We start from the raw sequence: 57,671 nt of genomic DNA on the forward strand, positions 1-57,671 counted from the left end.
AAAAAGGCCGGGGTATTTCCTCTGCCTTCAGCTCCAGAAACAGCAAAGTGAGGAATTTTAGTCCGGCGTTTTTGGGGATTTTTAACCCGATATTGACAGCTTGGACAATCCACTTTGATTTACATACTCGTTTTTGATTGAATCTTACAAAAAGGCAATGATTTATAACATGTAACGAGTACCCGCCTTATCGCGACGGGTACTGTATTACAATTATTTTTCGTACAGCGGTTATCTATTGCAAGCATTTTACTCAGTTAATGAACAGCACGTGTTGTGATCAATGGCGATATGACGTAAAGGATCACCTAAATGAAACTGCCATTTTTTCATTTCTTGTGTTAAGTATTCTAATATATGAAGGTGCGTTTCTTTTCCTGCTAAGTTGTGTATTTCCCATGGATCTTGCTGTAAATCAAATAATTGAATACAATCGCTTCCGACATTTTGATCATCTACATAATATTTGATGAGTTTCCAGCGCTCATCCTTGACCATTCGTTGGATGTCTAAGTACTTCGTGTAAACAGTATTCCATTCTTTTTTATTTGGATCATTAAGCATAGCGCAAAGACTCTTTCCTTCAACTGTTGTAGGTATAGGCAAATTAATCATGTCGAAAAGTGTTGGAAAAATATCTATTTGGTAGGACAGCCGCTCTCTTTTCTCACCTACGGGTAAGCCAGGTCCTTTCATAAGGAATGGAATACGAGTACTATGGTCATACATATTTTGCTTGCCCATTAGACCATGCTGTCCTAAAGCTAAACCGTGATCACTTGTATAGATAATGATCGTGTCCTCTAATATGCCTTTCTCTTTTAATGTTTCGAAAATGTTCCCTATTTGCTTGTCCATATGAGTAACCATGGCATAATAATCCTTCGTGTGTTGGCGAATATTATCTTTTTCACGTGGAATACCGACTAACTGTTCGTCGCGAATATTCATTTCTCCGTTATCAAAAGGGTGTTGATCTAAGAAGTTAGGCGGTAATTCGATCGATTCTTCTTCATACATGTCATGATACGGTGATGGAGCTTGCCGTGGATCATGTGGGGCTGTAAATGCCACATATAAAAAGAAAGGATCTTCCTTGTCGTATTCGTTTAAGAAACTCACTGCTGTGTCTGCAAATAGTTCCGATGTATGCACAGATGCTTTTCTCACTGTCTTTTCGCTATATTCTCCATCGGGTTGGTAATCATGTACAGGGACAGAAAAATGGTCGCTCATGCCTCCAAAGAAAATATTCTTCCCATCGCAAAAGCTCCTTTGGAAGCTATCGATATCGTTATGCCATTTTCCGATAGCGTAGGTGTGATATGAATGCTCCTTCAAAGTCTCTCCAAGTAGAGCTAGCTGTGAATTGATATTCACGTCTCCTCCTGTACGAAATGGGTTGGCCCCTGAGTGAACACTCGCACGACTTGGTGCACAAACAGCACCTGACATCCCCCCCATGATATGTGTCTGAGTAAAGGCAACCCCTTGGTTCACGAGATAATCAAGGTTCGGCGTCTCCAGCGTAGAATTTCCTAAAGCATGTATGGCGTTATGTTGGTGATCATCTGAAATCATGAAAAGTATATTCGGCGTCTTTTTCTTCCTCATGTATGCAACCTTCCTTTGCCCTAAAATTTATTATGTAGTATAACATGACCTAATTTGTATCGTTCATTTATTATCTGAATGATCGCTTTATAGTGAGCAGGCATAGAGTGGGCTTATCCTCTTGCATTAAGTGGTCGTTTCCTTCGCAAGTATCCTATCTTTTGCCCAAAGAATTATAGCGAAGATTTACGCTTTCTGGAAAAATATTTATTTTCAACTAAAAAAGCGCTTTCTAGGTGTTTTAATGAAGTTATTTATTTTTGAGAAATCATTCGTTACAATATGTACAAAAGATAATAAGGATATGATATTTTGAAATTTTTGTCAAGAAATAGTTTGCAACATAGTATTTTTTTCTTTACGCTTTTGATTGTTTTTGTACCGTTGGTGTCATTAGGTATTATATCTTATTCAAAACACACAGATAATATTGTGAATAATGTGAAAAGAGCAGATGAAAATACGGTTGACCAAATTGTGGCCAATATTACTTTTTTTCTAGGTGATATCCATGATTTGTCATTATTTATTATTCAAAGCAGTCAAGCTCAAAATCTATTAACGTCTAATTATGAAAAGGACTCGAATGCATTTTTACAAGAAAAAAGGCAGGTAGAAGAATTGCTTGTTCACCTCATAGGGTCTAAAGAATATATAAAGTCAATTCAGGTTCAAGATCAATCCGACATACTTATAAATACGAATGGGGTAAATATACCTATTAGCAATAAAGAAAAACAAGACCTACTTAAGTTAAATGGGAAGGCGGCGGTGATCGAAGGAGAAGACGGCCCTTCGATTCGCTATACGCGGTTAGTGAAAAATATACATGATATTACCGAGGTTATAGGCTATATCACAGTGGAATTAAACTTAGAATACATTAGTGATTTATTTCAAACTGAAGATCCTGAAACTAAAGATACTTATTTTTGGTAAATAATCAAAATCATGTGATTGTGTCTAAAGTCAAATCGGACTTTAATGCGAGAGATTTGCAAAGGTTGCTGGATAAGGGAGAGGGCGATGTAGATGAAGTCACGTTGAAAGGAAAAAAATATATAAAAACGTCTAGTAAGGTAGAAGGGTATCCACTTTCTGTGATACACGTCGTTTCTATGGATCAATTAATTAATGAGAATGAAGCAGTGCCATCATTGATTATATGGTCGTTCGTGATCAGTTTAGTCATTTGTGTTTTTGTCGCTTATCAATTTTCACGTTTTGTAGTAAAACCAATAAAACGATTACAAGGGCTAATGAAGGAAGTGGAAGACGATAACTTGGGAGTTAGATTCCCCATTAATGGGTCTAATGAAATTGCTCAGTTAGGCCACGGTTTTAATTCAATGCTGGAGAGAATTGAGTTTTTAATTGAGATGGTTTATATTGCTCAGATTAAGAAGAAAGAGTCAGAACTAAAAGCGCTATCAGCTAAGATCAATCCTCATTTCTTATACAATACGTTAGATACCATTTATTGGGTAAGTTTAATGGAAAATGCCCCAAAATCAGCGAAAATGGTACACGCACTTTCCAGGTTGTTTCGGATGATCTTAAAAGAAGATAATGAAGCGATTACCGTCGAACAAGAATTAGAGTATGTCCAACATTACTTGAATATTCAACAGGTTCGCTATGAAGATATGATTGACTTTCAATTAGAGATACAGGAAGGGGTGCAACCACTTAAGACGATAAAAATGATTTTGCAGCCGTTAGTCGAGAATGCCATTTCACACGGGATTGAAGAACGTGGTGAGGGGGTCATAAAAATTAAACTAGTCCAGAATGAACACGATCTCGTCGTCTCAGTAGAGGATAATGGTGTAGGGGCTGATGTAGATAGGCTCAACAAATTATTAAAGAAACCAAATGAGAAGTGTGTCGCTTTGAAAAATATAAATGATCGTATACAAATGGAAGACGGCAAAGGGTATGGGCTGTTTTTTCAGAGAAATCATGAAGGTGGCCTAACGGTGGTGGCTAGGCAGCGAAAGAAGGTGTAAATCATTGAAAATATTAGTCGTCGAAGATGAAAAAATGATTAGAAATGGGATTGTGAATGCATTAAAAAACATCCCGCAATATTCATATCAAGTTAAGGGTGCGAATAACGGTAAAGTTGCTCTAGAAATGATAGAGCCTTGGCAACCAGATGTTGTGATAACAGATGTTAAAATGCCTGTAATGGATGGGTTGGTGCTATCTAAAGAAATCCGAAAAAAGTATATGTCGATTTACGTGATTATATTAAGCGGATACCAAGAATTTGCATATGCACAGGAAGCAATAAAATTAGGCATAAAAGAATATTTAATTAAACCTGTTGGGGTAGAAGATCTAGAAAAAGTAATGAAAAACCTCGAGCAATTAATAGATAAGGAAAAGAAAAGTCATCGAGTATCTAAAGAAACATTAGAAGTCCTTCGGAGAGAATGGCTAAATAAATTGGTGAAGCGTCCAAAGGAAATAGAACAAGACCAATTGGACTATGCTGCGGCATTAGGAATAACATTAAAAGGTCCTTCGTATCAAATGATTTTGCTTCAAATGGGGGAAGAGGGATATGGGGATAATTGGATCAAAGGCTTGGAAGATTTGACGTTACAAGAACTTCCGAAAGAATGGTCGCCTGTAATATGGATGCATAAAGAGACAGAGTTGGCCATCATATTAAATGTGTCCGCTTCAAATGAGTATAGGGTGGAAAACGATTTCACGCGTATTCACGAGCTTTTTAATCATCAATTTGGCGGTGTTCTAACGGTAGGTGTCGGGTCTTTGTATGACTCCATTTTTAAGCTAGCTGCTTCTTTTCGCGAAGCCATGTTTGCGCTTGGTCAGAAGGATCGTCAAATGAGTGGTAAAAACACAATATTAAAAGTGCCTGATGGAGAATTAGTCTCAGACAATCATCTACTGGCTATTGAGAATACCCTTGAGGATGCGATTATAAAGCAAGTTAAAGACATCAACAGAAACAAATTAAATTTCATATTAAATCGCGAATTTAATCGATGTTTACAAAAAAGTATCTCGTTAGATCATATCAATAATTGGGCCATTAAAATACTTGTTCGCACATATTTAGAGTTGCAAATCTCATATGAAATTCCAGATGTTGTAATGGATCAGTTAAGGAATGCGAATTCTGTTATACACATCCAACATATACTTTCGCAGGAGCTCGAGAGTGTCATGGATCGGATAGACAAGTTGAAAAATTCGAATATGCATCACGTAGTCAATCAATGTATTCAGTATATTCATGATCATTATAAGGAAGAAATTACGTTAGATATATTGGCTAAATACGTATTTGTATCTTCAACTTATTTAAGTAAGGTATTTAAAAAGCACACAGGAAAAACGTTTGTCAAATGGTTAAATGAGTACAGAATTAACAAGGCAAAAGAATATATAAGTTTGCAGCCAGCAAGACCTATTTATGCGATTTCCGAAGAGGTTGGTTATAAAGATTACAAATATTTTATTCGCGTTTTCAAGAAAGAGACAGGGTTTACACCAAAGGAATATAAAAATAATCACCATTAACACCTATTAGACTTTTTGTTTAATGGGTGTTTTTTGTATAAGCAGATAGTAATTAAACAAGAATAGAGAACAAAGGATAAAAATGTCCAATCTTTCATAGCACCTGGATTAGTATAATCAACATATCAATTTTGAAGGAGGAATTTAAAATGAAAGCGGATTTATTAAAGCGTTTTCCTATCATGCTTGGTTTGTTTATTCTTTCATCTCTTTTATTGGCAGCATGCTCAGGGGGAGAAGGTGAAGCAGGTGAAAATGCCGATGGCAATACAACGATTACAATGATGCACTATTATAACAAAGAGTTAGGCGAACCTGCACCGATGGCCCAACTTGAAAAGATCGAAGAATTTGAAGAGCAAAATTCAGATGTGATCATTGAGCAGGAAGTGCAGTCACATGATAATTATGAAACAAAAGTAAAGACGTTGGCTGCTGGAAATGAACTTCCAGACGTATTTTTAATCAAGGGTTCAATGACTCAACAATTTGCTGATAACGGTCAAGCATTATTGCTTAATGATTTCTTAGCGGAAAAAGAAGGTTGGGAAGAGCAATTTATAGATGGAGCTTTTACACCTTTCCAAGTTGAAGATGAGATTTATGCAATGCCGATTTCCGGTGGTAGTTCCCATTTAATTTATTATAATAAGGCATTATTTGAAGAGGCAGGAATATCTGAATTCCCTAGCACATGGGACGAATTTCTAGGTGCGATTGACCGCTTGAATGAATCAGGTGTTACGCCAATTGCTCTAGGTAACAAAGGGAAATGGGTATTAAATTCGAGCTATTTAAGCACATTGGCAAATCGTTATACAGGGTCAGAATGGTTCGATAACATTCTTGCCAAAAATGGTGAGGCTAGCTTTACTGATCAGGAATTTGTGGATGCGCTTTCTGCAATAGATCAGTTAGCTAACAACAATGCTTTCAATAGTAATATGAATAGCATCGATAATAGTGAACAACAAGCGATGTATATGAATGAACAAGCGGCTATGTTTATTGAAGGTGGCTGGGCTGCTGGTTCTATTGCAAATAACGCGCCAGAAGCTGTTTTGAATAACACAGAGGTAGCGATTTTCCCAGAAATTGAAGGTGCTCAAGGAGAGCAAAATACTGTATCTGGCGGTGGCGGATGGGCGTACGCCATTAATCCTAATGTATCAGAAGAGAAGTTGGAAAAAATCAAAGAGTTTATTTATCATCTCACCAATCAAGAAGCTGGTAGATTAATTTTAGAAAAGGGTCAAATGCCAGCCGTTGTCGTTCCGGATAGTGATGAAATGGAATTACCAGTTCTAACAAGAAAATTATTAACACTTTTTGAGGAAAGTAAATTTGTACCTATTTACGATACAGTATTAGATCCTGCCTTAATCGAAGTGATGAATAGCAACATGCAAAATATGACGATTGATCAGGTGACGCCACAAGAAGCCGCCGAAAATATTCAAGCCGAATATAGCAAGTAATGCTAAGAAATCTAACAGTTTGAAGGGGATATAATGAGGGCAAAAAGTGCTGTAAGACCGAGTAATAAAAAGATTTATTTATATTTATTACCTGGTTTAGCTATATATACTTTCGTCGTATTAATACCGTTATTTATGGCGTTAAGATATAGTTTCTATAAATGGTCTGGAGGTCCAAATTTACAATTTATTGGACTGGATAATTTTGTGACATTAATGCAAGATAAAGTATTTTGGATCTCTTTTTCAAATAACTTGTATATTATTGTCATGAGTATTATTGGACAAATCGGTATAGCTTTCTTAATCAGTGTTTTGTTAACGCGCTCATGGGTGAAATGGAGACAATTTCATCGAACAGTTATCTTTATACCAAACGTATTAGCAGCCGTCATCATCGGTTTCTTATGGTCGATGGTTTATAACCAAGATTATGGTTTGTTAAATTATCTCCTGAAAACAGTTGGTCTTGAGTCATGGATTTCTCCATGGCTCGATGATCCTAATATTGTGATGGCCTCTGTTACGGTTCCAATTGTATGGCAATTCATTGGGTTCTACTTGATTATCTTTATGTCCGCTATGCAAAATATTTCCGAAGAGTTATATGAAGCAGCTAAAATTGATGGTGCTTCTGGTTGGAAGCAAACATGGTATATTACTTTGCCGATGCTGAAAGGAACAATTAAGGTCGCCATCATGCTGTGTATTGCTGGGAATATGAAGATATTTGATCACATTTATGTAATGACAGGGGGCGGACCAGGATACAGCTCCACTGTTATGTCGCAATATGCATATGATGTGTCCTTTGATCGATTTGAGCTTGGTTATGGAAGTGCGGTTTCAATTGGTATGCTCATCTTGAGTTTAATATTGATCCTCATTAGTCAATTAATAGGAAGGAGAGAAAATTAATGAGCGTCTTTTCGTCATTGGGGAAAGCGTTTGTCAACGGACTGTTGTTAATTTTTTCGCTATCGGCGATCTTTCCTATTGTTTGGATGATTTATTCGTCTTTTAAAACACAGCAAGAGTTTACATTGAATATTTTAGCCCTGCCGGAGAAATGGAATTTTTCTAATTATGTTGAGGCATTCAAAGTTGGCAATCTGCATCAATATTTCTTTAATAGTGTGTATAATAGCGTGATTTCGGTTGTGCTCATTATATTATTAGGTTTTGTGATTGCTTATATGATCGCGAGGTTCGACTTTCCAGGGAAACGAACAATTTATATTCTATTTCTGTTCGGTATGCTGATTCCAATTCACGGCTTGCTCGTTCCGGTTTTTATAGAGTTTCGTAATTTAGGGCTACTAAACCAGCCGATTACATTAATCATGCCATATGTGGCATTTGGCTTACCAATAGTCATCTTTTTATTCGAATCATATATCAAACAAATCCCACGTGAAATTGATGAGGCTGCGATTATGGATGGCTGTAATACGTTTCAAATTATTTTTCGTGTGGTGTTTCCAGTTGCTACCCCTGTTATTTCGACAGCGATCATACTGAGCTTCTTAACGGCTTGGAATGAATTTCCTTTTGCGTTAGTGCTCATCCAAAATGCTGAATTACGTACTTTACCAGTAGGGCTAACGAACTTTAATGGTCAGTATACGGTTAATTATCCACAAATGATGGCAGCTATGTCTGTAACGGTTTTACCAGTCTTAGTTATTTACTTAGCTTTTTATAAGAAAATCATTCAAGGAATGACCGCAGGAGCGGTTAAAGGATAGACAAAGGTTTATTGATCGTTTCTTCTGTAACGCAGTAAAAGGTCGTTGGAGAAGAAGTTAATCAAGTGAAAAACTGATGTGGGTAACACGTGTTAGATTGAGCCAGATTGATTTTATAATAAGTGTGGCGCTAAATGCGGGCTGGACATCACATAAAATAACCGTAAATCTAATGAGAATGGATTTACGGTTATTTGTGTGCAACCATTGATTTTTACTTTTGCGTTCGTTCAAGGATATAATGGTGATTTATGACCTGTATTATTTGAGAACGAAGAAAAAGAAGTAGTGAGTAGCGTGCAGACAAAGCCTAGAATGCCTTTGTCTGCAGCGCTGAAAGCTGTGCTTGTTAATATAACAGTTGTTCAAAATCTTCATCTGATAATTCACTTAACCATTGGTCAGAAGAGAGCAGTTCATCTTGTAGGCGTTTTTTACGCTCGATCACTTCATTAATCCGTTCTTCGAGTGTCCCTTGAACGAGTAACCGATGCACGTGTACGTCATTTGTTTGTCCAATGCGATGGGCACGATCTGTGGCCTGGCTCTCAACAGCAGGATTCCACCAGCGATCGTAATGAATAACGTGGCTCGCTCTCGTTAAGTTCAACCCTGTCCCGCCTGCTCTAAGCGATAAAATCATTGCGGGGCATTCGCCTTTTTGGAAGGACTGAATCATTTTTGCTCTTTGGTGAGCGGGAACAGACCCAGAGAGAAATGGGACATGCTTTTGCCAATGCTCAAGCAGCATTTGTTGAAGCAGCTCTCCCATTGATTTAAATTGTGTGAAAATGATTGTCGACTGACCAGCTGCGTAAATATCCGCGAGTAACTTTCGTGCTTCATCCATTTTTAATGAAAGTCCCTCATCTAATCGTTTATATGACGGTTGCACAAGTCCAGGATGGTCACAAATTTGTTTTAGCTTTGTAATCATCGCTAAAATGACGCCTCTACGTCGAATGCCAGACTCTTGCCTAACGGTTTGCAGTGCATAATCCGCCCACTGTTGATACAAGGTCGCTTGAATGGGCGAGAGTTTGCACATGACTGTATTTTCGTGTTTACCAGGCAATGATAGCTCAGGAAGCTCCGCCTTCGTGCGCCTGAGCAAGAAAGGGGAGATGAGCGCCTTTAATGTTTGCAGGCGCTCGAGGTCGTCATTTTTTTCATAAGGAAGGACGAAGCGCTCATGAAACTGTACGCGTGACCCTAAATAACCTGGGTTGACTAAGTCCATCAGAGCCCACATTTCCCGCAGACGATTTTCAACAGGGGTGCCAGTCAAAGCAACCTTCTGCTGACTTTGTAATGCTTTTACTGCCCTTGACTGGCGGGTTTGGGCATTTTTAATATGCTGTGCCTCATCGACGCAGACGATCTCCCACTGAATGTCTTTCAGCCAGTGATAATCTTGGACGACAACACCGTATGTCGTAATTATGACTTGGTGCGATAAAATCTCCGTGGTCGCATGCTCGTCTTTCAGTCGGTGCTGTCCGTGATGGGTATAAATCGATAAAAAGGGTACAAATTTATCCAACTCCGACACCCAATGGCTGAGGAGCGACGTAGGTACGACGAGTAGAAAAGGTGCCTTTGTAGTGCTTTGTTTAGCAATATACGCTAGAAATGCGGATATTTGTACCGTTTTTCCGAGGCCCATATCATCAGCTAGGCAGCCGCCAAGCCCCCACGACTTCAGCTGCACGAGCCAATCGACTCCTTCTTTTTGATACGGACGAAGCTTGCCTTGAAATTCATCAGGAATCGTCACTTCAGGAGATGAACGATGACGCAGCTGATGGATGAGAGAACGATACTTTTCCGGCGTGCTTGGATCAAGCATAATATCTAATTCTTCTTCTCCGTCTGTCTGATCTGACGTGTACACCTTGCCAGCGACCAAATCCGCTAGCGATAGCCCTTTAGATTGCAAGAATGTGAGTCGTCTTTGAATTGCTTGCAAATCTGTAGGGTCCATTAACAGCCATTCGTCCCCCCATTTGAACAACCGGTGCCCTTCCTCCAAAAGCTGGCGGAATGCTTCTTCATCCATTGCCCCCTCTTCAACAGACAGCGTCCAGTCGAAATGAAAATACGAGTCAGCTTTGACGGTATCTTCTTGTACGTACGGAGATACTTGAATACCGAATTGCGGAGGGCGTGCCCCGCGCCAATCAGAGGGAAAAAATACAGGAATATCAGCAGAAAGCAATTGTGGGCTCGTGAATGTCAGGAACTCGACGGCTTCTTTTTCATCAAGCTCAAGTGTCTCAAACGACCTCGGTAGGTGAAGATGGTCAGGCAGTTCTCGGAGAGCGAGCTTTAAATACGTCGCATGCCACCAGCTCTGCCAAGACGCTGGGACGTCCTCGATCGAAGCGTTTAAAGGGGTGATCATGTTTTGCGTTTTTTTATCGCATGCCACCACCTCTAACCGCCAAGACAATTTTGCATCGGGTTCATATAAGCGGACGCCAAGCTGAAAAGGCATCATTTGGTTTGAAGTCTGTTCGTTTTGCACAGGTGAGAATGTGTTCCGCTTGTTTTGTAAGCGAATCACGGCATCATACCAAGCCCAATGAGAAGGGGTTACTTTTGCAGATTCAAGGTTTTCTCCTTGCAAAAGAGCCTGAATGACCTTTGCATCATGCTCTAGGCGGTCGTATGCATCAGTTTTTTGGATGTTAAGTGTAGACGGCTTGTCACGTGTTTGGAGAAAATCAATCGCTGTCGATGGGTCTAAAGAAATGCTCCGACCATCGTGTGATATTGTAGTGGCTGCGCCGTAAAATGAACCGGGATGCTTGGAAAAAAGCAACGAATGCCATGTATATGAAAACGTTTTGGATTCAGGCTGAGAGCACTGAAGAATGAGACGGTGCTGTGAGTCCAGTTGAGCATCTAGACACACGGTCAGTAATTTCATGAAGACCATCACTCCGAAAATAGATTAAAGCAGGAGCCGTACTACTACGCCACCGGCCATAACGATGAAGACAAAAGAAACGATTGGTGTGATCACACGGTCGTGTGCTGGCATTTTGACTTCAGCAGGCCATGGAAACAATTGCAGAAAACTTTGGGAAAAGAAGTAAGACCAAAGAGAGTGAATGTACTGGGCGACAATTAAAGTCACTGCAATGGTAAGGACAATAGCAATCCACATAGGTGAGATCAATGTGCCAATGAAGCCTAGACCTAAAATGACAAGTACAGGAAGAATGAGATGGATATGCCGCAACAGCCACCGTGTAAATACGATGAAAAGCAGACCATGTGGCGTATTCGCCCTCATATTGTGTAACGGGATGCGGCTTAAAACTTTGCTTGGTTTCGGTGGACGTAAGGATTCGCTAAAGGCATTTTTTGCTCCCCAGAAAATCAACCGAACAAAGCGCGTAGCAAGCCGATTTTCTATATCTAGCCAATGGTTATATCCTAACTTTTCCACAGTCACTGTAAGGTCCCTCCTGCTTATGATGATTCCAACCAAAAGCACAATCGCGGTAGCAACCCAAATCCACCCTGTAAACAGTAACAATAGAAGTGGAACAAAAAAGATGAGACCGATCCAACGCCATGTTCGCGTTTGGCCGCTCCAAGCCATCCGATATACTTTAAAGGAAAGCAAAAAAGAAAGCAAGAAGGCGAGGTTCGGTAAAGGCTGAAAGTGCCACAATGGGAGCAAAATGAACCATATGGCTAAAAGACGCACGAACTCAAAGTATACCATACGTCGTGTCCCGATATCTAAAAGCTGTTGAAGAATGCCTTGCTGTCTGGCGATGAATAAGGCATCAGCATCGGCAAAATATGATCGAAAGCTCGTCGGCCACGCGAGCAAGGCGAAAAGAAGCGCAAATACCCATAAGGGAAGATTGGTCAAGGCTGCTGGCGGTGAAATATACATGTTCACCCAGCCAAAGCTCATGGCAACTATCGCTGGAATAATGAGATAAAGCGCAATCACCCAGTCCACCATCGATCGAATCAATGTTTTTTGCTCTTTTCTCCAGACCGATCGTCTCTTTATATAAAGGTCACGAGCGAGCATTCGGATCGCCTCCTTGATGTAGTTGACGGAAACAATCCATTAATGCGCCGTTGTGGAGACCAGTTGCAGTTTGAATGTCAGTAAGTGTTCCTGAAGCCAGCATACGTTTATGACCAAGGATTATAAAACGTTCACAGTACTTTTCTGCTATATCAATTAAATGTGTACACATGAGCACGCTTTTCCCTTCCGTTACTTCGTTGGCAAGGAGGTGGAGAAGGTGATCGTTGGCAATCGGATCTAGTCCCATAAATGGCTCATCGACGATATATAAATGCGGTGTTGGAAGCTTAGCGAGAATAATCATCAACTTTTGCTGCATCCCTTTTGAAAATTCAGTCGGATAACGATGCATCGCTGCCTCCATTTCAAAAAGCTTGATGAGTCGCTCGGCTTCTTGTTGCCAATCTTCCAACTGATAAGCCGCTGCACAAAGCTCAAGGTGCTCATAAAAGGTCAGCGCATGATAAATGATCGGGCGCTCTGGAATGTACCCAATCCGCAATCCTTCTTTTGTTGTTAACGTTCCCTGAGAACCATCGTGGAGTGACAACAGACGCTTAATCGTCGTCGATTTCCCGGCGCCATTGCTTCCGAGCAGCCCTATCCATTGTCCTTCTTCAATCGTAAACTGAACATCATAGATGATCGGATCATTTTCCTTATAATAGATGCGTTCAAAATCTGCTTTTAACAGCATGATCAACCGTCCTTTTTATGTGTAGCGTACAAACTACAATGATCTACGTGTAATGGGATTCCAAGGTTTCAAACAGACAAGCATTCATGCTTGAACAACTTGTAAACGCGAGAGTAAAAAGTATGTAATTCCACGCTCATGACATAAGAATAAGATGAAATGCTTGTCGGATCGCATAGCTAAAGTGACGAATCCATGCGTCTATGATAGCACATCAAGCAGTGTAGCCTTGTTTGTGCATCTTCTGTTCCTCATTTACATGATGCGTTATAATGGAGAATGGAGGGAATTAGACTATGAAATCACTTATTTTAGCGGAAAAGCCGAGTGTGGCAAAAGAGATTGCCCGTGTGCTTGGCTGTCAGCAAAAGAATAAAAATTATATCGAAGGCTCGAACTACGTTGTCACGTGGGCACTCGGTCATTTGGTTGAGTTAAAAACCCCTGAAGATTATGATAAACGATACCAGACGTGGCGTATGGACGATTTGCCGATTATGCCAAAAGAAATGAAGAAAAAAATTATCCCTGGCTCTAAAGCGCAGTTTTTTGCCATTAAAAAGTTAGCCGAACGGAAGGATTTAAAAGAACTCATCATCGCCACTGATGCGGGGCGCGAAGGGGAGCTTGTTGCCCGCTGGATTATGGAAATGGTTCACTGGAAAAAGCCTTTTAAGCGGCTGTGGATTTCTTCGCAAACCGACCAAGCGATTAAGCAAGGCTTTAAACAGTTAAAAAATGGTCGCGATTTTGATCGTCTTTATCAATCGGCTGTGTGCCGTTCTGAGGCAGATTGGCTCGTTGGCTTGAATATTTCGCGAGCGCTGACGACGAAATATGATGAGCCGCTGTCCGCTGGACGTGTGCAAACGCCGACGTTGGCGTCTGTGTATGAGCGCGACAAAGCCATTCAAGCGTTTAAGCCAAAAGAGTATTGGACAGTTTCGGCAACAATAGGGCAAGTCGATGCGCAATGGGATAGCGAGAAAGGACCGCGCTTGTTTGATAAAGCGCAAGCTGAAGCGATTCAAACTGAGGTGACGAATCAAGAAGGAAAGGTCATTTCCGTCCGTAAAAAGACGGTTTCCGATCAGCCGCCATTGCCTTATGATTTAACTGAGCTGCAGCGTGATGCGAATCAACGGTTTAATTATTCAGCTAAGAAAACGTTAAATGTGCTGCAGACGCTCTATGAACGTTATAAAGTCGTCACGTATCCCCGAACAGATTCTAAATACTTGTCCTCTGATCTCGTTCCGACGTTAGCCGGCAAGCTGAAAGCAATCGAAGGCCATTACAAAGACGAGGTGCGCCCAGTACGCGCAAAGCCGAACGTTTCTAAACGGGCTGTGAACGACAGCAAGGTTACCGATCACCACGCGATCATCGTAACAGAAGAACGCGCCAATCTAGCAGCGATGCAACAAGATGAACGAAACATTTATGACCTCGTCGCACGTCGCTTCATCGCCTTATTTCACGGACCAGCCAAGGCGGAAACAGTGAAGGCGACCTTAAAGGTTGGGAAGCACACGTTTCAAGCATCCGGCCGGAAAGAAATTGATGCAGGCTATAAACAAGTGTTCGGCAAAGGTAATGACGAGGAAGAAAACCCCGCCGTCGCGAAGCTGTCGGAAGGACAGACCCTCGCTGTGACGCACGTGCGTTTAAAATCGTGCTTGACTGAGGCACCGAAAAAGTTTAGTGAGGCTGACTTGTTAGCGACAATGGACAAATACGGATTAGGCACGCCAGCGACTCGCGCCGACATTATCGAAAAATTAATTAAAAGTGACTCGATGGAGTTAACGAATCATCGGTTAACCGTCACTAAAAAAGGAAAGCAATTGCTCGATCTCGTCGATGATGAATTAACGTCGCCAGAGCTCACAGCTTCGTGGGAAAAGGAGCTTGAGGCAATCGCCAGGGGCAAAGGGAACGCTACAGCGTTTATGGCTAATATTCGCGAGAAAACAAAAACGCTTGTCACAAATGTTCGCAACAGCGACAAAACGTATGTTGCCCACAACCTAACAGGATCAAAATGTCCTGAATGTGGATCGCTCTTAAAAGAGAGAAACGGACGGAATGGCAAGATGCTCGTCTGTTCCAGCCGTGAATGCTCGTATCGAAGACAGAAAGATCCAATGCTGTCCAACCGCCGTTGCCCACAATGTAAAAAGAAAATGGAGATGCATAACGGAAAAGCCGGGCGCTATTTTCAATGCAAACGTTGCAATGTCGTCGAAAAGGCAGAGGATAAAAAGAAAAAAGTGAATAAGCGCGAAGAAAAAAAGCTATTGAATCAATATAAAAAAGAAGAGCCTCTTGGAAACAGCCTTGCTGACGCATTAAAGCAGGCAATGAAAGATAAAGAGTAATTAAGAGAAGGCAGTCTTGGCTCAAGTCAAGGCTGCTTCTCAACGAAGGAGTGCGAAACATTTGAATATTTGGGAAGGAAAGAAAGTCCGTTTACGATCGATGGAGCCTGAGGATTGGCAGGTTTTTCATGAGAACGACCGAGATTCCGAAGCGGCACGCGCGGCCCATATGATTTATTTTCCTAGGTCAGCAGCTGGAACGAAGGCGTGGTCGGAACAACAGGCCACACAAGATGCAGAGGGAGACAATAAGATGCTCGTGATCGAAACGGTCGAGGGTGTCGTGGTCGGAAACATTAATTCCCATTCGTGCGATCCGAGGCAAGGTGTGATGAAATACGGCCTTGGCGTGTTTGCCGAGCATAGACAACAAGGCTACGCGAGCGAAGCGATTCGGCTATTATTACGGTACTATTTTGAAGAGTTGCGCTATGAGAAATGCGTTGCCCACGTTTACGCCTTTAATACAGCCTCTTGTCTTTTGCATGAGCGCCTCGGTTTTACGAAGGAAGGCGTGCTGCGTAGCATGATTTACACAGAAGGAAAGCGATATGATGAATATATTTACGGAATGCTACGAGAGGAATTTCAAGGGGATTTTGCATAATCCCCTTTTTTCACTGATTTTCATCAAGAATCATGGTAAAATTTGAAAGCGCTTGCAGTAAATGAGAGCTTTTTCAAACGCAATCGATTGATTTTTGGAATGTAAGATCAGTAGCAGCTTGCTTTTAGTGAAGGGAGTTTGTGGAGATGGCATTAAAAAACGTTAAGGACCCTTTATTTTATAAATATCTTCTATCATACATTTTCGTTTTAGGCTTGCCAATCATTATTATTTGGTTCACGTTATTTTCAGATACCCTTCATAAGATAGAGGATTTAGGTGCCGAAGCGAACCGAAAGATGATTTCACAGCTTTCGGAAAGGATTGATACAGAGTTTAGCGACATGATGAAAATATCAAGTAAACTGTCCTACTTCACCGGGTTATATCGTGCGTCTCCTGTTGAGTCAACGCGGAGTCTTGAAAATCGCAGTTTGTTAAATTCGGTCATTAATTCTGAATTTATCGATGAGTTAATTATATATAACTTCAATAAAGAAACGCTGATATCAGACAAAACGTCATACCATATGGAGATATTTGCGAGCACTTATGATTTTTCGCAATGGACAGCTGGTGATGTGTTTGCTGAAATGCAACAGGTGACAAAACCGCAACTATCTGTTGTCCACAAGGTAGATCCAAGTGGAGAAAAAGTAAAGCAATTCGTCTACTTTGTTCCAATTCCCATTAATGCAGTGTATCCACAAGGTATCGCAATGTTCATGATTCAAGAAAGCGCCATCACGCAATTACTGCAAACGACGACAAACCAACAAGGGAATGCATTTATGACAAATGCGTCAGGGAAAGTTTTGACTTCATTAAATCCAGTGGACGCTTTATCTACATACGCTTTTGACCAGCTAAGCTCTTTAGAGAACAAAACAGAGGCGCAGTTCAAGTATAACGATATTAACTATCAAGCATTTTTGGAAACATCTTCGTTTAATGGCTATCATTATGTAACCATTATCCCTCAAGAAGAACTGATGAAGGATGTTCATCAAATTAGAGATCGGGGAGTGATCGTACTCATCCTCATCCTGGTCATCGGGTCAATCATCATCTTTATGTTAATGAAAATGAATTTTATTCCATTAAAAGAACTAATTAAGTATGCTGAATCAAAGTGGGGGTATGTGCAGGCCAATTCGTCGAAAGGCATTGGGAAGATACATGATGCTTTGCAACGGGCGGACCAATTGGGAACTGAGATGAAGGAAAAATTAGAGAAAACAAAACCAGCATTAAGGCAGCAAATGCTAGGTGATCTCTTAAGAGGCATGTTTGATGATGTTGATACTTTTAATGAAGCGGGAAAAGAGATTGACATCCGGCTAGACTGTCATCCGGTTGAGGTGGCTGTCATTGCACTTCCCGATGTCCTAGAAAGTAAGTCATCCATCTTATCCAAGCTTGAAAGCGCCGGTCGTTCTTTGCCGATACAATCTATTTATGTAGTCAGCTTGATTGAACAAAGTCGCCTAGCGGTCATTATGCAGACTGGGGACAAGGTAAAGATCAACAAGCACTTTTGGACACAGTTTCATGAGGGGATTGTGGAACAGCTTGGTGTTGTTCCGACCATCGGTGTAGGAAGATCAAGCAGCGAGTTGAAGCAAGTACCAATGTCATATTTAGAAGCATCGTCTGCCCTGAATGAAGCAAGTAGGTCTGGCCAAGAGGCGGAACAAGTGATGATGTTTGAAAGCATGTCATCATTAGAAGATGAACAGCCTCAAGACCATCTTCACCTTGATGTAGACGAGCTAAGGCAGCTTTTGCTCACGGGAAAGATTTCCGAAGCAAGGGCATTCGTATCTGAGTATATCAACTTAATTATGAACGAAGGCAGTACGTTGTTTAGAGCGACCTGTCAGTGCTTTGATGTGTTGAACACGGTAAGACGAACACTTTATGACATGCCAGGAATTAACCAACAGTTTGTAAAGTTCCCTGACATTATCTCCTTAGCGCAAATTGATACGATTAAAGAGCTCGGCAATGAAGTTTTTTTAGTCGTTGACGATACTTTAAAACAAATAGAGAGTGTGATCAGTGACGACCTTGAAGCGGATATGTTAAAAACGGTCACTCGATATTTGCAGGATCGGATGATGGACGCCAATTTTTCCATTCAAACAATGGCTGAAGAACTTTCATGGTCACCATCTCATTTGCGAAGAAAATTTAAAGATATGACAGGCATGACGATTTCCAATTACGTAAATGAATTAAGAATGAACAAGGCAAAAGAGCTACTCGTTGAAACAGATCAACCAGTTTATGAGATCGTCAAGAGAGTTGGCTATAATGATGTTTCAAGTTTTATACGAAAGTTTAAGCAAGAATCAAAGATGACACCAGGCGAATATCGAAAAGCAGAGCGGATGAGAAATATGTAAAAACATAAAAATAATGAATATGCGAAATTGATCAAAATGTGTGTAAGAGCGCGCATCGCCTGCTGATTTAGCCGGCAGAATCAATTTCGCATATTTGTGTTTCAATGGCAAATTGTCGCGATACCCTTTTATACATATGATTGAAGCACACAAACGACAGCGCTTTCATTTTGTTTGCGTGAGTGATTGAAAGGATCGTGATATGCCTTTTCAAACAGAGATAAGAATACGTGTAAAGATTGGCCAATTGAGTCAATCACGCTTCCGAAAGCACGAGTCAGCCGAATAGATACTTTCGTATGGCAGTCACAAGTTTAACTTGTCTTTTGGGAAGCCATCAAAAAATGAGGAGGGGGAGCATGTTTCCGAAAAAACGGATCTCCGCACAGGCAGATAAGGCTTACGTCGCTCCGGCGAGTTCATGGAATAAGAAGTTTATCAAGATTAAAGTGAACTGGCAGCTTTACGTGTTGCTTTTTCCGACGCTTGTCTATTTTATCTTATTTCAGTACGGTCCGATGTACGGTTTGCAAATTGCGTTTAAGGACTTTTCACCGATGAAAGGCATTTGGGGGAGTGAATGGGTTGGGATCACCCACTTTGAATCCTTTCTTGCTTCACCGCAGTTTTATGATATTTTAAAAAATACATTACTACTCTCGGCATACGAGTTAATTTTGTTTCCAATCCCTGTCATTTTAGCATTGTTAATGAACCAGCTAAGATATCACCGGTTTAAACGATTTGCTCAGACGGTCACGTACGCGCCTCATTTTATTTCTGTTGTTGTCTTAATCGGAATGCTGTATTTATTTTTAGGTGTACGAACTGGGCTAGTGAATATTGGTTTAGAAGCGATCGGATTAGAAGCGATCAACTTCCTAGCGTCACCGGAATGGTTTAAGCATCTGTTCGTCTGGTCTGGCGTCTGGCAAAATGCTGGTTGGGGAACGATTATTTATTTAGCGGCGTTAGCTTCTGTAAGCCCGGAGTTGCATGAGGCGGCTGTTATGGATGGAGCAAGTAAATTCCAACGCATTATCCACATAGATTTGCCGAGTATTATGCCGACGATCGTCATTTTATTACTTTTAAACATGGGGAATTTTATGGCTGTCGGCTTTGAAAAAGCTTACTTAATGCAAAATTCATTAAACGTCGAGTCATCAGAGATCATCCAAACATTTGTTTACAAACGAGGTATTCTGAATACTCAGTATAGTTACTCAGCGGCGGTTGGATTGTTTAATAATGTCATTAATTTTATTATTTTGTTATCAATGAACCGTTTAGCGAAGATGATGAAACAGAATTCTCTATGGTAAGGAGGAACATACGATGAATGAAACTTGGAGAAGAAGCAGGGCTGATCGTCTCTTTGACATGGCAAATATAGTGTTCTTCTGTATCCTGCTTTTGGTTATCCTATATCCCTTATATTTTATCATCATCGCATCCATTAGTGATCCTGATGCTGTAAATCAAGGGCTCACCTTTCTATTGCCGAAGGATATCACTTTTGAAGGGTATAAAAGCATTTTTCAAGATGCGCGAATATGGCAAGGTTTTATGAATTCTTTTGTCTATATGATTGTTGGGACCATCATTAAGTTGTCTTTAACGATCACTGCTGGGTATGCGCTTTCAAGGCATGACCTCATTGGGCGAAACTTCTTTATGATGATGATCGTTTTTACGATGTTCTTCCAAGGAGGGCTGATCCCAACCTATTTACTTGTTCAAGGGCTAGGAATTGATAACAGCCTTTGGGCGATGGTTTTGCCTGGGGCGGTTAATGTCTTTCAGTTGATCATTGCCCGGACCTTCTTTCAATTTTCAATTCCCGAGGAACTGCGTGAAGCCTCATTTATTGACGGGTGTAGCAATTGGAAATTTTTCTTCAAAATTGTTATTCCGCTATCGATGCCCATTATTGCGGTCGTTGGATTGTTTAGTGCTGTAGGTGAATGGAATGCTTATTTTCCTGCACTCGTCTATTTGCGTGATGAGGCGTTGCATCCATTGCAGTTGATTTTAAGATCGATTCTTATTCAGAGTGAAGCGCAGAGTGCGATGCTCGATGATTCACTGGATGCACAGCTCTATTTAAAAGCAGCTGAACAAATCAAATATGGCGTCATTATCGTCGCCAGCCTACCCATGCTCATTCTTTACCCGTTTGTCCAAAAGTATTTTGTCCACGGTGTTATGATCGGTTCTGTCAAAGGTTAAGTGACGAGGCAGAGTCGGTGATAAGATAAATCATGAAAAAGAAGAGGAGGATGCGGTGTGTCCCGACGTATGTTGCTGAAGTTTGCGACGGTATTCGGTTTAAGTGCAATACTGTTGCTCGGAGGGTGCGGTGGTCAAAATGCCAATCAAGATGCTGAAAATGCGGAACCGAAAGAGGTTAACTTTCCTTTAGAAGAGCCGGTGACCTTATCCATGTATGCTGTGAAAAATCCGTTTCAAAAGAAGGAGTACAATGACCTTGAGTTTTTTAAACAGCTAGAGGAACAATCGAATGTGCAAATTGATTGGACTTTGACGACGAGCCAAAACAATCGAGAGAAGGTCAACCTAGCGATTGCGAGTAATGATCTTCCTGACGCCTTTTACGGCTCAAGTACGCTAAATAACATTGAACAGCAAGCGGCCGACGGCGTCATTATCCCTTTGGAGGATTTAATAGAAGAATATGCTCCGAACATCCAAAAGGTTTTTGAAAAACGACCTGATTTAAAGAATGTGGTCACTGACCCTGACGGACATATTTACAGCTTGCCAAATGCGATATTTCATACTGACAACAACATGATTCCAGCAGCGATGTACATTAACAAAAAATGGTTAGATGAATTAAATTTAGAAATGCCAACGACGACAGATGAGTTTTACGAAGTGTTAAAAGCGTTTCGCGATAACGATCCGAATGGGAACGGTGAGGCTGATGAAATTCCATTAAGCTTTCTCGATATGAAACACCATTTCTATAGTGCATTGCCGTTAGCGGGGGCGTTTGGTAAGAGCTATCCGCCTTGGTCCAATGTGTGGCACGTGGAGGACGGAGAAGTTTCGTATGCGCCGGCCCTTCCAGAGAACAGAGACTTTCTCATCTATTTAAACAAACTATATAAAGAAGGATTAATTGATCAAGAGATATTTACTCATAATGTGAGCGTGTATCAGTCGAAGCTCAAAAGTGAAACGCCGATTGTCGGAGCATTCTTTGGCTGGAGTGATTTTGCAACGCTAGGGAGTACGGATACCGAATATGTCGAGCTAATGCCGCTGGAAGGACCGAATGGCGATCGAGGTTGGCCAATTCAGGACAACAATTACAGCGTCTCTGCCTTTAGCATTACAAGTACGAACGAGCAGCCTGAAATTACGATGAAGTGGATCGACCAAGTCTATGATCCTCTCACTAGCTTTCAGTCTGATCTAGGTATGATTGGTACAGCATGGAAAGACGAAGGCGGACAGCTTAAACAAATTCCAATTCCTGAAGGCATGACGGATATGGATGTCCGCGTAAGCGAAGCTCCAGGACCTCAAGGTGTAGCTGTTGTCTTACCGGATGATGTCGATGCTGAAGAAACAGAAAATGTTAAAGTCAAAGCCGCGATCAATGAAAAATATAAACCATTTACGCCTGATGAGTGGTATCCGAAGTCATTTTTAACTTCAAAGGAAGATCAAGCTGTCATTGAGCAGTGGGGTATTGAAGTAGATAGCCCGAATGGCTTCCTGGAGCAGTCGATTGCCAACATCATTCTTGGTGATGACCCAGAAGGTGATTGGAATGAAATGGTTGAAGGGTTCGAGCGATTAAATTTGGAAGAACGTTTGCAAGTTGCCCAAAAATATTACGATCAAATTAGAAAATAACTCGAGAAAGACGGAACGCGGAATAGGCAATCCGAAGAGGTTTACTGCATATTATTCCGCGTTTTCACTCTAATCAAAGGGATTGCATCGAGACTGTCATAGCGCTATATGATCAAAAATAAGGGGTTGATCAATTCGTGATCAAGTATATGAGTCTCATCGTATTATTGGTTTCATCAGTTTTTCTCGGGACGAGTGGCTTTGCCTATGCAGAAAGTCTTGCGTCCAACAAGGCGACAGAGGATTTAGACGACCTGCTTGAAGACCTCCCCGAAGGAACCTCTGTATGGGGAGATGCATCGCCTTTAGATGAAGTAGAGCCAGTAAGTAATGACCGTTATACGATCAGACATGTAGATGTAACAGATCGTCCTTACTCGAAGGCACTGCAAATCGAGCTGCCAGCGCAAGCAAAGGGAATCTTTTCTGTCCCTGTCAAAATGCCCTTTCAATATGAGGTGGATGAGGGCGACGTCATGCTGCTTGCCTTTGACATGAGAACACTTCGGTCTGAGGATGAATCAAGTCTTGGCAGTGTGCAATCCCAAGTGCGGATAGATCCAGAAGAAATGCCTGCGGACATGGCGAAGCTCTACAGCGCTGATAGCGATTGGAAGACCTTTTTTATGCCTTTTGAAGCACTCCGCTCATCTAAAAATGACCAGGAGTCGTTAGCCAATTTGTTTTTTGGATTTAAAGCCCAGACTGTTGAAGTGGCTAATGTCAGATTACTCCATTATGGAGATCGTGTTGCGCTCGATGATTTGCCGGTAATGAAGACGACTTATCCCGGGATGGAAGAGGGGGCTTCTTGGCGCGAAGAAGCAGACGAGCGAATCGATGATATTCGCAAGGCGGACATCAAAGTGACTGTAAAAGATGAGAAGGGAAAGCCTCTTCGCCACGCAAACGTAGATATTGAGCAACAGCGTCATGCCTTTGGTTTTGGTGGATCTTTCACGGCCAGTAAAATTTATGGGCCCAGGGCAACTGTAACACCTTCAGAAAAGCAAGATTATTTAAATACGTTCAAAAGGACATTTAATAAAGCTGTTTTTCCAAACGAATTAAAGTGGAAGCACTATGACAATTTAGGTGTTGAATCCGTACCAATGGCACTAGATTGGCTCGATCGCAAGCAAATCCCTGTCCGTGGGCATGCGTTAATTTGGGCGCACTGGAAGCGAGTGCCGGAAGAGCTGAAAGAGCAGTTAGAGGATGACCCTGAAAAGCTTCGCGAAGTGACAAACGACCATGTCACTGAATACGTCGACCGCTGGAGAGGACGGGTTCCTGAATGGGATGTGTTGAATGAGCCGTATTCCCAGCACGAATTTATGGATATTGCCGGTGAGGATATTATGATCGATTGGTTTGAAAGTGCAAGGGCGGCTGATCCTAACGCGAAGCTTTACGTCAATGATTATGCAATTCTAGCGGGCAGAGATTATGCACATCAAGATAGTTATTATGACACCATCGAATATCTGATCGACAATGGTGCACCGTTGGATGGGATTGGGATGCAAAGTCATTTTAAATCGATCACCGAGCCTGAGGAAATATTAAGACGACTTGATCGTTTTGCAACCTTTGGTAAAGACATTCAAATGACCGAGTTTACGATCCAAGAAAATGATCCAGTGGCAAAAGAGCAATTTACCCGGGACTTTCTCACAACTGCATTTAGCCATCCTTCTGTAAATGGTGTTGTCACTTGGAGCTTTTGGGACAAATTTAACGATGACGGTTTATACACGAAGGACTGGACGTTAACGCCGAATGGCAAGGCATGGATGGATATGATCTATAACGAATGGTGGACAGACGAATCGGTGAAAAGTGATAAAGAAGGCTCAGTGGAGACACGCGGCTTTTTAGGAGATTATCACATGACAGTAACCTATAAAGGAATTGAAGAAAGGCTGAGCTTTAATTTAGCAGAAGATGGAGAGGAAATCGAGGTCATCATTGATCGGAAAAGCAGGAGCTAACACGTTTTTAGACGAAGTTGTATGAGAATTGCCACTTTTCCAGATCGTCTGCGTACAGGTGGCTAAACTTGTGAACCCCCTGTACGCTTTTCAAACATGAAAAAGTGAAAGAAAAAATCAACCGATCATGGAGGGTTAGAAATGAATCAGCAGCGACCAAATATCGTATTTATTATGAGTGACGACCATGCTGCCCACGCGATGAGCTGTTATGGAAGTAAGATTAATGAAACGCCGAATATCGATCGCATTGCGAATGAAGGAATGCGCTTCGATAACTGTTTTTGTACCAATTCCATTTGTGCACCAAGCCGAGCGGCGATCTTAACAGGGAAATACAATCATGAATGTGGGGTAAGAACGCTTGATGAGCCTTTTGATGCAAGACAGCAATCACTGCCAAAGATTTTTCAAGAAAATGGATATCAGACTGCAATGATTGGCAAATGGCATTTAGGCCATGGAGGCATTAGTGACCCACAAGGCTTCGACTATTGGAATGTTTTTGTTAATCAAGGTTTCTATCATCAGCCCAAAATGATTGAAATGGGTGAAGAAAAGGTATTTCAAGGCTATGCAACGGATCTCGTTACAGATTTTTCAATGGATTGGCTCGACAATCGGGATACAGACAAACCGTTTCTCCTTTTTTGTCATCATAAAGCCCCTCATCGCCCGTGGGAGCCAGATGAAAAGCATGCACATATGTATGAAGATGTACATATTCCGGAGCCTGAGACATTCAATGATGATTATGCCAATCGTTCTGAAGCGGCCAAAGCAGCCAAAATGAGAATGTCAGATTTACGGCCAAAAGATTTAAAAGAAGACATTCCCGAAGGCTTGACGCCAGAAGAAGAAAATTCGTGGCGATATCAGCGTTATATTAAAGATTATTTACGTTGTGTTGCCTCTGTAGATGACAATGTTGGCCGGCTACTTGACTATTTAGATGAGCAAGGACTTACAGACAGTACGATCATCGTATATACGTCAGATCAAGGCTTTTTCCTCGGAGATCACGGTTGGTTTGACAAGCGGTTTATGTATGAAGAGTCGCTGCGGATGCCATTTGTCATTCGCTATCCACAGGCAATTAAGGCGGGTAGCGTAAGTGAAGATATGATTTTAAATGTCGATTTTGCGCCAACATTTCTTACGTATGCTGGTATTGATGTGCCAGCGGATATGCAGGGGGTCAATTTTCAAACGTTACTAGAAGGGAAAACACCGGATCACTGGCGGGACTCGATGTATTATCGCTACTGGATGCATTGTGATCATGAGCATAACGTTCATTCCCATTACGGTATTCGTACCCATACCCACAAGCTGATTTATTATTATGGTGAAGCATATGGGCTAGCTGGATCACAAGATATTCCGACAGCACCGGAGTGGGAGCTATTTGACCTTGAAAACGATCCATATGAAATGAAAAATGTGTATGGCGAGCCCGAGTATGAAGAGACGTTTCAAAAATTAAAGGCTGAGTTAGAGCAATTGCAAAGAGAGCTTGGCGATGAGCCTGTTCATTCAATTGCAGGGGCATAACGGAAGAAAAAGGGGGCATTGTACAACGGTGTCCCCTGATTGTCAGAGCGAGTAAACAATAAAGGAGAAACCATCATGGCGAAAAAATTAAAGTTTGGAATTATTGGGGCGAGCCGGATTTTTGAAAAACAGCATTTGCAGCCTTTGATGAACCATCCAGAGGTTGACATCGTTGCTGTGTGTGATCCGAACCTAGAAAGAGCAGAGACATGCGCCAAGCTATGTCATGTAACTCAAGTCTATGATGATTATCAAGCGCTTTTAGCACGTGATGACATTGATGCTGTCGATATTTGTACACCGAATGCTTTTCATTCGACGATTTCCATTGACGCTTTACGTCAAGGAAAGCATGTGTTTTGTGAAAAGCCAGATGCGATCAGTCCCGAAAAAGCCTATGAAATGATGAAAGCCGCAGAAGAAAGCGGAAAAAAGCTAATGGTGATGCGAAACAACCGATTTGTTCCGAGCTTTCAATTCCTCAAAGAGTTTATAGACTCAGGAAAAATGGGTGAGGTTTACACCGGTCGTTGCGGCTGGGTTCGGCAACGAGGCATTCCAGGAAAAGGCGGCTGGTTTACGACGAAAGACATGTCTGGAGGCGGACCGTTGATTGACCTCGGTGTCCATATGATTGATTTAGCGGTTTGGTTGATGGGACACCCGACACCAGTGGCTGTGAGTGGGGCGACGTATACGAAATTTGCCGATGATTCCCATAAAAATGAGAGTGGTTTTGGTGAAGCGCAGCAAGGTGGCACGTTTGATGTGGAGGATTTGGCGACAGGGTTTATACGTTTTGCGAATAACGCGACGCTGCAAATCGAATTTAGCTGGGCTTCTAATGTGATAGAAGAAGGAAGTTTTGTAGAGCTTAGGGGGACGAAAGCAGGATTTTCTTGGAAAAAGGGCGAGCTGCAGCTGATTTCTGAAGACAATGGTGAGCTTGTACATACACAGCCAACATTTTCAGAACAGCAACATGTGAACGGCCATGAAGAAAATTTGCACCACTTTGTTGATTGTGTTCTCCATCACGCTGACCCAGTTTTTCAGCCGCAGGAAGGGGTCGACTTAATCAAAATTCTGGCAGCAATTTATCAATCTGCTGAGCTGAAAAGAGAGGTTCTTCTTACCGGAGAGGCTACGGTTGCGCATGTAGAGCAGTAAAGTAGAAAAAAGAGGTGGCGAGGTGGAGAAACCTAATATCATTTTAGTGATGACTGATCAGCATCGGGGAGATTTTATGGGTTGTATGGGGTCAACGATCGTAAAAACACCTCATATGGACCAGATGGCAGAAGAAGGTGTCCTGTTTACACGCAGCTACTGCAATTCCCCGTTATGTGTCCCGTCACGTATGTCAATGCTGACAGGACGCTATCCGCACGAAACAAACGTGTTTGACAATAACGACCATTTAGCGTCCGACATGCCGACGATGGCACACGCACTTTCATTAGGTGGCTATGACACTGTTTTATGCGGCAGAATGCATTTTGTCGGTCCTGACCAAAGGCATGGCTATGGAAAAAGGTTCGTCGGTGACATTACACCAAGCTATCCAGGCGGACCAATGACAGAATATGGCTCTTTAGAGGGGACAGCTGGTCAAGGTTTGCGGTCTATTCAACAGGCAGGCGCGGGTACGTCCCCAGTCATTCGTTATGATGAAGAAGTCACGACAGCGTGCGAGCATTTTTTAGAAAAGAACCGGGAAAGCAAGAAGCCATTTTTTCTGACGGTCGGTTATTACGGACCACATCATCCCTATGTTTGTCCGGAGCCTTATTTTTCCGAGGCGATGGCTCGGATCAAAGACGACGACTCAACTCTAATCCCAACAGAACATCGTCCGGCTCACCCGTGGTACGATCAATGGCTTAAAAGGCTGAAAGCGAATGAAATGACGGAGCAGCAATTGTTGAAAGCTCGGGCTGCCTACGCTGGGCTCGTCTCACTCATGGATGTTCACCTTGGCCGTGTGCTCAAAGCAGCTAAACAGACAGCGCGCGAAACGATCATCCTCTATACGAGTGATCATGGAGATATGGCTGGTGATCATGGGATGTTTTGGAAACGAAATCTTCTTGAAGGTGCGATCCACATCCCGATGATTTGGACGTCAATTCCCGGAACGACACATCAGACAACACGTATTGGGCAAGGGAGGCGTGTTGATGTACCTGTGAGTCTGCTAGACATTGCACCGACTTTCACAGCGCTTGGACATGCACCTCCTTTACCGCACGTGTCTGGAGATGATGTGAGTGAGCTAATAGGCGAAAAGGAGGTCGATCACAAGAAGTGGCTTAATCGTCCGCTGTTTTGTGAGCTTGCGACGCTGCAAGATTCAGCGAACCGTGCCGTTATTTGTGAGTACATGAAACTCATTACCTTTTATGGTCATCAAGACGCCCTCTTATTTGATTTAAAAAACGACCCTAATGAAAAACACGATCTCAGTAATGATCCGAGGTATGCAGACGTTAAAGAGGCATTGGCGGCACTCGGGAAAGAAGGTTGGCAACCTCGCCACATCATTGCACAAATGAGGAATAAACAATCTTCCCTTGCTTATATGAGGGCCTGGGGAAAGCAAGTCGGTATGGGGCGAATGGATTTATGGACAGATGAAGAGTTTTTAGAAACGAGAGGTGAATGAACAGGCATGGAACGACCAAATATCGTGTGGATTTCATTAGAAGACACGAGCCCGCGTTTTGGGTGCTATGGAGATGACGTCGCGCGCACACCACATATTGATCGGCTAGCCTCCGAGGGAACGGTGTTTACGCAAGCCTTTGCGACGGCAGGTGTTTGTGCCCCAAGTCGATCAGCCATTATTACAGGGATGTACCAAACTTCCATTGGGACACATCATATGAGGACGACGCATACAAATGTGGCGACGCCAGAATTACCGACGCCTTATGAAGCCGTCGTTCCTCACTATGTGAAGGCGTTTACCGAATACTTGCGAGCAGCAGGCTATTATTGTACAAACAATAAAAAAACCGATTATCAATTTCATGCGCCTTTTACGGCGTGGGATGAGCTTGGCGACCAGGCGCATTGGCGCAATCGAAAAGAAGGACAACCGTTCTTTTCGGTGTTTAATCCGACGTTGACCCATGAAAGTGGGATGTGGCCGGAAAAAGAGCGTCATCCGCTCGAGACGGATCCGAATGATGTCGAGCTGCCTCCGTATTTGCCGGACACTTTAAAGTGTAGAGAAGCATTGGCGCGACATTATGACAATATCGCTGACTCTGACAACATTGTCGGTGACATTTTGCAACAGCTCGAGGACGACGGCTTGCGTGAGAATACGATTGTTTTTTTATGGAGCGATCACGGAGAAGGGCTGCCACGCGCAAAAAGATGGCCGTACGATGCTGGTATTCGTATTCCGCTGATTGTACGTTGGCCAGGGCAGGTGGCCTCTAAAACCGTGTCGGATCAGTTGGTCAGTCTTGTTGACTTAGCGCCAACCGTGCTTTCTTTAGCCGGTATCAATGTTCCCGCTCATTTGGAAGGACAGTCTTTTTTAGGAGATGATGCTGTCGGGCGCGACTATATTTTTGCGACGAGAGATCGCTACGATGAATCATATGACATGGTGCGTGCGATCCGAGACGACCAATTTAAATACATCCGTCACTATGATCCTAATCTTCCTTATCTATTATGGATTCCCTATCAAAATAAGCATCCCGTTCAACAAGAGCTTTGGCGCCTTTATGCCGCAGGAAAGCTCGAGGACCAACAGCGCATTTTGTTTAACGAACGCGCGGCAGAAGAATTGTATGATTTGCAGAATGACCCGCATGAGGTCAATAATTTAGCAGCAAATCCAGTTTATCAGGAGCGGTTAGAAACGATGCGTCTTGCTTTAGACGAATGGCGGCAGCGTACTGGCGATTTAGGTGAGCTGTCAGAGACAGAGCTGGTTGAGCGCTTTTGGCCAGGGGGTGTACAGCCTGAAACAGCTGTGCCACTTCTCATCCCTGTGACCGAAGACGACCCTGGCGTTACACCTTCTGAGGGAGGGACATTTAAGGAGCCATTTCTGCTTCAATTGCATTGTGCCACCCAAGGCGCGTCGATTGCGTACACACTGGAAAATGGAGCAGATGCACGCTGGGAATTGTACACGAAGCCTTTGTTACTGACCGAGCATACGACAACCATTCGCGTGAAAGCGTCACGAATTGGTTATAAGGACAGCCATGAACGAACGTCTACATTTACGATAAGGGTGAAATAAACGGGATCATTTGAGTTTCTCAACCACAATAGGAGGGATGATGATGGCGCAGCCCAACGTATTAATCATTTTGAATGACGATATGGGTTTTTCCGATATTGGTTGTTACGGAGGAGAAATTGAAACACCAAACCTCGATCGTTTAGCGATGAACGGCCTGCGATTTTCACAATTTTACAATACAGCAAGATGCAGTCCTTCAAGGGCGTCGCTATTAACCGGGCTTCATCCACATCAAACAGGGATTGGGATTTTAACTGATGACCAACGACCGGACGGTTATCCAGGAAATCTGAATCGCCAGTGTGTAACGATCGCAGAAGTATTAAAGCAGGGTGGATATCGCACGTATATGAGTGGGAAGTGGCATCTGGCCAATGACATTCATGAAGAAAATCATACGTGGCCGCTGCAACGGGGATTTGACCGTTTTTATGGCACTTTAGCAGGAGCAGGAAGCTATTTTCGCCCGCTCACATTAAGGCGGGATAACGAAAATATTGATGATGAAGACTTAGCTGACGATTTTTATTATACTGATGAGATGAGCAGGCAAGCCGTAGCCTTTTTAGCGGATCACCATGAGCAGCATGAAGACGATCCTTTCTTTATGTACGTTGCTTATACTGCCCCTCATTGGCCATTGCACGCAAAAGAGGAAGACATCGAAAAGTATAAAGGGCGTTTTAATGAAGGATGGGATGTGCTACGAGAGGAACGGTTTAAGCGCTTATATGAATTAGGCATATTAGATGAAAGCAGTTCGTTAAGTACGAGAGATCCATCTCTGCCTGCTTGGGATGAGGCTGATCATAAAGAATGGCTCCTCAGATGCATGGAAGTGTATGCAGCACAAATCGATGCCATGGACCAAGGGATCGGCACGATCATCGATCAGCTGGAAGAGACGGGTAAACTTGAGCAGACAATCATTCTCTTTCTTTCCGATAATGGTGGGTGTGCGGAAGTGTTGCAGCCGCAAATGCGCACGAATGTCCTCAAGAAAAAAGTCGCACCGGTGGTGACTAAAGACGGCGAAGAAGTTGTGTTTGGCAATCGTCCAGACGTTATGCCTGGCGGCGAAGATAGTTACCAGAGCTACGGCGTGGCGTGGGCAAACTTATCAAATACACCTTTCCGTCTCTACAAGCATTGGGTTCATGAAGGTGGAATTGCGACACCTTTGATCGTACATTGGCCGGAAGAAGTCGTCGAGCAAGGAAGGATTGTTCATGAGCCGTTTCAATTGACCGATATTATGCCAACCATACTAGAGATCACAAAGACAGATGATTGTGAACTACTCGATAGGAACGAATTGCATCCGTTAGAAGGGCAAAGCTTTGCACCAGTTTTTACTGGTGAGACTGTTGAGAAAGAGGCGCTTTTTTGGGAGCATGAAGGAAATGGCGCAGTTCGTATCGGAGATTGGAAGCTTGTCAGAAAGTATCCACAAGCTTGGGAGCTGTATCATTTGGGCAAGGACAGATCAGAAATGACAAATTTAGCTGATACATTTCCCGATAAGGTGGCAGAGATGAAGACGCAATACGAAGAATGGGCAAGGCGCTGCGACGTCATTCCGAGAGAGCAGATTTTGCGTCATATGCAGAAATAACGATAACTAGTGGACACCTCTGATGAAGTGTCCACTTTTGCTTGGGGAGAAGGACGGCTTAAGCTAACGGTGCGCCTCTCCATTCGTTTGTCGATCTTCTCACGTGTAAAGTCGGTTTAAACTGTTCTTGCTGTACGGCCTCTGGGTCCTTAATTTGTTCTAAAATACATTCGACAGCACGCTGCCCCATCGCATAGGGTGGCTGCGATACGGTCGTTAAAAAAGGCTCAATATAAGATGGCAACAGTAATTCATCAAAGCAAGCAACGGCAATGTCTTCAGAAATTGTAAGGTCATGATCCGCCAATGTTTTCAGAAGCTGATCAGCAATAAAATTGTTCGCAGCCACAACAGCTGTAGGACGTTCGGCGGGCTCCATCTGTAAAAAAGACCACGTGTTGCTCTGCTTCGAAAGGTGATAGTGGCTTTCAACGATCAACCGCTTGTCGACGGAGAGGCCATTTGCTCGCAGCGTTGCTTTATAAGCTTCATTTCGTTCCCGCGAGGTTGAAATGTTTAACGGGGCGTGAATCATTGCGATCCGTCGATGCCCTTGATCAATAAGGTGTTGGACAAGCTGTCGGGTTCCTTCTTTACTGTCACCTGTCACATGACTGCATTCAATGCCCCGAATGTTACGGTCTAATAAAGTAAACGGGACGCCGGCTTGTCGAAGTGAAGAAATAGAGTCTAAAGATTCATCACCAGAAGGAACGAGCATGACACCGTCAATCCGTTTACCAAGTAAAGCGAGAATATACGATTTTTCTTTCGCTATATTTTCATCCGTGTTGCATAGGAGTAGCTGATACCCTTGTTTGTTGGCTTCATCCTCTGCACCACGGGTCATTTGTGTGAAAAAGGGGTTAGTAATGTCGGTAACAAGCAAAGCCAGTGTTTTCATTCGGTTGGCTTGTAAGCTTTGAGCGATTGTATTTGGGACGTAATTCAATTCTTGAATCGCTTGCTCAACCTTTTCCCGAGTCTCTTTGCTGACATTTTTTTTCTGATTAATGACTCTTGACACCGTCATTGTTGAAACGTTAGCCAGCTTTGCAATATCATAAATCGTTACCATTGTAGATGAACTCCCTTCAAATCTCTCTATACTTTCATACCTTAAAACAATTGACGCTTTAATCATAGTCTGATAATGTAATGTTACCGGTAACACATCATGAAAATCAAGTTTTCTTTTGAAACATTATAATGAAAGCAAGTGAAGGCACCGCTCTGCTACGCCGTGGATGGCATACATATATGTGAAGCGGCGGCTGATGTCTCAATTTTTCGACTCTCATGGAGGTGTGACGTTGTGATTGATGGTCACCAGCACTTTTGGAAGCTCGCGCGCGGAGATTATCCGTGGCCAACAGAAAATGAGCCATTATTGTATCGAGATTATGCCCCTGAGGAGTTACTGCCGTTGTTGCAAGCCAATGGTGTAGAGGGAACCGTCGCTGTCCAAGCAGCACCGTCAATGAAAGAAACTGAGTATTTGTTACGTCTTGCCGATGAGCATCAATGGATTCTAGGGGTCGTAGGCTGGCTTGACTTAACAAGTGACCAGTTTTATGAACATCTGAAAGCGTTTTTAAAGTATCCTAAATTTAAAGGGCTTCGTCCGATGCTGCAAGACTTACATGATGAATGGTTGTTTCAGCCAAACGTGCTTGAAAATCTTGAGCTTACCGTGAACGAAGGGGTTCCGCTTGACTTTTTAATCGTTCATCGCCAGCTTCCTATCGTGAAAAAATGTATGGAACGTTTCCCGCAAATGAAAGCCGTCATTGATCACTTTGGAAAGCCGGATATTGCGCAACAGCAATTGCACCCTTGGATGGAGGATATCGAGGCGCTGGCTTCATATCCACATCTATACATTAAGATGTCTGGTCTCGTAACAGAGGCAAAAGGTGATTGGACAGAAGACGATTTCTCTCCGTACGTGCGCCATGTCGTCAATACGTTTGGTCCTGATCGTATGTTGTTTGGTAGCGATTGGCCAGTCTGTAAGCTCGCAGCCTCGTATGAAGAAGTGTTGCAATTAGTTAAAAATCAGCTTCTTGCTCATCATTTGACTCAAGCGCAATGGGCATCAATTTTTAAAGATAATGCTAGAGAATTTTATCAACTGTAAAGGGAGAGAGGATATGTCAGAATATACATATCATTCCGGGATTCAATGTATTGTCATGGATGACAAAGATCATGTTGCTACAGCATTAAAAGAAATTCAGGCCGGAGAGACTATACAAGTGGTTCGTGGGGGGGAGATGTTGTCTATTCAAGCACTTGATTCGATCCCTTCCGGACACAAAATCGCTTTAGAGCAAATTTCAGCTGGGCAGCATGTGTTGAAATACGGCGAAGCGATTGGTGCGGCGACAGAAGGTATTGAAAAAGGAGCTCACGTTCACGTGCACAATATTGAGGGCATTCGCGGGCGCGGCGATCAGAAGAAAGAGGAGGTTCAGACAACATGAGAAAGCTTAAAGGCTATCGACGACCAGACGGAAGGTTTGGCATTCGGAACCACTTGCTTATTATCCCGACAGTTGTTTGTGCGAACCAAGTAGCGAATCGCATTCAGCAGCAAGTCTCAGGCGCTGTAGCAATTCCGCATCAGCACGGTTGCAGTCAAGTCGGAGACGACATTAAACGAACGCACCGTGTCCTTGTGGGAATGGGACAAAACCCAAATGTTGGTGCCGTGTTGATCATCAGTCTCGGTTGCGAAGGGATTGATGCTCGGCAAGTCAAGAAGGAAATTGAAGCGACAGGAAAGCCGGTTGAATGGATAGACATTCAAGATATTGGTGGTTCGATTAAGACGATTCAATCTGGTGTAGACACAGCACAAAAGCTTTCTGCCCAGCTGCAAAATGAGCCAGTTGCTGAAGGCGATGCAACTGAACTTATCATCGGCGTCAAATGCGGTGGATCAGATGCGACTTCAGGATTGTGCAGTAACCCTGCTCTTGGGAAAGCCGCCGATCTCATTATCGCAAACGGAGGGACCGTCATCATGGGCGAGACGACAGAGATCATCGGTGCAGAGCATCTCGTCGCTGCCAAAGCAGTGAATGATGAGGTCAAGGAAAAGCTCTATACCGCCGTCCAAAACTTTGAAGCGGAAATTGATCGGATGGGTGTAGACATGCGCGGTGGTAACCCAAGCCCTGGAAACATTGAAGGGGGCTTATCGACAATTGAAGAAAAATCGCTCGGCTGTATTTCCAAAGCTGGTTCTGCTCCGCTGCAAGATGTGACGCAATATGCTGAACCGATTAAAGGCAAAGGTTATTTCTTTATGGATTCCCCGGGAAATGATATCGAATGCGTTTCAGGTATGGCGGCTGCTGGCGTTCACCTTGTCTGCTTTACGACGGGCCGAGGGACGCCCACAGGGAATGCAGTCATTCCTGTCATGAAACTGACCGGAAATGAAGAGACGGCTAAAAAAATGGCCGACAATATTGATGTCGATACGAGTCCTGTTCTTCGTGGTGAAGAGACGATGGAGGAAGCAGGGCGCCGCATATATGAAGACATTTTAGAGGCCGCGTCTGGGAAAGAAGTCAAAGCAGAAATTTTAGGCCACGCCGAATTTAGCATTAACCGGATTGGCATTAGCTTGTAAATGAGAAGGGAGTGTAACGATGAGTCGATTTACGAATCGTAACGTTTTAGTGACAGGAAGCGCACGTGGTATTGGGGCGGCGATCGTTCGCCGTTTTGCCGAAGAAGGTGCAAATATTGTCATTAATTATCTCGGAGATTCTGACCGTGAAGCTGCCGCTGAAGTGCAGCAGGAGATTGCGCAAGCCTTTGGCACCAAAGTGATCTTAGTACAAGGAGATGTAGGAAAGAAGGCAGATGTCGAGAACATGTTTGCCGAAGCTGAACGCGAGCTAGGACCGATCGAGGTCTTAGTGAATAATGCTGGGGTTGCTCCTTTTGAGCCGTTTCTGAAAGTGACAGAGGATACGTGGGACCGTACGTTTGAAACAAACGTCAAAGGGATGTTTTTAACGTCGCAGCGAGCGGCACCATCGATGATTGAACGAGGCTACGGAAAAATAGTCAATGTGGCGTCAACCGCAAGCTTATTAGTGACAAGTCCTGTCATTCCCCACTATATTGCTTCAAAAGCGGCTGCGCATCAGCTGACAAAAGCTTTAGGCATCGAACTCGGAAAACACGGCATCAACGTAAATGCCGTCGGTCCAAGTACGGTGGAAACAGACATGGTGAAAGAATATTTGCAGGACGAACAGATTTATCAACAGGAAGTTGAAGCGAATCCAATGAAACGCCTCGGGACAGCAAAGCAAATTGCCGATGCGGTGCTATTTCTTTCGTCAGAAGAAGCGATGCAGGTGAATGGGCATTTGTTAATGGTAGATGGAGGATTGACGGTAAAAGCAGCTCAGCCAGAAGATCATATGGATCATTAAAAGGAGGAAAGAGCATTGCGATTACAAGACAAAGTCGTTTTGATTACAGGTGCAGGTTCAGGAATTGGTCAAAGCACGGCTCAACGGTTTGCAAGTGAAGGTGCGACGGTACTCGTCGTTGATATCCATGAAGAGCATGGGCGTGAAACGGTCGCTTCGATCGAAGCTGAAGGAGGGAAAGCCGCCTATTTTTACGGCGATGTGACATCCCTTGATGAGATGCAGCAGGTCGTTGACAAGGCACAAGCTGAGCATGGCATGATTGATGTTCTTTTCAACAATGCAGGCATTAGTAATGTCGGTCGTTTAGATGAGGTTGAGCCTGATGCATGGGATCGGGTCATGAATGTCAACGTCAAAGGGACGTACGTGCCGTCAAAATGTGTTTTACCTTCTATGATGGAGCGAAAGCAAGGCTGTATTATTAATATGTCTTCATGTGCAGCGGAGATGGGACTGCAAAAAAGAGCTTTGTATGCTGCGACAAAAGGCGCGATTCTATCATTAACGAAGGCAATGCAAGTTGATTACGCACCTTATAACATTCGTGTGAACGCCTTATTACCAGGAACGATCTTCACACCGTTTGTTGAAAACTATTTGAAGAATTCATACGACAATCCAGACGAAGCGATTGAAAACATTAAAAAACGTCAGCTAAGTGGCGAGCTCGGCCGGCCGGAAGATGTTGCGAAGGCAGCGCTGTTCCTTGCTTCTGATGAATCTAACTTTATGATGGGGTCACCTCTTTATGTCGATGGTGGCGTCGTCTTCGGAAAAAATGCGTAACACAAATAACGTATGCATCTATGAAATAACTTTGCAAAGAAATGGGGAGAGTAAATGAAGCTATTTACATATCATATAGACGGAAGCTTACACACAGGAGTTCGTACAGACGCAGGGCTCCTTAGCCTATCGGCAACAGCAGCAAATATGCCTGGATCTTCTGTGGAAGTCAACATGATGGACATCGTCGCTGGAGGTCAAGCAGCATTAGAAAACGTCAGTACGTTTGTAAACAAGGCTATTCAAGACGACAAAGCGGTCTTCTTGTCTGAAGCAGAAGTCGTTTGGGGTCCGTGTATTCCTCAACCGCACAAAATCATCTGTGTCGGGTTAAATTATCGCCGTCATGCGGATGAAACAAATGCTCCTTATCCGGAAACGCCGATTCTGTTTAACAAATTTGATAATACGCTAGCAGGACATCTTGAAGACATTCCAGTGCCTACTGTGACTGAAAAACTCGATTACGAAGTGGAGCTTACGATTGTTATCGGTAAAAATACGAAAAATGTCTCTGAGGAGGAGGCGCTTGATCACGTCTTCGGTTACTGTGCCGCGAACGATTTGTCAGCTCGTGATTTACAAATGAAGACACCACAGTGGTTGCTCGGGAAAACGTGCGATAAGTTCAGCCCGATTGGTCCAGACGTTGTCACTGCTGACGAAGTGGGTAACCCTCAGAAGCTGGCACTTAAAACGATCGTTAATGGTGAGGAAAGACAGAACTCTAATACGTCTGATATGATCTTTTCTTGTAAAGAGATTGTTAGCTACATTTCCAAGCATATGACACTTGTTCCTGGAGACATCATTTTAACTGGAACACCTGAAGGCGTCGTACTCGGCTCTCCAGAGGATGAGCAAGTGTATTTGAAACCAGGTGATGAAGTGACCGTAAGCATTGAAAAGCTAGGATCATTGACAAATACCTTTGTTGCTGAGACGGAGTAAGGAGGAAGCGCCATGTTAAAAGGCATTCCATCGATTTTGTCACCTGAGCTTTTAAAGGTATTAATGGAAATGGGGCACGGGGACGAGATTGTCCTGGCAGACGGGAACTTCCCCGCTGCCAGCCACGCCCAGCGTCTCGTTCGATGTGACGGGCACCGTATTGTTCCATTATTAGAGGCTTTATATCCGTTGTTTCCGTTAGACAATTATGTACAAAGTCCGATATTTTTAATGCAGCCAGTCCAAGGGGACGCAGAACCGGCCGTATGGAAAACATATGAAAACATGTTACAGCCGTACCCTTGTGAACAGCTGGAACGCTTTCATTTTTATGAGCGTGCGAAAAAAGCATATGCCATTGTAGCGACAGGAGATACGGTGCCCTATGGAAATATCATTCTCAAAAAAGGCGTCGTCGAACCAGAATCGTATTAGGTGCTATAGAAGGTAGACAAAATCATTTTTGATTTTGTCTACTCTCGTTTAGGGGAAGAACTACTTAAAAAACGCTTGTTATGCATCACGGCGTGAAAAGGTCCGGTTTATGCGGCATTCAACTGGTCAGCATACGGCATACGGCAGACCATTCTACAATCATTCTCCGTATGCGGATGAGAGTGTCGTATGTTTAACAGCGTTCACAGTTTTTTGAAAACGTTTTCGAACTAATTTAGAAGTTTTGCAGAGAGAATTTTGTTCATGAAGAGATGAGAAGTGGCGATTGACAGTGTGCTGATGACTTGTCAATACGTGATCACATTCATGACAATTGTCTTTTCTGTTTAAATGTTCCGGTGAAATACGCTATAATGTCAAAAAAGAGACAGCTTTTTAAGGGGGTTCCTTAAAAAGAAGAGAGGAGTCGGACATGCACGAAACGAAGAATGTTACGTATTTAGGTGAGGATGCGGTTTGTGCTGAAAGTAATGCGCTTTCAATGACAGTTGTACCTAAGTGGGGGAGCAACCTCATCTCCATTCGCCATAAGGCGACAAATGTTCCTCTGCTTCGCGAGCCGCAAACGCTCGAGGAATATGAGTCTCGTCCGATGCTGTTTGGTACACCTGTCCTTTTTCCACCCAATCGTTTAGCAGATGGAAAGTTATATTTTCGCGATCGGATGTACCAGTTTGATTTAACAGAGGAAGAGCGGAATAATCACATTCATGGTCTCGTGTACGATCAGCCGTGGCATGTCGTGTCTCAAACAGCTGACGATGAAAAAGCAGTGGTCGTGACTGAATATCGCTCAGCAGAAGATGCGCATGCAATGCGGCAGTTTCCCCACGATTTTCGGTTGCGTCTTACATATACATTGGCGAATACAGAGCTAACGATTACCGCGGAGATAGAAAATCTCGGGGCTGAACCGTTTCCTTGGGGGCTTGGGTATCATACGACGTTTAATTATCCAGCCGATGGTGGTGACGAGTTTAAGCTTACGGTAGATCATAAATGGGAGCTAGACTCTGAACGGTTAATCCCGACAGAACGCTGGGAAAGCTTTGACTCGGAAAAATGGCACACAGGCTTTTCACTTCAAGGCGTCGCGTTAGATGATGCTTTTTATAACGAAAAAGCGGCTGAGAAAAATGTCTGTGAGTTGAAAAATCCGGCCTTGCCTGTAGATATATATTACACCGCGGATCAACACTTTAAGCATTGGGTCGTTTATTCTGGTGCAGGTGATTCAGGGTTTGTTTGCCCTGAGCCATATACTTGGATAACGAACGCTCCAAACCTACGTATGGAGGAAAGGACGACAGGTGTGCAAATTCTAAAATCTTCAGAAAAAACAAAAGTGGAGACGGTGCTTCGCTTTGTGGAAAAATAATACAACTTCTTGGGAGTGGAAGCAGCGATGAAACAGATTTCTTGGCGTTTGGGGGCGCTTTTCACAATTCTTGCCGTTTTGAGCGGATGTGCATCGGAAGATACGAACCCAAAAGTAGAGGTACAATTCCATGAAATGATTCCCGATGAAACCGTCGTTAGGATTGATGATTACATCGAAAATACCGTTTCCTTGGGAATTGAAGCAAACGAAACAGAAGAGGGCAAAAAAGATGAGGTAGACATCCTGGCATTTCCGTTTATTGCTCAAAAAATCACGGTTGAAATTGGCGCAGCACGCACCGTCGATATTCTTATTGCGAACGAAGACTATATGGTGAATATTTTGAATCAAGGTGGACTCGTCAGTCTCGATGATTTATATGAGGGAGAAGAGCCGCCCGAAGAATGGAAGCCGTATGTGCGCGAAGATCCTGAGTCAGGGGAGTCACATTTATTTGCTGTTCCGTTGACTGAAGATACGAGAATGTTTAATGAGCTGGAGCTCCGTCCAACGCGACCTTTGCTGGCATTGATTCCGATTTTTTCAAATGTACCAGAAGAAGCAAAAGAAGTGTTAAAGGTGATGGCCGAGCCAGTTGAGTCAGAATAGTAATTTTTAGGAGATGGGTGTTCCAAACGACTTTTATAAAGGAAGGGAGGGACCCACTTGTCGTAAGACCTGTGGGAAACGAGATGCCAATGCTCGATATGCCTCTGGAGCAATTAAAAGGATATGATGGTAGAAACCCTAAACCAGATGATTTTGCTGACTATTGGAGAGAAGCCTTGCAAGAATTAAAGGCTGTCAAAGCGGATATTAAAATGATCCCGGCTTCATTTCAGGTTGCTGGCGCAGAGTGCTTTCACCTTTACTTTACAGGTGTTCGCGGGGCACGTGTTCATGCGAAATATGTAAGGCCAATACGACGGGATGTGAAGCACCATCCCGCTGTCGTTTTATTTCACGGTTACACAGGAGCATCGGGAGACTGGTCGGACAAGCTGAAGTATCTCAGCCTTGGCTATGCTGTGTTTGCCCTTGATTGCCGTGGGCAAGGAGGATTGTCAGAAGATCCTGGTGGTGTCGTTGGAAATACGCTACAGGGCCACATTATCCGTGGTCTCGATAGTTCGCCGCACGACCTTCTATTCAGGCATATTTTCCTTGATGCTGTTCAACTTGCTCAAATTGCAATGGCACAGGAAGAAGTAGATGAAGCGCAAGTCTATACGAAAGGCGCATCACAAGGTGGCGGTTTAGCTTTAGCGTGTGCCGCCTTAGAGCCTCGGATCAAAAAAGTTGTTTCTATTTATCCGTTTTTATGTGACTATTTACGTGTCTGGGAGATGGATCAAGGAGAAAACGCTTATCACGAAATAAAGTCTTATTTCCGTAGATTTGATCCTACCCATGAGCGACATGATGAAGTTTTTCGAACGCTCGGTTATATTGATGTACAGCACCTTGCTGACCGTGTCCAGGGCAATGTGCTGATGGCAGTTGGGCTAATGGACGCAACGTGTCCTCCATCAACGCAATTTGCTGCCTATAACAAATTAAAAGCATCGAAGGACATGGTGATTTATCCGGATTACGGTCACGAGTCGTTGCTAGGTTTTGAAGATCGGGCATTGCAATTTTTACAATCGCAATGACATCACGAGGAAAAGAGGGATGATGATGAAAAAAGCACTATCAGGAGCGGGTCTTGGTGCTGTGAAGGATGTGCATCATTTGATTACGCTTGCAGGTGACTATGGTTTTGCAGCGATCGAAGCGAGCGGCGCTTCTGTGCTAAAGGTTGTCGACAACGAAGGCTTGGAACCCTTCCAAAAGTCACTCCATGCTACCGGCGTGAACATCTCGACATTTGGTCTTCCTGTCGAATGGCGCCAAAGTGATGCGCAATTTTCGCAGGATTTGGAAAACCTTGTACCACAGGCCCGTCTTGCACAAAGTTTAGGTGTAGACAATTTTACAACCTATGTACTTCCTTCGACCGATTGGAATGCGGCACAGTTTATGGCAAAAGCTGTTTCGCGCTTAAAACTGTGCGCACAAATTTTAAAGCAATACGATGTAAAGCTCGCACTTGAATTTGTCGGACCGCACCATTTACGGACAACTTGGAAGCATCCGTTTATTTGGTCAATGGCACAGATGATCGATATGATTGAAGCCATTGATGAGGGAAATACCGGGCTATTGCTTGATGCCTTTCATTGGTATACAACCGGAGGAACTGCAGAAGACATTCGTAAGGCAGGCGTAGATAAGCTTGTCCACGTCCACTTAAATGACGCACGCGACGTTCCTGTGGAAGACGTGCTTGATAATGACCGTCTCTACCCCGGTGAGGGTGTCATCGATTTAACGACCTTCCTGCAGACGTTAAAGAATATCGGTTATGAAGGAGCGATAGCCCAAGAGATTTTAACGAAGGAACCTCCTTCTGAAACACCAGAACAGCTCGCGCAAAAATCGAAAGAGGCGTACGATAAGGTATTTAGCCGCTTGTCATAAGTTCGATCTAGTAGAGGAGGTTTTGATACGATGGGGCAAATGCAATTTGAGCATAAGCATTCACAACCAAGTCATCAAGACGTACAATCAATCGCTTACCTACTGTCGATGCCGGATCAAAAAACAATTGAGCAAGGGCGATACCCGCTCGTTTTGTTTTTGCACGGGAGCGGCGAGCGTGGGAGCGATGTGAAAAAAGTCGAGGAACAGGGATTGCCTAAAATTATGACAGCTTGGCATGAACGTCCATTTATGATGATCGCACCTCAATGTAAAGAAGGTACAGATTGGAGTCAATGGTTAGATACGGTGATTGCTCTGCTTGATGAAATCGTAGATAAGTATCCGATTGACGAAGACCGCATTTACGTAACTGGATTAAGCATGGGTGGATATGGGAGCTGGGCTTTAAGCGCAATGGCACCCGCTCGTTTTGCCGCTGTTATCCCAATTTGTGGAGGTGGCGACATCGCACACGCTTCAGCACTTACAAGCATCCCCATTTGGGCATTTCATGGTGCTAAGGATGATATTGTCCCTTTAGATCGATCTGAAGCGATGGTGGAGGCGGTTCAGCAAGCCGGTGGCAATGCGACCTTGACCATTTATCCAGACGCTATGCACGATTCTTGGACTGAAACGTATACAAACGCCGACGTCATCCAATGGATGCTAGCGCAAAAGCGGCCATCGTCACGACGTTAGATAGCGCTCTTTTTAACATTTACGATGCCCCTTTTAATATGTAGGAGGGGCAAACCCGAAAAGCTTCGTCTGCGATCATACATAAGGCGCACACATTCATTATTTGCTTTCGGAATCGCAAGCGCTCGCAAGCGCGACAATTCTTGAAGAGAGGTCGAGTGAGGCGAGCAACGACAGATTGAGCAAATCGTTTTTTTAACAAGCTAAGGCGCAGGACAGTTCATGTCCTACGCCTTTTTCAGCTTATCAGGTTGGACCCTTCACTGACCTAAAGCCTTTTGCTTCCTTTTGGCAATCATCGCACGTACGACCTCTGGGTTTGGACCACCAGTGCGATTTCTTCGTTTCACGAAAAACGTTGGGTCAATGATTTCCTCCCAGTCACGAGCTGTTAATTGCATATCCAACCAGTCGTTGATTTGTTGAAGTGGAATCTCGTAGAGCTCTTTCGCTTCTTTATCCGCCATTTTGGCAATCACACTTGCTTTGTGGTGGGCTTTTCTAAAGGAAATACCGTAATCACGGGCGAGTACATCAGCGAGTTCAGTAATCGTGATCATGTTTTTCTTGGCCTGATCGTAAGCACGCTCCGTCTGAAAATCCATCGTTACTGTGACAGCACGCATCAGCTTTAAAACTCGGAGCGCTTTCTTAAAACCATTGTATAAATGAGGCTGCATGTCATCTTCAGTATCATTAATGTCGCCGTAAGGGGTGTTATGAATCATATGGATGACAGCTAACCCTTCAGCAGCGGCGCTACTTGCAATGGCACGACAGTGTTCGATCGAGACAGGATTACGTTTTTGGGGCATAATGCTGCTAATTTGCACATATGCGTCGGATACTTTAATTAAACCGACTTCTTTAGAGGCCATGCGCAGGAACTCTTGCAGCCAGCGGCCCATATTGGTCATTAAGCTTATTAGCGCTTGCGCAGCTTCAATTAAATAATCTCCAGCACCAATCGCATCATAAGAGTTTTCAATCAAACCATCAAAATCGAGCAGCTCGACCATGCGTTCCCGATTGATCGGAAAACCGCTCGTCGTAATCGCAGCGGCACCCATCGGTGATTGATTCACCGTTTGATACGCATGCGCTAACCGTTCAATATCTCGGGTTAAGCTATCATAGATCGCAACAAGATAATGACCAAATGTTGTCGGCTGTGCCGGCTGTGTATGCGTGTGTGCCGGCATAATGGAGTGAATGTGGGTTTCTGCCTGATCCAACAGTGCTTCACTTAACTGCTTTGCCTGTTCCATCGTCTCCTGAAGATAGCTTCGCAAGACGATACGGTACATTGCTTCACCCATATCATTTCGACTCTTGGCAATGTGCATTTTCCAGCAAGTTCATCCCCGATTAACTCGCCAATTTTTGATTCTACGAAGAAGAACAAGTCTTCGTAGCGAGAAGAATATTCCATTTGTTCAATATCCATCTGTTCAATTTCCTGAACGCCATAGAGGATTTTCTCAGCTTCTTCTTTCGTTAAAATGCCTTGTTCTGAAAGCATCGTCGTGTGTGCTTTATGGATGCTGAACATCGCGGCGAATAAATGCTCTTTTTGGTCATAAAACATTGGTTTTAACAGCTCATCCATAAATGTTTTACCAGGGAATTGGGTTCCATCCGTTTGTTCAAATTCTTCCTTCATTGTACGCAATAGTAGCCCTCCAACGTCTATTATGAAAACCTCTTACAATGCCTACAACGTGTTCTCCGATTTCACACCGAAGAAACGATAAGAAATAAACATGACAATGGCGATAAGCCCGACTTGAATCATTCCATAGGCAGCGGCTTGCCCCATATTAAACATACGCAACTGGTTCATGATTTCAATAGAAATGGGCCGGTTACTGATCGTATACAGCAACACCGACGTTGGAAATTCACCGACTGCCTGCACAAAGGCGAGCAAGGTTCCACTGAGCACACCTGGCATGATGATCGGAATGACGACTCTTCTAAATGTGTAGAACCATTTGGCCCCTAAGTTTTGCGCAGCTTCTTCTAACGAATCGTCCATTTGCTCTAACACAGCAGTGGTGGATCTGACGACGAGCGGGATAAACCGGATGAAATAAGCTAAAGGTAAAATCCAAAATGTCCCGACGAGAATTTGCCCAAAGGAAAAAGGAGACGGCTTGTTAAAGGCAAGAATAAGGTTCATACCTACAACGGTTGCTGGCAACGCCCACGGAATCATCACGAGAATGTCTAATAAATTCTTGCCGATAAAGCTGCGCTTCACTAAGGCGTATGAAGTGATAATGCCGAAGACAAATACACCAATACACGCAAGCACCGTCATAATTAAACTGTTCCGTACAGGGTCCCAAATGTTAGGGTCATCAAATAACAAGCGATAATTCTCCAAGCTAAACGCTTGAGGGTATGTCTGCCATGTCCATGCGCCATCAGGGACGAGCGATAACATGAGCAGAGTGACGTGCGGCAGTAAGAGAACAACCATGGCAAGGATGCCAATGGTCACCATGATCGTTTTTAAGACTGGGTTGTTTACTTCACTGCGATGTGCGCCAATGCCTTTACTGGCCATACGATAATCCTTGCGCCCTTGATACCAGCGCATAAAGAGTAAAAAGGAGATCGACACAACCGATAGAATTACTGACTGCGTCGCTGCCATTTCAAGGTCACCGTTAATTTTTGAAAAGTAAATTTGTAAACTGAGCACTCGATAACCGCCCGCTAGTAAAAACGGGGCGCTAAACGATGCCATAGACACCATAAACACTAATAAAGAAGCGGCAACGAGCCCAGGTGTTAAGAGCGGAAAGGTGACTTTCCAGAACACGCGGAATTTACTAGATCCTAAATTATACGCGGCCTCCTCAAGAGACGGATCAATATTATTTAACGCGGACGATGTCGTCATATAAAAATATGGATACATCGTGTACGCATGGACAATTAAGATCCCGGAAATGCCGCCAATTTTAAAAGGGACTTCTGACAGGTTAAAGACATCTTTAATCGCATTAGGAATGAGGCCAGCTTCACCATAAAGAAACATAAACGCCATAACACCGACCAATGAAGGCAGCACAATCGGCATAATCGCGATGTTTGAGAAAAATTGTCTGCCGGGAAAGTCGTAACGATTAAAGATATAAGCTAGCGGTACGCCGATCAGCGCACTGAAAAGGACCGATAAAAGTGAAATGTAAATGGAGTTCCAAAGCGCTTCAAAATTGGCTTGCGCTTTTGCTCCGAAAAAATCCGAATAGTTGATAAAGGAAAAGGCACCTTGTCGCTGAAAGCTTTCGATAAGTGTAGCGACGGAAGGGTAGAGTACATAACCAGCTAAGACTAAAATGATCGGGATTAACAACAAGATTGTTTTTCGTTTTTCTGCATTTAACATTTACTTGTCACCCTTTGCCTGTGGGATCACCCTGATCTGTGTCGCGGGCAAATGAATGTAAACCTGCATGCCTTCTTGCAAGTATGTACTTGGCCCCCGGTTCAGATCTGTCGTTTTCAGTGTGACAAGATCATTGATTTTGACAAATGTGTGCACGGACTCTCCCGTAAACTGAACGAGTGTGACGACGCCGGTAAGCATATTTTTTTCTTCGAGTGGCTCTTCGGACACCGTCATTGCTTCGGGTCGAATGGACATGAACAAACGATCAGTTTCATCATAAGCAGCGATATTCGCTTCCGTATTTTTGACGTAGATGGCTTTTTCTAGATCATTGCTCCAAAATGCACATTCATCGCCAGTTTCTTGATCAAGCTCTATCGGAAGTAAATTGGTTTCACCAATAAATTCAGCGACGAAATCGTTGACCGGCTGATTGTAAATCTCCGTTGGCGTCCCAATTTGTTGACACTCACCGAGGTTAAAGACAGCGATGCGATCACTCATCGATAAAGCTTCCACCTGGTCGTGCGTCACGTAAATGGTCGTAATTCCGTATTCACGTTGCAGGCGTAGAATTTCAGTCCGCATCTCATCTCGCAAGCGAGCGTCCAAGTTACTCAGCGGTTCATCCAACAAGAGAATATCTGGTTCGATGACGAGCGCACGTGCTAAGGCGACACGCTGTTGCTGCCCTCCGCTTAGCTGGCTGACTTGCCGGCTAATAAATTGCTCGAGATGCACTTTCTTTAACACGTCTTCCACGCGTTTTTGGACTTCGGTTTTACTCAATTTCCTTACCTTGAGTCCAAATGCGACATTTTCAAAGACGGTCATATGAGGGAACAAGGCATAGTTTTGAAAAACCATGCCTGTATTCCTTTTTTCCGGTGGAACTGAGGTCATCTCTTTCTCGTTAAACTGCACTTTCCCTTGTGTAGGGAAGTAGAAGCCAGCAATCATCCGGAGGGTTGTTGTTTTTCCGCAGCCACTCGGGCCTAAGAACGTAAAAAATTCGCCTTCTTTTATGACTAAATCCAACCCTTTGACTGCTGTTACGTCCCCAAATCGCTTCGTAATTTCAGACAAGCTTACTGTTGACATGAAAAACAACTCCTCTTTCATAAAAGCTCGCTTTTATTATTCTTGCTGCTCTTTTTCGGTGTTTTTAATGTTGTTGTCCCAATGTTCCATCCATTCACCGGACTTCTCCTGGAAAAGCGTCCAATCAATATCCATCGCATTAATGTCAGTCTCGGTAATCCAAGCTGGCAGGTCGGTGACGTCATTCCGGGTAGGAATACGATAATATGTCTCGGCTAGTAATTTCGCTGCTTCTGGTGTATTCACGAACTCATAAAACGCTTCGGCTGCATTCGGATTTGGTGCGTCCTTAATAATGGCAATGCCTTCCGTCAAGACAGGTGTACCGCTTTCAGGGATGACATAGTCAAATGGGTAGCCTTTTTCTTCGGCGAGCATGACAGTGTCCGGCATGTTCCAAACGGAAAGTAATCCAACGCCTTTGGCGACTTGATTGTACATAATTTCTGGATTTGCGGAATATTCTTTCGTATTTTCATCCAGTTTCTGCAGCCAGTCATAGCCTTCTTGCGGGTCTTCAGTATCTTGATACGTTCGATAAATCATTGCAGAAAAGATTGTTCTCATCGTTCCTGAAGCCAATGGGTAGCGAATAATGATTTCGTCTTTCCATTTCGGATCGAGGAGGTCATCCCAGTCTTTGGGCACTTCCTCTTCGGAGAGCTCTTTTGAGTTATACAAAATGACTTCTGGTGTGATGGACGTTCCCGACCACATCCAATCCTCATCGTGGTACATGTCATCAATTTGATCAGCATAGGAAGGTTTGTATTCAGCTAGTAGCCCTTCTTCTTTGGCTTGGTCGAAGTTCACTTGGGGAGCACCCCACCATACATCTGCTTGCGTATTATTTGCCTCGGAACGCACTCGGTCTAAAATCTCCTGTGAGCCCATATCTAAAAATTCCATTTCGATGCCATATTCGGCTTCAAACTGTTGCTGAAAATCACTTAAAATATCTTTGCCGTGTGGGGAATAGACGACGACTTTGTCTTCCAACTCGTTGTCTGTCTCTGTAGAATTGGAGGAATTAGATGAATTGTTATCGCTTTCCGAAGTGCTGGTTTGTGTTTCTTGTGGATTGCCAGCCATACAGCCTGCTAAGACGAGCCCAAAACAGACGACGAGTAAGAACATCCATACTTTTTTCAATTGAGAAACCCCTTTCAAATTAAATATTAAATAATCCTTCAAACTCATTTAAGAACAAAGCGACTGAACCAATGACTCCGGCTTCTTTGTCAAAAGACGTTTTGACGACTTCGCACGTTTGCGGAGCATAACGCTTCATGCTGTCCATGACTTTCTTATGGATTAATGTAAATGCATTGCTGACACCACCTCCTAAAATAATTAATTCAGGATCAAATAAAGAAACATAGTTGCTGATCCCTATGGCTAAGTTCTCCAAAGCTGTATCAATCACCGCAATCGCTTCTTTATTTCCTTTGTCATAAAGCTCAAAGGCTTCTTTTGCTGTTACTTCAATCCCGATCCGTTTAGATAGCTGCGCACTCATCGATGCACCGCCCGCTACGCTTTCTAAAAATCCGTAGCCTTCATGGACGGGATGATATTCTTTTGCGTATTTTCTGTCAGTGACGAGATACCCAATCTCACCTGCACTATAATTACTTCCGCGGTACAAAGTTCCGTTAATCATGATACCGCTTCCAATGCCCGTGCCAATTGCCACGTAGACAAGGTTTTTTTTATGTTTTCCGATGCCTATCCAATGCTCACCAAGCACGGTCGTATTGACATCGTTATCTACATGTACCGGTAAACGAAAGGTTTGTTCAAGCTTCTCTTTAATTGGGTATTTCTTCCATTTTAAGGCGGGAGCCTCTATCACAATGCCGTCTCTACTATTCGTCACGCCGGGAATACCAGCTCCTAGACCTAAGATCTTTTCGTCGCTAATGCGCAGCTGATCTTTCATAGATTCAACATGGCGTTTCATCTCTTCAAAAAGATGATGGTGAAGGTGTTGTTGAGTTGGAAATTCACGAAATGCACAAACCTTGCCCTTTAGGTCGGTAAGCCCAAGTCCTACGCTAGTACCACCAATATCAACCCCAATGATATAAGATCTCGTCGCATTAAAAGATAAGTTCACAGGCTTTCGCCCACCCTCTTTAGAGGCAGAGCCATTGCCAGTTTCGATCAGCCATTGCTCATCAATCAAGTCATTGACGAGCGTCGACACGGTCGGTTTACTCAATGATAGTTTCTTAGATATCGCAGCTCGTGTAATGGCGTTTTCTTCCATAACACATTTGAGTATGAGGCGCTTATTCATTGTCTTTATGTAAGCTGCATTGCCTTTCTGCATAGATTGAACTCCTTAGATTAATAGTATGTTGTTCAAATGCTCGGTTTGAGTTAGTAAAGTTTACTTACTAATTAGAGATTTACGAAGAGTATAAATTAAATCTAGATTATTGTAAACACCATTCGGAAAATTTTTTGTTCGCATTTTATTTGCAACAATGAGCCCGTTTCGTCATTTATATGCTGCAACACAAACATGTAGTATTTTTTGACTATTTACACAAATGATACGAATTGCTAACATGTTGCCTGAGGATGGTTGCTTTAGATAGTTAGTAATCTTAACTAACTAAAATAACCGAGAAAAGGCGTAGTCGTTTTTCAAAAAATGAAAGGGGTTACAAAATGAAGAAATATCTTGCTTTAATGTTAGTCGTACTGATGATTGTCGCAATGCTCCCGGCGCATGGATTGGCTGATGATACGCCTGAAGACGTAGAATTATGGAATGCGCTCAACCCACTGAACACGACGGTTACATTTTTAAACATAGGCGCACATCCCGACGATGAGCGTAGTGATTTTCTTGCTTATTTATCGAGGGGGCTTGGCGTGAAAACGGCTAGTCTAATTGCGAATCGGGGTGAGGGTGGTCAAAACGAGATCGGAAGTGAGTTAGGCGATGGACTTGGCATTATTCGCTCAAACGAAATGAAGGAAGCAGCTAAAGTCACCGGTGTGAAAGCGTACCATCTAAGCGAAACAACTTCTGATCCGATATACGACTTCGGTTTCTCAAAATCTCCGGAAGAAACGTTGGAGAAGTGGGGTGAAGAACTCACTTATGAGCGTTTGATTCGTTTCATCCGCACATATCAGCCAGATATTGTCATGCCTTCATTTCAAAACGTAGATACGCAGCATGGGCATCACAGGGCGATGACATTGTTAAGCGGCCGCGCTTTTGAAGACGCAGCAGATCCCTCTGTTTTTCCAGAACAGCTTAAGGAAGGGTTATCTGTTTGGCAGGTAAAAAAATTGTATTTGCCTGTTGCCTCTAAAAATCAAGCAACAACAACCATCGATATCGGTCGTTATGATCCGATATATGGGATGTCCTACCCTCAACTTGGTGAGGAATCTAGGTATTTGCACAAGAGTCAAGGCATGGGTAAGGATATTCCGGTAGAACCAAGACCGTATCATTTAAAGCGATGGAAAGAAGCGAGCAGCTCGGAAGAAGAAGGCTTATTTTCAAGTATTCCGTACGACCTATCAGAATGGGCCGAACAAGTACCGGAGAAAAAGCTTCGTTCAGAGTTGAAGAAGATTCAGCAGCAGCTCGATCATATTGTCGATTTATATCCGGATCGTAATGCCATATTATCCCCATCCAAACAAGCGCTCAAAGATGTAAGAAAGATGTTAGAGCGAATCGGAAAAAGCGCCTTAGATCAAGAGGTGAAAAATACACTCGTGCATAAGCTAACACTGAAAGAAGAGCAGCTTCAAGAAGTAAGTTTTCTCGCCTCGGGACTTACATTAGACACGAAAATATCTTCGGCAACTGTGACGAGAGGAGATGATGTGTCATTATCAATGACGGTGAAAAACAACGGGGAAAACATCTTAAGAAACATCGATGTAAGTCTTCAAGCCCCGGCAGATTGGGAGTTCGACGGTCAAATTAAAATCAGCCAACTAAAACCGAATCAAGAAAAAACAGTCACATTTACCGGTAAAGTTCCTCTAAATCAAGCATATACTCATCCATATGACGACGCTTTGCTGATGCCGTCGGTTCAATTTACGAGAAAAGGTATTACGACGACTAGCACCACAGAGCTACCACAACCGCTCTACGTTTTACCAAAATTAGCAGTAAGTACTTCACCAGAAAACTTGATCGTAAACACAGTTGATATAAAAGACAGCATGCCTGTACGTGTACGTGTGAAAAACTATGGAACAGAGGTGAACGTAGCAGATGTTGCTCTTCAGCTTCCAGAAGGATGGGAAAGTGAACCAAAACAAGAGGAAATTAAGCTGTCGCCAGCATCTGAAACAGAAGTTTCATTTAAAGTAAGCCCACCTTCCCACATCACCTCGGGCACTTTCGCAGTGAAAGCAATGGCTGAATCAAAAAATGAAGTTTTTAATACGTCGGTTCAAGAAATTGTCTACGAGCATATTGACGATGCATATTATCAATATCCAGCTACGATTGAAGGCGTAGCGTTTGAATTGCAAAAGCCTGACACATTAAAGATTGGTTATGTAGAAAGTGGTTTTGACCAAGTTGCCGACGCACTGCTAAATGCAGGGTTCGACGTGACAAAGCTAACTGAGCAGCACTTAGCTTCTGCCGATCTCGGTCAGTACGATACCATCGTCACGGGGATTAGAGCACGGTTGTCACGAGAAGATCTCGTTCGTCACAATGAGCGATTACTCGAATATGTTGAAGATGGGGGACATTTAGTTGTCCAGTACCATAAACCATGGGATCAATGGGATCAAGAGACGACTGCACCTTATCCTTTAGAGATTGGTCAACCTTCCATCGAATGGCGTGTCACTGATGAAAATGCCCCTGTGACAGTGACAAAGCCGGAGCATCCATTGTTTAACTACCCGAACAACATTGACAGCAGTGACTGGAACAACTGGGTACAGGAGCGAGGATTGTATTTTCCGATGAGCTGGGACGACCGATTTGAAACGTTCGTATCGATGGCCGATCCAAATGAAGACCCATTCACCGGTGGCATTTTAATGGCTGAGTATGGGGAAGGGACGTACTTGTATACAAATCTTGTCTTCTATCGCCAAATCGCCAATCAAGTTCCTGGAGGGTATCGTTTATTCACGAATTTGCTCAGCTACGGAACCATTAAATAATTTGTACGCTATTTAAATAGTCAAGAAAGGCGCACCGAGATTAGCGGAAAATGTATTGATCCTTATGTCATGAGAGTGAGCGACGGATATCTCCGATTGTCAATCATATGCTGAGCCAGGTCCTTCTGAAGGATCTGGCGTGTTTTTATCTGTTGAAAACGGCCTGGTTTAGTGACAACCTTGTGACATTTCGCAAGACCCCGGCAGTAAACTTTGTGATTTGACGAACAAGCTAATAAGCTCAGTTAACTTGAGGAAATTTATTTTTGCGATTTTAAGCATAAATGACTTGCGGAGGTCATAATGTTTACATTGTTGAAAACTGGTTATAATGAAGAATTAACAAAAACGTAACAGTATCTATAAGGAATTATAACAGTTTTTGTTGTATACTTATGATAGCGTTTTAAAAATGATTATATTAAGGAGGTGTAAAAATGAAACAGTTTCTTTTTTCTTTTATAACAGAGCACAAACAATGGGATGAACGCATTGAAGCCGACGGCATGATGGACGCATCTCGAAAAGTGCGTGCAAAGTTACGCGAATATGGAACACCAAACATACGTGTTCAATATAAAGGCATTTATTACCCACCGCGCGCTACTGGCTAACAACCTACATTCTTAAGTATTAAAGGAGGAATAATAAAAGGATGTGATTCCATTGCAATCGAAATCTTATATATAACGCTTTAATCCAAACATAAATGGGTTAAAGCGTTTTTTCTTTGTCTTTTGCACTAAGCTTACAGGTGACAGATGTTTTCTTTTGCCCAGAAAGGGAAACGATCGAGAGAAGAAATGAAGAAATGAGGAAACTGAAGATGAACACAGAACAAACGCGATATGACATGATTGGAATTGGTGCCGGTCCTTATGGTCTTGGGCTTGCTGCGATGTGTGAGCAGCAAGGTCTGACTTCTCTATTCTTTGACCGCAGTAACACTTTAGCCTGGCACCCAGGAATGCTTATTGAAAATGCGAATTTACAAACGTCTTTTTTAGCCGATCTCGCAACGTTTGTAGACCCTACATCCCCTTATACATTTTTAAATTATTTAAAAGAACAAGAGCGCCTACAGGCATTCTTTTTCTATCAGCGTTTGGACGTGCCGCGAGCCGAATACAGTCGTTATTTAGAGTGGGTCGGAAATCAATTACAAAACGTTCGATTGAATCATGACGTGTACGATGTAAAAGATCATCCAAGTGGCGATGGATATGAAGTTTATGTAACAAATGTCGCTACCAATGAGGTCAGTATTTTTCACACAAAGCACGTGGCTTTGGCAACGGGATACCAACCGAATGTTCCAACTGACGCAGACCTCTCTTTGCCAGGTGTGTTTCATTCGTCCGCTTACGTATTTGCGCGCTCCGTGTGTGAGCGGGCGGAGCGCGTCGCGATCATTGGATCCGGGCAGAGCGCAGCAGAAATATTTTTAGATTTGCTCTCTTCACAGCAGGAATACCCTCATCGAGAGCTCCATTGGATGACACGTTCTGCCGGTTTTATGCAAATGGAGTCTGCAAAGCTTGGACAGGAAGTGTTTTCTCCTGACTTTGTTCGTTATTTTCATCCTCTTTCCTATGAAAAACGGCAGAGCCTTTTGCCGGTGCTTTCTCCTCTACGTAAAGGCATTGACCCAGAAACGTTGCGCAGCATTTACAACCAACTTTATGAGCAAACGATTGCTACAGATCCAAACATTAGTATCTTGGCTCGATCCTCTTTTCGACAGATGGCATTGTTAGCGGATGGAAAAAAGCGGCTGACGTTTCATCATCAAGATAAAGAAGCTGATTTTACGATAGACGCAGATGTGGTCATTTTTGCAACTGGTGACAAGCCGCGGCTTCCGGATTGGCTCTTTGCTAATTATGAAGAAGACATCATATTTGAAGATGAAGCACGTAGACAATTTGCCGTTGGGAAGAACTATCACCTATCTTTTGCCAAGCCACGTACACATCATCTTTACATGCTGACAAACCTTGAGCATAGCCATGGCCCCGCTGCAACCAATCTCGGATTAGCTGTGTATCGAAATGCACGTATCATCAATGATGTTTTAAATAAGGACGTTTATACAATCCCGAATAAAACCGTTTTTCAAGATTTCTCACCTTGATGTCTGAAAAAGGGACGTAACGGTTACGCTCGTTGTGCCAGCCTGTTAACGAACGTTTAACGTCTCATCTGCCGTATACTGGCTCGCTCGTCTTTTATGAATTTTTCGCTCAACGTCTGAAAAGGTATTTAAAGTTAGGCTGAAAAATAACGGAAAGGTGGCTAAGCGGACGATAAAAAAGTGTAGACAACATCTAGAAGTGACTTTGTCTACACTCTGGCGTGATAGTTATTCCCATTGCGTCTCTTTTCGGTATGCAGAGGGTGTTTTTCCTGTATAAGATTTAAATACACGTGAAAAAGTTTTTATCGAGACAAAGCCGCTTGCTTCGGCAATATCCGCGATGGCCATACGAGTTGCGTGCAATAGACTGCATGCGTGCCGAACACGGAGCTCGTGCAAATAGGCTGTAAAAGGTTTGCCGCACATTGAGATGATTTTTTCACTTAAATAAGAGGCACTGACATGAAATGTAGAAGCTAAGTCTTTTAAACGCAACGGTTCGCGAAAGTGGGCGTGAATATAATCGAGCACTTGCCACGTGTCCGCTGGACGTGTTCCTTCTTTTGCAGGTTGATTTTGTGCGGCTTCAAAGAAAAGAAGTAGTAAATCAGTTAACTGGGCTTGCAGACGCACGTAGCGATGTGGTGAAGAGCTAAGGTATGCTTTATGCATATCCTTCGTTAACACTTCGGCACGTTTGCGCGCTTCGCCCTGCAATTGCACATGACTGTGTGGCCACTTTGAGCGCTCATAGAGAAGTGGATACAATGATGAAGAGGCGAGCTCCCAGGAAGCAAACAGTTCTGGGCGAAAATTGATGTTATATAAAACGAGAGACCCTTCCGTTTGATCACAATGAATTGCATGTGTGTCAAAGGGTCGAATAAACGCGAGCGTCCCTGGTTGGAGTGAGAAAGACTGACCGTTCACTTCCTCTGTACCGGTCCCGCTCTGTACATACGCACATTCTAAAAAGTCATGGCGATGCGTAGGAAATGTTCGTTCAATCGGATGGATATCAATATGAAATGGAAATATCGTATCTCCATTCGGGTATTGAGAGAGATGATACTGTAGAAGTGTCAAAACAACCCCTCCAACTGAAGTGTGTGTACGGCTATTGTAGCATAGAATGTTGTGATTACAGCTTTACAACAATCGCATGGCAACTGTGTAACAGATGATATGAATCTACCGAAATGGGGAAGACTAATGAATAAATCGATATATAAGATATCGAAAACAATCATGAAAGGAGAACCTCGTGAAAGCCCCTTTTAAACCCTCACTTTGGCGCAAGTGTTTCGCTGCTTTATCCCTTGCCGTAGGTTCCTTCACAATGAGAAAAAATGTATAGACAAAAAGCACACCTTATACGTTATGGTGTGCTTTTTCACCCTGTTGCGAAACGCTCACATCCATCACCCGCAACTTCACTGTCTTCTCATACCCTTATGTTCTATTCAAGTCTTCGCTTATCTTCATGCCTCGTATGAACAGCGTTTTTAAATCATTTTAGTCGATGGCATGTAAGTTTGACTGCTTTTAATCAGCCTAATGAGGTGTAAGGTCATTACCTACGATGATACGTAGATATTGCTGTAGGTTTTTAATTGTAGCGGGTGTGTTGTAGCGCCGCTCCCCGTCACAGTCTATATTCTGCTGAGGTGTCGCTTCGATGTACAACTGCTTCGCTTCATGATAAATAACGTTCTCATGCTCAGCTGGCAGCTGAGTGATGCGCGAACGAAACATTTGCAAGAAAGTAGGTAACGTCGAGTTTTTTATAATGAGTATGTCAAAGGTCCCGTCCTGTAAATGGTTGTTCGGGAAAAAGGCACGCAGTCCACCTGTAAACGGACTATTGCCAACGAGCACCATCACCGCCTCGCCCTCGTATTCAAACGTGTCGCTTTGAATGCGAACGTGAAACGGTTCTGTTTCATTCATATTTTGTAAAGTGCTGATGTAATATGAAAGCCGCCCTAAGGCGTCTTTATTTTGTACTTGCTCCGATACGGTTGTAATTAAACCGATTCCCCAGAAATTCAAAAAGTATTGCTGACCGTCAAAGCCGATATCAACGGGTTCTACTTTCATTTGCATAATTTGTTCGAGCGCAGCAATTGGGTCTTGTGCCATTCCAATCGCGCGCGAAAAATCATTGGCTGTTCCGCACGGAAGTATGGCAAATACAGGCCTTTGTTCAAGGCGAGCGAGAGCGTTTGTTAATTGATAAATTGTGCCATCCCCGCCCGCTCCAATGAGCACATCTACATTTGTATGGATTTCATCAACGAGCTGTTGAGCATGTTCAGCTGATGTCGTTTTGTAAATGTCTACGTTGGCAAAACGTTGTGCAAGCGTCTGGCGCACGTCATCTAAATGCTCAAGCCACGCTTGATTGCCTGCGTTTGGATTGACGAGTAAAGCGACCCTGTTTAAATTCATACCATACCTGCTTTCCACACGATGTGTATGTTTATTTACTTCTGTCTTTCCCGAAATGTATCTTATTTTACACCTCTAGATGTAAAAAACGTTTAATTAACATGTTTGGGGTAAAAGGAGAAAGACCTGGTTTGTTTGACATATGTGCTTGCATGCGTGATGATCTGCTCGTTATAAAGAGTATCTCTCATATAACCGTGTCTTGAGAGGTTTGATGATAGCGTATGTAAGTATATATCGTATTAGCCACTTTGTGGT

Annotated in this window: 46 protein-coding genes; 33 read left to right on the forward strand and 13 right to left on the reverse strand. The window is 43.3% G+C overall.

Annotation, left to right across the window (positions count from 1 at the left end; genetic code table 11):
• Nucleotides 1-249 precede the first annotated feature (249 nt).
• On the reverse strand, nucleotides 250-1,614 hold the full coding sequence (locus G4V62_RS10810) for a sulfatase family protein (protein WP_165202093.1): 1,365 nt from the start codon (nucleotides 1,612-1,614) through the stop codon (nucleotides 250-252).
• Nucleotides 1,615-1,926: 312 nt separating this feature from the next.
• On the opposite strand from G4V62_RS10810, the gene G4V62_RS10815 reads away from it, so the two are divergent.
• From G4V62_RS10815 to G4V62_RS10840, 6 genes are all read left to right on the forward strand, one after another.
• The gene (locus G4V62_RS10815) at nucleotides 1,927-2,553 is read left to right on the forward strand and encodes a hypothetical protein (RefSeq protein ID WP_165202095.1); all 627 of its coding nucleotides are present in this window, start codon (nucleotides 1,927-1,929) and stop codon (nucleotides 2,551-2,553) included.
• Entirely contained in the window at nucleotides 2,547-3,623 is a 1,077-nt protein-coding gene (locus G4V62_RS10820; protein WP_165202097.1) for a sensor histidine kinase, read from the forward strand. Before G4V62_RS10815 ends, G4V62_RS10820 begins: the two co-directional genes overlap by 7 nt.
• Nucleotides 3,624-3,627: 4 nt before the next feature.
• Entirely contained in the window at nucleotides 3,628-5,172 is a 1,545-nt protein-coding gene (locus G4V62_RS10825) for a response regulator (protein WP_165202099.1), read from the forward strand.
• Nucleotides 5,173-5,321: 149 nt separating this feature from the next.
• Nucleotides 5,322-6,650, forward strand: coding sequence for an ABC transporter substrate-binding protein (locus tag G4V62_RS10830; RefSeq protein ID WP_165202101.1), 1,329 nt, complete (start codon nucleotides 5,322-5,324; stop codon nucleotides 6,648-6,650).
• Nucleotides 6,651-6,683: 33 nt separating this feature from the next.
• Nucleotides 6,684-7,568 carry a carbohydrate ABC transporter permease gene (locus G4V62_RS10835; RefSeq protein WP_165202103.1) on the forward strand — a complete coding sequence of 295 codons (885 nt, stop codon included), beginning with the start codon at nucleotides 6,684-6,686 and terminating at the stop codon, nucleotides 7,566-7,568.
• A complete protein-coding gene (locus G4V62_RS10840; protein ID WP_165202105.1) occupies nucleotides 7,568-8,398 on the forward strand; it encodes a carbohydrate ABC transporter permease in 831 nt (276 codons plus the stop codon). The genes G4V62_RS10835 and G4V62_RS10840 overlap by 1 nt, the downstream gene beginning before the upstream one ends.
• Before the next feature lie 349 nt (nucleotides 8,399-8,747).
• Here the strand turns inward: G4V62_RS10840 and G4V62_RS10845 are convergent, their stop codons facing one another.
• Genes G4V62_RS10845 through G4V62_RS10855 form a run of 3 tightly spaced genes read right to left on the reverse strand, consistent with a single transcriptional unit; the run spans nucleotide 8,748 to nucleotide 13,158 of the window.
• Nucleotides 8,748-11,330, reverse strand: coding sequence for a DEAD/DEAH box helicase (locus tag G4V62_RS10845; protein WP_165202107.1), 2,583 nt, complete (start codon nucleotides 11,328-11,330; stop codon nucleotides 8,748-8,750).
• Between the two features lie 24 nt (nucleotides 11,331-11,354).
• The gene (locus tag G4V62_RS10850; RefSeq protein WP_165202109.1) at nucleotides 11,355-12,458 is read right to left on the reverse strand and encodes an ABC transporter permease; all 1,104 of its coding nucleotides are present in this window, start codon (nucleotides 12,456-12,458) and stop codon (nucleotides 11,355-11,357) included.
• Nucleotides 12,445-13,158 (reverse strand): ABC transporter ATP-binding protein, encoded by a 714-nt coding sequence (locus tag G4V62_RS10855; protein WP_165202111.1) that lies wholly within the window; start codon nucleotides 13,156-13,158, stop codon nucleotides 12,445-12,447. Before G4V62_RS10855 ends, G4V62_RS10850 begins: the two co-directional genes overlap by 14 nt.
• Nucleotides 13,159-13,454: 296 nt before the next feature.
• Between G4V62_RS10855 and G4V62_RS10860 the strand changes: the two genes are divergently transcribed.
• From G4V62_RS10860 to G4V62_RS10915, 12 genes are all read left to right on the forward strand, one after another.
• On the forward strand, nucleotides 13,455-15,539 hold the full coding sequence (locus G4V62_RS10860) for a DNA topoisomerase III (protein ID WP_165202113.1): 2,085 nt from the start codon (nucleotides 13,455-13,457) through the stop codon (nucleotides 15,537-15,539).
• A 61-nt stretch (nucleotides 15,540-15,600) separates the two neighbouring features.
• On the forward strand, nucleotides 15,601-16,146 hold the full coding sequence (locus G4V62_RS10865) for a GNAT family N-acetyltransferase (RefSeq protein WP_246218387.1): 546 nt from the start codon (nucleotides 15,601-15,603) through the stop codon (nucleotides 16,144-16,146).
• Nucleotides 16,147-16,292: 146 nt separating this feature from the next.
• Nucleotides 16,293-18,554 carry a helix-turn-helix domain-containing protein gene (locus G4V62_RS10870; protein ID WP_165202115.1) on the forward strand — a complete coding sequence of 754 codons (2,262 nt, stop codon included), beginning with the start codon at nucleotides 16,293-16,295 and terminating at the stop codon, nucleotides 18,552-18,554.
• A gap of 359 nt (nucleotides 18,555-18,913) precedes the next feature.
• Nucleotides 18,914-19,879, forward strand: coding sequence for an ABC transporter permease (locus tag G4V62_RS10875; RefSeq protein WP_165202117.1), 966 nt, complete (start codon nucleotides 18,914-18,916; stop codon nucleotides 19,877-19,879).
• Nucleotides 19,880-19,892: 13 nt separating this feature from the next.
• On the forward strand, nucleotides 19,893-20,786 hold the full coding sequence (locus G4V62_RS10880) for a carbohydrate ABC transporter permease (RefSeq protein ID WP_165202119.1): 894 nt from the start codon (nucleotides 19,893-19,895) through the stop codon (nucleotides 20,784-20,786).
• A 57-nt stretch (nucleotides 20,787-20,843) separates the two neighbouring features.
• Nucleotides 20,844-22,445 (forward strand): type 2 periplasmic-binding domain-containing protein, encoded by a 1,602-nt coding sequence (locus G4V62_RS10885; RefSeq protein WP_165202121.1) that lies wholly within the window; start codon nucleotides 20,844-20,846, stop codon nucleotides 22,443-22,445.
• A 137-nt stretch (nucleotides 22,446-22,582) separates the two neighbouring features.
• Complete coding sequence (locus G4V62_RS20600) at nucleotides 22,583-24,439, forward strand: endo-1,4-beta-xylanase (protein ID WP_165202123.1); 1,857 nt, start codon at nucleotides 22,583-22,585, stop codon at nucleotides 24,437-24,439.
• Nucleotides 24,440-24,580: 141 nt separating this feature from the next.
• The gene (locus G4V62_RS10895; protein ID WP_165202125.1) at nucleotides 24,581-25,993 is read left to right on the forward strand and encodes a sulfatase family protein; all 1,413 of its coding nucleotides are present in this window, start codon (nucleotides 24,581-24,583) and stop codon (nucleotides 25,991-25,993) included.
• Nucleotides 25,994-26,068: 75 nt separating this feature from the next.
• Nucleotides 26,069-27,163 (forward strand): Gfo/Idh/MocA family protein, encoded by a 1,095-nt coding sequence (locus tag G4V62_RS10900; RefSeq protein WP_165202127.1) that lies wholly within the window; start codon nucleotides 26,069-26,071, stop codon nucleotides 27,161-27,163.
• 22 nt (nucleotides 27,164-27,185) lie between these two features.
• Nucleotides 27,186-28,658 carry a sulfatase-like hydrolase/transferase gene (locus tag G4V62_RS10905; RefSeq protein ID WP_165202129.1) on the forward strand — a complete coding sequence of 491 codons (1,473 nt, stop codon included), beginning with the start codon at nucleotides 27,186-27,188 and terminating at the stop codon, nucleotides 28,656-28,658.
• Nucleotides 28,659-28,664: 6 nt separating this feature from the next.
• Nucleotides 28,665-30,263 carry a sulfatase family protein gene (locus G4V62_RS10910; protein WP_165202131.1) on the forward strand — a complete coding sequence of 533 codons (1,599 nt, stop codon included), beginning with the start codon at nucleotides 28,665-28,667 and terminating at the stop codon, nucleotides 30,261-30,263.
• Nucleotides 30,264-30,306: 43 nt separating this feature from the next.
• On the forward strand, nucleotides 30,307-31,881 hold the full coding sequence (locus G4V62_RS10915; RefSeq protein ID WP_212508746.1) for an arylsulfatase: 1,575 nt from the start codon (nucleotides 30,307-30,309) through the stop codon (nucleotides 31,879-31,881).
• A gap of 58 nt (nucleotides 31,882-31,939) precedes the next feature.
• On the opposite strand, the gene G4V62_RS10920 is transcribed toward G4V62_RS10915, so the two are convergent.
• Nucleotides 31,940-32,959, reverse strand: coding sequence for a LacI family DNA-binding transcriptional regulator (locus G4V62_RS10920; protein WP_165202133.1), 1,020 nt, complete (start codon nucleotides 32,957-32,959; stop codon nucleotides 31,940-31,942).
• Between the two features lie 237 nt (nucleotides 32,960-33,196).
• On the opposite strand from G4V62_RS10920, the gene G4V62_RS10925 reads away from it, so the two are divergent.
• The 12 genes from G4V62_RS10925 to G4V62_RS10980 all read left to right on the forward strand — a co-directional run bounded on the left by G4V62_RS10925 (nucleotide 33,197) and on the right by G4V62_RS10980 (nucleotide 43,146).
• Complete coding sequence (locus G4V62_RS10925) at nucleotides 33,197-34,021, forward strand: amidohydrolase family protein (RefSeq protein ID WP_165202135.1); 825 nt, start codon at nucleotides 33,197-33,199, stop codon at nucleotides 34,019-34,021.
• Nucleotides 34,022-34,034: 13 nt separating this feature from the next.
• The gene (locus G4V62_RS10930) at nucleotides 34,035-34,367 is read left to right on the forward strand and encodes a UxaA family hydrolase (RefSeq protein ID WP_165202137.1); all 333 of its coding nucleotides are present in this window, start codon (nucleotides 34,035-34,037) and stop codon (nucleotides 34,365-34,367) included.
• Complete coding sequence (locus tag G4V62_RS10935) at nucleotides 34,364-35,524, forward strand: UxaA family hydrolase (protein WP_165202139.1); 1,161 nt, start codon at nucleotides 34,364-34,366, stop codon at nucleotides 35,522-35,524. Before G4V62_RS10930 ends, G4V62_RS10935 begins: the two co-directional genes overlap by 4 nt.
• A 19-nt stretch (nucleotides 35,525-35,543) precedes the next feature.
• The gene (locus tag G4V62_RS10940) at nucleotides 35,544-36,341 is read left to right on the forward strand and encodes an SDR family NAD(P)-dependent oxidoreductase (protein ID WP_165202141.1); all 798 of its coding nucleotides are present in this window, start codon (nucleotides 35,544-35,546) and stop codon (nucleotides 36,339-36,341) included.
• A gap of 15 nt (nucleotides 36,342-36,356) precedes the next feature.
• Nucleotides 36,357-37,130 carry an SDR family NAD(P)-dependent oxidoreductase gene (locus G4V62_RS10945; RefSeq protein WP_165202143.1) on the forward strand — a complete coding sequence of 258 codons (774 nt, stop codon included), beginning with the start codon at nucleotides 36,357-36,359 and terminating at the stop codon, nucleotides 37,128-37,130.
• Nucleotides 37,131-37,184: 54 nt separating this feature from the next.
• Entirely contained in the window at nucleotides 37,185-38,081 is an 897-nt protein-coding gene (locus G4V62_RS10950; protein WP_165202145.1) for a fumarylacetoacetate hydrolase family protein, read from the forward strand.
• Between the two features lie 12 nt (nucleotides 38,082-38,093).
• Nucleotides 38,094-38,516 (forward strand): L-fucose mutarotase, encoded by a 423-nt coding sequence (gene fucU, locus G4V62_RS10955; protein WP_165202147.1) that lies wholly within the window; start codon nucleotides 38,094-38,096, stop codon nucleotides 38,514-38,516.
• Nucleotides 38,517-38,949: 433 nt separating this feature from the next.
• The gene (locus G4V62_RS10960) at nucleotides 38,950-39,915 is read left to right on the forward strand and encodes an aldose 1-epimerase (RefSeq protein WP_165202149.1); all 966 of its coding nucleotides are present in this window, start codon (nucleotides 38,950-38,952) and stop codon (nucleotides 39,913-39,915) included.
• Between the two features lie 27 nt (nucleotides 39,916-39,942).
• A complete protein-coding gene (locus tag G4V62_RS10965; RefSeq protein ID WP_165202151.1) occupies nucleotides 39,943-40,527 on the forward strand; it encodes a hypothetical protein in 585 nt (194 codons plus the stop codon).
• A gap of 83 nt (nucleotides 40,528-40,610) precedes the next feature.
• Complete coding sequence (locus G4V62_RS10970; protein ID WP_165202153.1) at nucleotides 40,611-41,573, forward strand: alpha/beta fold hydrolase; 963 nt, start codon at nucleotides 40,611-40,613, stop codon at nucleotides 41,571-41,573.
• A 25-nt stretch (nucleotides 41,574-41,598) separates the two neighbouring features.
• Entirely contained in the window at nucleotides 41,599-42,441 is an 843-nt protein-coding gene (locus tag G4V62_RS10975) for a sugar phosphate isomerase/epimerase family protein (RefSeq protein ID WP_165202155.1), read from the forward strand.
• A 30-nt stretch (nucleotides 42,442-42,471) separates the two neighbouring features.
• A complete protein-coding gene (locus tag G4V62_RS10980) occupies nucleotides 42,472-43,146 on the forward strand; it encodes a carboxylesterase family protein (protein WP_246218388.1) in 675 nt (224 codons plus the stop codon).
• Nucleotides 43,147-43,406: 260 nt separating this feature from the next.
• On the opposite strand, the gene G4V62_RS10985 is transcribed toward G4V62_RS10980, so the two are convergent.
• Genes G4V62_RS10985 through G4V62_RS11005 form a run of 6 tightly spaced genes read right to left on the reverse strand, consistent with a single transcriptional unit; the run spans nucleotide 43,407 to nucleotide 49,985 of the window.
• Nucleotides 43,407-44,465, reverse strand: a complete 1,059-nt coding sequence (locus tag G4V62_RS10985; RefSeq protein ID WP_246218389.1) for a lyase family protein — start codon at nucleotides 44,463-44,465, stop codon at nucleotides 43,407-43,409.
• Nucleotides 44,393-44,818: a hypothetical protein gene (locus tag G4V62_RS19890; RefSeq protein WP_246218390.1), complete on the reverse strand. Its 426-nt coding sequence runs from the start codon at nucleotides 44,816-44,818 to the stop codon at nucleotides 44,393-44,395. Before G4V62_RS19890 ends, G4V62_RS10985 begins: the two co-directional genes overlap by 73 nt.
• Before the next feature lie 42 nt (nucleotides 44,819-44,860).
• Nucleotides 44,861-46,546, reverse strand: a complete 1,686-nt coding sequence (locus tag G4V62_RS10990; protein WP_165202157.1) for an ABC transporter permease — start codon at nucleotides 46,544-46,546, stop codon at nucleotides 44,861-44,863.
• Complete coding sequence (locus G4V62_RS10995) at nucleotides 46,547-47,650, reverse strand: ABC transporter ATP-binding protein (protein ID WP_165202159.1); 1,104 nt, start codon at nucleotides 47,648-47,650, stop codon at nucleotides 46,547-46,549. It abuts the gene before it with no gap.
• A 36-nt stretch (nucleotides 47,651-47,686) separates the two neighbouring features.
• Nucleotides 47,687-48,802, reverse strand: coding sequence for an extracellular solute-binding protein (locus tag G4V62_RS11000; protein ID WP_246218391.1), 1,116 nt, complete (start codon nucleotides 48,800-48,802; stop codon nucleotides 47,687-47,689).
• Between the two features lie 19 nt (nucleotides 48,803-48,821).
• Entirely contained in the window at nucleotides 48,822-49,985 is a 1,164-nt protein-coding gene (locus G4V62_RS11005; RefSeq protein ID WP_165202161.1) for an ROK family transcriptional regulator, read from the reverse strand.
• A gap of 344 nt (nucleotides 49,986-50,329) precedes the next feature.
• Between G4V62_RS11005 and G4V62_RS11010 the strand changes: the two genes are divergently transcribed.
• The 3 genes from G4V62_RS11010 (at nucleotide 50,330) to G4V62_RS11020 (ending at nucleotide 54,959) form a co-directional block, all read left to right on the forward strand.
• Nucleotides 50,330-52,825, forward strand: coding sequence for an NEW3 domain-containing protein (locus G4V62_RS11010; protein ID WP_165202163.1), 2,496 nt, complete (start codon nucleotides 50,330-50,332; stop codon nucleotides 52,823-52,825).
• Between the two features lie 437 nt (nucleotides 52,826-53,262).
• On the forward strand, nucleotides 53,263-53,439 hold the full coding sequence (locus G4V62_RS11015; protein WP_165202165.1) for a hypothetical protein: 177 nt from the start codon (nucleotides 53,263-53,265) through the stop codon (nucleotides 53,437-53,439).
• A gap of 212 nt (nucleotides 53,440-53,651) precedes the next feature.
• Nucleotides 53,652-54,959 carry a lysine N(6)-hydroxylase/L-ornithine N(5)-oxygenase family protein gene (locus G4V62_RS11020; RefSeq protein WP_165202167.1) on the forward strand — a complete coding sequence of 436 codons (1,308 nt, stop codon included), beginning with the start codon at nucleotides 53,652-53,654 and terminating at the stop codon, nucleotides 54,957-54,959.
• 228 nt (nucleotides 54,960-55,187) lie between these two features.
• Here the strand turns inward: G4V62_RS11020 and G4V62_RS11025 are convergent, their stop codons facing one another.
• Together G4V62_RS11025 and G4V62_RS11030 are read right to left on the reverse strand one after the other, a co-directional pair.
• The gene (locus G4V62_RS11025) at nucleotides 55,188-56,048 is read right to left on the reverse strand and encodes an AraC family transcriptional regulator (RefSeq protein ID WP_165202169.1); all 861 of its coding nucleotides are present in this window, start codon (nucleotides 56,046-56,048) and stop codon (nucleotides 55,188-55,190) included.
• Nucleotides 56,049-56,516: 468 nt separating this feature from the next.
• Nucleotides 56,517-57,413, reverse strand: a complete 897-nt coding sequence (locus G4V62_RS11030; protein ID WP_165202171.1) for a diacylglycerol/lipid kinase family protein — start codon at nucleotides 57,411-57,413, stop codon at nucleotides 56,517-56,519.
• Nucleotides 57,414-57,671 lie beyond the last annotated feature (258 nt).

Source organism: Litoribacterium kuwaitense (assembly GCF_011058155.1).
Lineage (GTDB): Bacteria > Bacillota > Bacilli > Bacillales > DSM-28697 > Litoribacterium > Litoribacterium kuwaitense.

Excerpts from the sequence above, each read along its gene's own strand:
- G4V62_RS10970 (WP_165202153.1), top strand. The coding sequence starts at position 40,611 with ATGCCAATGCTCGATATGCCTCTGGAGCAATTAAAAGGATATGATGGT.
- G4V62_RS11005 (WP_165202161.1), bottom strand. The coding sequence starts at position 49,985 with ATGCAGAAAGGCAATGCAGCTTACATAAAGACAATGAATAAGCGCCTC.
- G4V62_RS10875 (WP_165202117.1), top strand. The coding sequence starts at position 18,914 with ATGTTTCCGAAAAAACGGATCTCCGCACAGGCAGATAAGGCTTACGTC.
- G4V62_RS10920 (WP_165202133.1), bottom strand. The coding sequence starts at position 32,959 with ATGGTAACGATTTATGATATTGCAAAGCTGGCTAACGTTTCAACAATG.
- G4V62_RS10960 (WP_165202149.1), top strand. The coding sequence starts at position 38,950 with ATGCACGAAACGAAGAATGTTACGTATTTAGGTGAGGATGCGGTTTGT.
- G4V62_RS10930 (WP_165202137.1), top strand. The coding sequence starts at position 34,035 with ATGTCAGAATATACATATCATTCCGGGATTCAATGTATTGTCATGGAT.
- G4V62_RS11030 (WP_165202171.1), bottom strand. The coding sequence starts at position 57,413 with ATGAATTTAAACAGGGTCGCTTTACTCGTCAATCCAAACGCAGGCAAT.
- G4V62_RS10855 (WP_165202111.1), bottom strand. The coding sequence starts at position 13,158 with ATGCTGTTAAAAGCAGATTTTGAACGCATCTATTATAAGGAAAATGAT.
- G4V62_RS10850 (WP_165202109.1), bottom strand. The coding sequence starts at position 12,458 with ATGCTCGCTCGTGACCTTTATATAAAGAGACGATCGGTCTGGAGAAAA.
- G4V62_RS11020 (WP_165202167.1), top strand. The coding sequence starts at position 53,652 with ATGAACACAGAACAAACGCGATATGACATGATTGGAATTGGTGCCGGT.
- G4V62_RS10835 (WP_165202103.1), top strand. The coding sequence starts at position 6,684 with ATGAGGGCAAAAAGTGCTGTAAGACCGAGTAATAAAAAGATTTATTTA.
- G4V62_RS10950 (WP_165202145.1), top strand. The coding sequence starts at position 37,185 with ATGAAGCTATTTACATATCATATAGACGGAAGCTTACACACAGGAGTT.
- fucU (WP_165202147.1), top strand. The coding sequence starts at position 38,094 with ATGTTAAAAGGCATTCCATCGATTTTGTCACCTGAGCTTTTAAAGGTA.
- G4V62_RS10990 (WP_165202157.1), bottom strand. The coding sequence starts at position 46,546 with ATGTTAAATGCAGAAAAACGAAAAACAATCTTGTTGTTAATCCCGATC.
- G4V62_RS10830 (WP_165202101.1), top strand. The coding sequence starts at position 5,322 with ATGAAAGCGGATTTATTAAAGCGTTTTCCTATCATGCTTGGTTTGTTT.
- G4V62_RS10810 (WP_165202093.1), bottom strand. The coding sequence starts at position 1,614 with ATGAGGAAGAAAAAGACGCCGAATATACTTTTCATGATTTCAGATGAT.
- G4V62_RS10845 (WP_165202107.1), bottom strand. The coding sequence starts at position 11,330 with ATGAAATTACTGACCGTGTGTCTAGATGCTCAACTGGACTCACAGCAC.
- G4V62_RS10900 (WP_165202127.1), top strand. The coding sequence starts at position 26,069 with ATGGCGAAAAAATTAAAGTTTGGAATTATTGGGGCGAGCCGGATTTTT.
- G4V62_RS10975 (WP_165202155.1), top strand. The coding sequence starts at position 41,599 with ATGAAAAAAGCACTATCAGGAGCGGGTCTTGGTGCTGTGAAGGATGTG.
- G4V62_RS11010 (WP_165202163.1), top strand. The coding sequence starts at position 50,330 with ATGAAGAAATATCTTGCTTTAATGTTAGTCGTACTGATGATTGTCGCA.
- G4V62_RS10910 (WP_165202131.1), top strand. The coding sequence starts at position 28,665 with ATGGAACGACCAAATATCGTGTGGATTTCATTAGAAGACACGAGCCCG.
- G4V62_RS10880 (WP_165202119.1), top strand. The coding sequence starts at position 19,893 with ATGAATGAAACTTGGAGAAGAAGCAGGGCTGATCGTCTCTTTGACATG.
- G4V62_RS10935 (WP_165202139.1), top strand. The coding sequence starts at position 34,364 with ATGAGAAAGCTTAAAGGCTATCGACGACCAGACGGAAGGTTTGGCATT.
- G4V62_RS10895 (WP_165202125.1), top strand. The coding sequence starts at position 24,581 with ATGAATCAGCAGCGACCAAATATCGTATTTATTATGAGTGACGACCAT.
- G4V62_RS10985 (WP_246218389.1), bottom strand. The coding sequence starts at position 44,465 with ATGGGTGAAGCAATGTACCGTATCGTCTTGCGAAGCTATCTTCAGGAG.
- G4V62_RS11015 (WP_165202165.1), top strand. The coding sequence starts at position 53,263 with ATGAAACAGTTTCTTTTTTCTTTTATAACAGAGCACAAACAATGGGAT.
- G4V62_RS10940 (WP_165202141.1), top strand. The coding sequence starts at position 35,544 with ATGAGTCGATTTACGAATCGTAACGTTTTAGTGACAGGAAGCGCACGT.
- G4V62_RS10980 (WP_246218388.1), top strand. The coding sequence starts at position 42,472 with ATGGGGCAAATGCAATTTGAGCATAAGCATTCACAACCAAGTCATCAA.
- G4V62_RS10995 (WP_165202159.1), bottom strand. The coding sequence starts at position 47,650 with ATGTCAACAGTAAGCTTGTCTGAAATTACGAAGCGATTTGGGGACGTA.
- G4V62_RS10860 (WP_165202113.1), top strand. The coding sequence starts at position 13,455 with ATGAAATCACTTATTTTAGCGGAAAAGCCGAGTGTGGCAAAAGAGATT.
- G4V62_RS10870 (WP_165202115.1), top strand. The coding sequence starts at position 16,293 with ATGGCATTAAAAAACGTTAAGGACCCTTTATTTTATAAATATCTTCTA.
- G4V62_RS10840 (WP_165202105.1), top strand. The coding sequence starts at position 7,568 with ATGAGCGTCTTTTCGTCATTGGGGAAAGCGTTTGTCAACGGACTGTTG.
- G4V62_RS10965 (WP_165202151.1), top strand. The coding sequence starts at position 39,943 with ATGAAACAGATTTCTTGGCGTTTGGGGGCGCTTTTCACAATTCTTGCC.
- G4V62_RS10915 (WP_212508746.1), top strand. The coding sequence starts at position 30,307 with ATGGCGCAGCCCAACGTATTAATCATTTTGAATGACGATATGGGTTTT.